This is a genomic window from Sphingomonas sp. AP4-R1 (assembly GCF_013113735.1).
GTDB lineage: Bacteria > Pseudomonadota > Alphaproteobacteria > Sphingomonadales > Sphingomonadaceae > Sphingomonas_I.
The window spans coordinates 621,058-677,681 of record NZ_CP053346.1; the positions used below are offsets into that span (position 1 = coordinate 621,058).

55 protein-coding genes, 1 tRNA gene and 1 riboswitch (2 of these 57 only partly in view) are annotated in these 56,624 nt (G+C 67.4%); of the genes, 32 read left to right on the forward strand and 24 right to left on the reverse strand.

What is annotated here, in order from left to right:
- On the forward strand, positions 1–350 hold the 3' portion of the coding sequence (locus HL653_RS03035; RefSeq protein ID WP_171743208.1) for a MarC family protein. The gene continues 283 nt to the left of window position 1, outside the view; the window shows 350 of its 633 coding nt (coding positions 284–633); its start codon lies off the left edge, out of view; the stop codon is at positions 348–350.
- A gap of 152 nt (positions 351–502) precedes the next feature.
- Here the strand turns inward: HL653_RS03035 and HL653_RS03040 are convergent, their stop codons facing one another.
- Positions 503–2,284 carry an AcrB/AcrD/AcrF family protein gene (locus tag HL653_RS03040; RefSeq protein WP_171743209.1) on the reverse strand — a complete coding sequence of 594 codons (1,782 nt, stop codon included), beginning with the start codon at positions 2,282–2,284 and terminating at the stop codon, positions 503–505.
- 44 nt (positions 2,285–2,328) lie between these two features.
- Here HL653_RS03040 and HL653_RS03045 point away from each other — a divergent pair, with 44 nt between their 5' ends.
- Complete coding sequence (locus tag HL653_RS03045) at positions 2,329–2,742, forward strand: GtrA family protein (RefSeq protein WP_171743210.1); 414 nt, start codon at positions 2,329–2,331, stop codon at positions 2,740–2,742.
- Between the two features lie 221 nt (positions 2,743–2,963).
- On the opposite strand, the gene HL653_RS03050 is transcribed toward HL653_RS03045, so the two are convergent.
- Both HL653_RS03050 and HL653_RS03055 read right to left on the reverse strand, forming a co-directional pair.
- The gene (locus HL653_RS03050; RefSeq protein WP_216599941.1) at positions 2,964–4,625 is read right to left on the reverse strand and encodes a hypothetical protein; all 1,662 of its coding nucleotides are present in this window, start codon (positions 4,623–4,625) and stop codon (positions 2,964–2,966) included.
- 113 nt (positions 4,626–4,738) lie between these two features.
- Positions 4,739–4,999, reverse strand: coding sequence for a hypothetical protein (locus tag HL653_RS03055; protein ID WP_171743211.1), 261 nt, complete (start codon positions 4,997–4,999; stop codon positions 4,739–4,741).
- Between the two features lie 157 nt (positions 5,000–5,156).
- Here HL653_RS03055 and HL653_RS03060 point away from each other — a divergent pair, with 157 nt between their 5' ends.
- Entirely contained in the window at positions 5,157–6,191 is a 1,035-nt protein-coding gene (locus HL653_RS03060) for a sulfite exporter TauE/SafE family protein (protein WP_171743212.1), read from the forward strand.
- A 3-nt stretch (positions 6,192–6,194) separates the two neighbouring features.
- Here the strand turns inward: HL653_RS03060 and HL653_RS03065 are convergent, their stop codons facing one another.
- Entirely contained in the window at positions 6,195–7,499 is a 1,305-nt protein-coding gene (locus HL653_RS03065) for an RsmB/NOP family class I SAM-dependent RNA methyltransferase (protein ID WP_171743213.1), read from the reverse strand.
- Positions 7,500–7,606: 107 nt separating this feature from the next.
- On the opposite strand from HL653_RS03065, the gene HL653_RS03070 reads away from it, so the two are divergent.
- Positions 7,607–7,771 carry a DUF1674 domain-containing protein gene (locus HL653_RS03070; protein ID WP_171746744.1) on the forward strand — a complete coding sequence of 55 codons (165 nt, stop codon included), beginning with the start codon at positions 7,607–7,609 and terminating at the stop codon, positions 7,769–7,771.
- A 258-nt stretch (positions 7,772–8,029) separates the two neighbouring features.
- Positions 8,030–9,880 carry an AsmA family protein gene (locus HL653_RS03075; RefSeq protein ID WP_171743214.1) on the forward strand — a complete coding sequence of 617 codons (1,851 nt, stop codon included), beginning with the start codon at positions 8,030–8,032 and terminating at the stop codon, positions 9,878–9,880.
- 212 nt (positions 9,881–10,092) lie between these two features.
- Here HL653_RS03075 and HL653_RS03080 read toward each other — a convergent pair whose 3' ends face one another.
- Positions 10,093–10,500 carry a SufE family protein gene (locus tag HL653_RS03080; RefSeq protein ID WP_171743215.1) on the reverse strand — a complete coding sequence of 136 codons (408 nt, stop codon included), beginning with the start codon at positions 10,498–10,500 and terminating at the stop codon, positions 10,093–10,095.
- A gap of 164 nt (positions 10,501–10,664) precedes the next feature.
- Here HL653_RS03080 and rutB point away from each other — a divergent pair, with 164 nt between their 5' ends.
- The 13 genes from rutB to HL653_RS03145 all read left to right on the forward strand — a co-directional run bounded on the left by rutB (position 10,665) and on the right by HL653_RS03145 (position 21,711).
- Positions 10,665–11,348 (forward strand): pyrimidine utilization protein B, encoded by a 684-nt coding sequence (rutB, locus tag HL653_RS03085; protein ID WP_171746745.1) that lies wholly within the window; start codon positions 10,665–10,667, stop codon positions 11,346–11,348.
- A 161-nt stretch (positions 11,349–11,509) separates the two neighbouring features.
- Positions 11,510–11,890, forward strand: coding sequence for a pyrimidine utilization protein C (rutC, locus tag HL653_RS03090; RefSeq protein WP_171743216.1), 381 nt, complete (start codon positions 11,510–11,512; stop codon positions 11,888–11,890).
- Positions 11,891–12,039: 149 nt separating this feature from the next.
- On the forward strand, positions 12,040–12,837 hold the full coding sequence (gene rutD / locus HL653_RS03095; protein WP_171743217.1) for a pyrimidine utilization protein D: 798 nt from the start codon (positions 12,040–12,042) through the stop codon (positions 12,835–12,837).
- Positions 12,838–12,841: 4 nt separating this feature from the next.
- A complete protein-coding gene (rutA, locus tag HL653_RS03100) occupies positions 12,842–13,909 on the forward strand; it encodes a pyrimidine utilization protein A (protein WP_171743218.1) in 1,068 nt (355 codons plus the stop codon).
- Positions 13,910–14,063: 154 nt separating this feature from the next.
- On the forward strand, positions 14,064–14,291 hold the full coding sequence (locus tag HL653_RS03105) for a hypothetical protein (protein WP_171743219.1): 228 nt from the start codon (positions 14,064–14,066) through the stop codon (positions 14,289–14,291).
- A 340-nt stretch (positions 14,292–14,631) separates the two neighbouring features.
- Positions 14,632–15,042, forward strand: a complete 411-nt coding sequence (locus tag HL653_RS03110) for a hypothetical protein (RefSeq protein ID WP_171743220.1) — start codon at positions 14,632–14,634, stop codon at positions 15,040–15,042.
- Between the two features lie 179 nt (positions 15,043–15,221).
- Positions 15,222–15,926: a tetratricopeptide repeat protein gene (locus tag HL653_RS03115; protein ID WP_171743221.1), complete on the forward strand. Its 705-nt coding sequence runs from the start codon at positions 15,222–15,224 to the stop codon at positions 15,924–15,926.
- Positions 15,927–15,928: 2 nt separating this feature from the next.
- Positions 15,929–17,254: a PQQ-like beta-propeller repeat protein gene (locus HL653_RS03120; protein WP_171743222.1), complete on the forward strand. Its 1,326-nt coding sequence runs from the start codon at positions 15,929–15,931 to the stop codon at positions 17,252–17,254.
- A gap of 182 nt (positions 17,255–17,436) precedes the next feature.
- A riboswitch (TPP riboswitch) is annotated at positions 17,437–17,548 on the forward strand.
- A 68-nt stretch (positions 17,549–17,616) separates the two neighbouring features.
- The gene (gene thiC, locus HL653_RS03125) at positions 17,617–19,494 is read left to right on the forward strand and encodes a phosphomethylpyrimidine synthase ThiC (RefSeq protein WP_171743223.1); all 1,878 of its coding nucleotides are present in this window, start codon (positions 17,617–17,619) and stop codon (positions 19,492–19,494) included.
- 360 nt (positions 19,495–19,854) lie between these two features.
- Positions 19,855–20,244, forward strand: a complete 390-nt coding sequence (locus HL653_RS03130; RefSeq protein WP_171743224.1) for a hypothetical protein — start codon at positions 19,855–19,857, stop codon at positions 20,242–20,244.
- 241 nt (positions 20,245–20,485) lie between these two features.
- Complete coding sequence (locus HL653_RS03135; RefSeq protein ID WP_171743225.1) at positions 20,486–20,878, forward strand: hypothetical protein; 393 nt, start codon at positions 20,486–20,488, stop codon at positions 20,876–20,878.
- A gap of 84 nt (positions 20,879–20,962) precedes the next feature.
- A complete protein-coding gene (locus HL653_RS03140) occupies positions 20,963–21,283 on the forward strand; it encodes a hypothetical protein (protein ID WP_171743226.1) in 321 nt (106 codons plus the stop codon).
- A 191-nt stretch (positions 21,284–21,474) separates the two neighbouring features.
- Positions 21,475–21,711, forward strand: a complete 237-nt coding sequence (locus HL653_RS03145) for a hypothetical protein (protein WP_171742657.1) — start codon at positions 21,475–21,477, stop codon at positions 21,709–21,711.
- Positions 21,712–21,819: 108 nt separating this feature from the next.
- On the opposite strand, the gene ung is transcribed toward HL653_RS03145, so the two are convergent.
- Positions 21,820–22,530 (reverse strand): uracil-DNA glycosylase, encoded by a 711-nt coding sequence (gene ung / locus HL653_RS03150; RefSeq protein ID WP_171743227.1) that lies wholly within the window; start codon positions 22,528–22,530, stop codon positions 21,820–21,822.
- Positions 22,531–22,617: 87 nt separating this feature from the next.
- Here ung and HL653_RS03155 point away from each other — a divergent pair, with 87 nt between their 5' ends.
- Positions 22,618–23,016: a VOC family protein gene (locus HL653_RS03155; RefSeq protein ID WP_171743228.1), complete on the forward strand. Its 399-nt coding sequence runs from the start codon at positions 22,618–22,620 to the stop codon at positions 23,014–23,016.
- A 131-nt stretch (positions 23,017–23,147) separates the two neighbouring features.
- Here HL653_RS03155 and HL653_RS03160 read toward each other — a convergent pair whose 3' ends face one another.
- From HL653_RS03160 to HL653_RS03190, 7 genes are all read right to left on the reverse strand, one after another.
- A complete protein-coding gene (locus tag HL653_RS03160) occupies positions 23,148–23,453 on the reverse strand; it encodes an alkylphosphonate utilization protein (RefSeq protein ID WP_171743229.1) in 306 nt (101 codons plus the stop codon).
- A gap of 62 nt (positions 23,454–23,515) precedes the next feature.
- Positions 23,516–24,034, reverse strand: coding sequence for a GNAT family N-acetyltransferase (locus HL653_RS03165; RefSeq protein ID WP_171743230.1), 519 nt, complete (start codon positions 24,032–24,034; stop codon positions 23,516–23,518).
- Entirely contained in the window at positions 24,031–24,567 is a 537-nt protein-coding gene (locus HL653_RS03170; protein WP_171743231.1) for a histidine phosphatase family protein, read from the reverse strand. The genes HL653_RS03165 and HL653_RS03170 overlap by 4 nt, the downstream gene beginning before the upstream one ends.
- On the reverse strand, positions 24,524–27,310 hold the full coding sequence (locus HL653_RS03175; protein ID WP_253717481.1) for an ATP-dependent DNA helicase: 2,787 nt from the start codon (positions 27,308–27,310) through the stop codon (positions 24,524–24,526). Before HL653_RS03175 ends, HL653_RS03170 begins: the two co-directional genes overlap by 44 nt.
- 8 nt (positions 27,311–27,318) lie before the next feature.
- Positions 27,319–27,882, reverse strand: coding sequence for a hypothetical protein (locus tag HL653_RS03180; RefSeq protein ID WP_253717483.1), 564 nt, complete (start codon positions 27,880–27,882; stop codon positions 27,319–27,321).
- Between the two features lie 135 nt (positions 27,883–28,017).
- Positions 28,018–28,269 carry a hypothetical protein gene (locus tag HL653_RS03185; protein ID WP_171743232.1) on the reverse strand — a complete coding sequence of 84 codons (252 nt, stop codon included), beginning with the start codon at positions 28,267–28,269 and terminating at the stop codon, positions 28,018–28,020.
- Complete coding sequence (locus HL653_RS03190; RefSeq protein WP_171743233.1) at positions 28,263–29,171, reverse strand: hypothetical protein; 909 nt, start codon at positions 29,169–29,171, stop codon at positions 28,263–28,265. Before HL653_RS03190 ends, HL653_RS03185 begins: the two co-directional genes overlap by 7 nt.
- A 446-nt stretch (positions 29,172–29,617) precedes the next feature.
- On the opposite strand from HL653_RS03190, the gene HL653_RS03195 reads away from it, so the two are divergent.
- Complete coding sequence (locus HL653_RS03195) at positions 29,618–31,195, forward strand: lysine--tRNA ligase (RefSeq protein ID WP_171743234.1); 1,578 nt, start codon at positions 29,618–29,620, stop codon at positions 31,193–31,195.
- Positions 31,196–31,414: 219 nt separating this feature from the next.
- Here the strand turns inward: HL653_RS03195 and HL653_RS03200 are convergent, their stop codons facing one another.
- Positions 31,415–32,146 (reverse strand): PEPxxWA-CTERM sorting domain-containing protein, encoded by a 732-nt coding sequence (locus HL653_RS03200; RefSeq protein WP_253717485.1) that lies wholly within the window; start codon positions 32,144–32,146, stop codon positions 31,415–31,417.
- 726 nt (positions 32,147–32,872) lie between these two features.
- Here HL653_RS03200 and HL653_RS03205 point away from each other — a divergent pair.
- From HL653_RS03205 to pgl, 6 genes are read left to right on the forward strand one after another with little or no spacing between them, the layout of a single operon-like run.
- Positions 32,873–33,424, forward strand: coding sequence for a DNA/RNA non-specific endonuclease (locus tag HL653_RS03205; protein ID WP_171743235.1), 552 nt, complete (start codon positions 32,873–32,875; stop codon positions 33,422–33,424).
- Positions 33,411–33,833, forward strand: a complete 423-nt coding sequence (locus tag HL653_RS03210; protein WP_171743236.1) for a hypothetical protein — start codon at positions 33,411–33,413, stop codon at positions 33,831–33,833. The genes HL653_RS03205 and HL653_RS03210 overlap by 14 nt, the downstream gene beginning before the upstream one ends.
- 59 nt (positions 33,834–33,892) lie before the next feature.
- The gene (locus HL653_RS03215; protein WP_171743237.1) at positions 33,893–34,558 is read left to right on the forward strand and encodes a DUF1345 domain-containing protein; all 666 of its coding nucleotides are present in this window, start codon (positions 33,893–33,895) and stop codon (positions 34,556–34,558) included.
- A 53-nt stretch (positions 34,559–34,611) separates the two neighbouring features.
- Positions 34,612–36,558: a M61 family metallopeptidase gene (locus tag HL653_RS03220; protein ID WP_171743238.1), complete on the forward strand. Its 1,947-nt coding sequence runs from the start codon at positions 34,612–34,614 to the stop codon at positions 36,556–36,558.
- A gap of 60 nt (positions 36,559–36,618) precedes the next feature.
- Positions 36,619–38,070 carry a glucose-6-phosphate dehydrogenase gene (gene zwf, locus HL653_RS03225; protein ID WP_171743239.1) on the forward strand — a complete coding sequence of 484 codons (1,452 nt, stop codon included), beginning with the start codon at positions 36,619–36,621 and terminating at the stop codon, positions 38,068–38,070.
- Positions 38,063–38,767 carry a 6-phosphogluconolactonase gene (pgl, locus tag HL653_RS03230; RefSeq protein ID WP_171743240.1) on the forward strand — a complete coding sequence of 235 codons (705 nt, stop codon included), beginning with the start codon at positions 38,063–38,065 and terminating at the stop codon, positions 38,765–38,767. The genes zwf and pgl overlap by 8 nt, the downstream gene beginning before the upstream one ends.
- 164 nt (positions 38,768–38,931) lie before the next feature.
- Here pgl and HL653_RS03235 read toward each other — a convergent pair whose 3' ends face one another.
- The 9 genes from HL653_RS03235 to HL653_RS03275 all read right to left on the reverse strand — a co-directional run bounded on the left by HL653_RS03235 (position 38,932) and on the right by HL653_RS03275 (position 50,175).
- Positions 38,932–39,111, reverse strand: coding sequence for a hypothetical protein (locus HL653_RS03235; RefSeq protein WP_171743241.1), 180 nt, complete (start codon positions 39,109–39,111; stop codon positions 38,932–38,934).
- A gap of 351 nt (positions 39,112–39,462) precedes the next feature.
- Complete coding sequence (locus HL653_RS03240) at positions 39,463–41,271, reverse strand: response regulator (RefSeq protein ID WP_171743242.1); 1,809 nt, start codon at positions 41,269–41,271, stop codon at positions 39,463–39,465.
- Positions 41,268–42,932 (reverse strand): response regulator, encoded by a 1,665-nt coding sequence (locus HL653_RS03245; RefSeq protein WP_171743243.1) that lies wholly within the window; start codon positions 42,930–42,932, stop codon positions 41,268–41,270. The genes HL653_RS03240 and HL653_RS03245 overlap by 4 nt, the downstream gene beginning before the upstream one ends.
- Positions 42,929–43,951 (reverse strand): chemotaxis protein CheB, encoded by a 1,023-nt coding sequence (locus tag HL653_RS03250; protein ID WP_171743244.1) that lies wholly within the window; start codon positions 43,949–43,951, stop codon positions 42,929–42,931. Before HL653_RS03250 ends, HL653_RS03245 begins: the two co-directional genes overlap by 4 nt.
- A 37-nt stretch (positions 43,952–43,988) precedes the next feature.
- Complete coding sequence (locus HL653_RS03255) at positions 43,989–46,031, reverse strand: response regulator (RefSeq protein ID WP_171743245.1); 2,043 nt, start codon at positions 46,029–46,031, stop codon at positions 43,989–43,991.
- Between the two features lie 4 nt (positions 46,032–46,035).
- Complete coding sequence (locus HL653_RS03260; protein WP_216599942.1) at positions 46,036–47,691, reverse strand: methyl-accepting chemotaxis protein; 1,656 nt, start codon at positions 47,689–47,691, stop codon at positions 46,036–46,038.
- 2 nt (positions 47,692–47,693) lie between these two features.
- Positions 47,694–48,242, reverse strand: coding sequence for a chemotaxis protein CheW (locus HL653_RS03265; protein ID WP_171743246.1), 549 nt, complete (start codon positions 48,240–48,242; stop codon positions 47,694–47,696).
- Complete coding sequence (locus HL653_RS03270; protein WP_171743247.1) at positions 48,239–49,657, reverse strand: protein-glutamate O-methyltransferase CheR; 1,419 nt, start codon at positions 49,655–49,657, stop codon at positions 48,239–48,241. Before HL653_RS03270 ends, HL653_RS03265 begins: the two co-directional genes overlap by 4 nt.
- Positions 49,654–50,175 carry a chemotaxis protein CheW gene (locus HL653_RS03275; RefSeq protein WP_171743248.1) on the reverse strand — a complete coding sequence of 174 codons (522 nt, stop codon included), beginning with the start codon at positions 50,173–50,175 and terminating at the stop codon, positions 49,654–49,656. The genes HL653_RS03270 and HL653_RS03275 overlap by 4 nt, the downstream gene beginning before the upstream one ends.
- A 252-nt stretch (positions 50,176–50,427) precedes the next feature.
- Here HL653_RS03275 and argE point away from each other — a divergent pair, with 252 nt between their 5' ends.
- From argE to HL653_RS03300, 5 genes are all read left to right on the forward strand, one after another.
- Positions 50,428–51,612, forward strand: a complete 1,185-nt coding sequence (argE, locus tag HL653_RS03280) for an acetylornithine deacetylase (protein ID WP_171743249.1) — start codon at positions 50,428–50,430, stop codon at positions 51,610–51,612.
- Positions 51,613–51,673: 61 nt separating this feature from the next.
- Positions 51,674–52,789: a DUF47 family protein gene (locus HL653_RS03285; protein WP_171746750.1), complete on the forward strand. Its 1,116-nt coding sequence runs from the start codon at positions 51,674–51,676 to the stop codon at positions 52,787–52,789.
- 9 nt (positions 52,790–52,798) lie between these two features.
- Positions 52,799–53,800, forward strand: a complete 1,002-nt coding sequence (locus tag HL653_RS03290) for an inorganic phosphate transporter (protein ID WP_171743250.1) — start codon at positions 52,799–52,801, stop codon at positions 53,798–53,800.
- 169 nt (positions 53,801–53,969) lie between these two features.
- On the forward strand, positions 53,970–55,718 hold the full coding sequence (gene recJ, locus HL653_RS03295; protein WP_171743251.1) for a single-stranded-DNA-specific exonuclease RecJ: 1,749 nt from the start codon (positions 53,970–53,972) through the stop codon (positions 55,716–55,718).
- Between the two features lie 76 nt (positions 55,719–55,794).
- A tRNA-Glu gene (locus tag HL653_RS03300) sits at positions 55,795–55,870 on the forward strand.
- 226 nt (positions 55,871–56,096) lie between these two features.
- On the opposite strand, the gene HL653_RS24555 is transcribed toward HL653_RS03300, so the two are convergent.
- Positions 56,097–56,375 carry an NUDIX domain-containing protein gene (locus HL653_RS24555; RefSeq protein WP_216599943.1) on the reverse strand — a complete coding sequence of 93 codons (279 nt, stop codon included), beginning with the start codon at positions 56,373–56,375 and terminating at the stop codon, positions 56,097–56,099.
- A 76-nt stretch (positions 56,376–56,451) separates the two neighbouring features.
- Between HL653_RS24555 and HL653_RS03310 the strand changes: the two genes are divergently transcribed.
- Positions 56,452–56,624 carry the 5' portion of a transposase gene (locus tag HL653_RS03310; protein ID WP_171743252.1) on the forward strand. It continues 61 nt past the right edge of the window, so the window shows 173 of its 234 coding nt (coding positions 1–173); it begins with the start codon at positions 56,452–56,454; the stop codon falls past the right edge of the window.

Below are 56,624 nucleotides of genomic sequence, written 5' to 3' on the forward strand. Positions count from 1 at the left end.
AGCGGCGCGAGGGCCGCGCCGAGGAAATCGCCAAGCGCGCCGAAGCCGAGCATCGCGAGATCGAGGACATTTCCGTCTTCCCGATGGCGATCCCGATGATCGCGGGGCCGGGATCGATCGCCACGGTCATGCTGTTCGCCTCGCACAATCACGGCATGGCGCTGGTGACGGTGCTGGCGGCGCTTCTCTCCGTGATGGTGCTGATGATGCTGGCGCTGCTGGCCGCCGGGCCGATCATGCGCGTGCTGGGCGCCCGGATCGAGGCGGTGATCACGCGCATGCTGGGCGTGATCCTGGCCGCGCTCGCCACCCAGTTCGTGGTCGACGGCCTCAAGGCCAGCTTCTCGTAACGGGCGCGCGGCGCGTCACACTCCTCCCGTCATCCTGAACCTGTTTCAGGATCCATCGCCTGCGCTTTGCTTCATCCGGCCCGGCTGTGGCGGGCTCCCGGGTCATGGATCCCGAAACAGGTTCAGGGTGACGGCTGGTTATAGGACCACCCTCACCTCACCAGCCGCCACAGCTTGAACGGCGAATTCTTCGGCAGGTCCACCCGCAGCAGCCAGTCCGGCACCGTCCCGCGGTTGAGCTGCACGTAGAAGCCCTTCTTGCTCTCCGCTGCATAGACGGTGGATTCGCTCATGCCGGGGCACAGCAGCAGCATCGTGGCGCCGTGCCGCTTCATCACTTCGTGCGCCACCTCCGGATTCTCGCTGCGGAAGCTGTGCTGCACGTCGAGAATGTCGTTCGCGGCGCGATGATAGGGCCCGGCGATCGCGCTGTGATGCGTCACCGCGATCAGACGCGGGCCGAGATCGGTGAAGGTCAGGAAGGTGGCGGGCGGCATCTGCGCGATCGGCTTCAGCGCCGGGAGCGTCGGGCAGCGGCGATTGGCCGTATCGACCGACTTGCGGAAGGCGGTCTTATGCTCGGGGATCCAGTTGGGCACCAGCCCCGCCGCCACGCCGGAAACGGCGATGAAGGCCGCCGCCGATCCCAGCACGCGCACCCCCATCTTGCCGTGATTGAGCGTCCAGCTGACGAGCGGCTGGCCCAGCGCCGTCGCCCCGATCACGCCGATCAGCTGCGAGGCGGGCCCCGCGCGCGTCTGCCACAACAGCATCAGCAGCGAGAAGAGCGAGAACAGCGCCACCACCGTCCACGGCATCGCGAGCGCGGTGCCGCGCGCGCGCCACCGCGCGAACAGGCTGCCGCCGAAGCCCACCACGGACAGGGCCACGATCGGCAGCGCCACGCGCCAGCTATGCTCGTAGAGCGGCTTGGCCTCCCGGATATGGCTGAACCACAATTTCTCCGCTTCGGGCGAGAGATGCTCGGGCCGGCCCAGGCATTGCGGCCAGCTATAGGCGAACAGGCCGGCGATCGCCCCGCCCGCCACGAGCGCGAGGCCGAGCCGCACCGGCAGCGACTTGGCCGGGATCGCCGACAGCAGCACCAGCGCCGCGCCCGCCTCCAGCAAGGTGGAGAGATAGACGGGCGTCAGCGCATCGCACAGCGGCTGCGCATTGTCGTAGGAGGCGAACCCCGCATAGCCTGCCGCCGCCCCCGCCGCGAGACTGACGCCGTACGCCCGCAACCGCTCGCTCTCGGCCCCGTCCAGCACCCACCAGAGCGCGATCAGCGCGCCCGCCGTCGCCAGATAGGGCATCAGCTCCAGCCCGATCGTGAGGCTGACGGCGGTGGCGAGGCCGGTCGTCACGCCGCCGCGCGCGCGCTTCGGATCGGCGATGCCCGCCACCGCGATGATCAAGGTCGCCAGCTGCCAGCCGTGATGATCGATGCGCAGCGGCATCCACATGATGAGCGTGCTCTGCGCGCAGGCGAGGATCGCGGCCGCCAGCACATAGGCCTGCGGCGCCACCAGCCGCCGCGCCGCCAGCATCGTGCCATAAAGGCCCGCGCCCATCGCCAGCAAAGGCGCGATCGCGCACGCCCAGCGCGACGCCAGCTCGCCCCCCAAGATGGGCTTGAGCAGCAGGATCAGCCCCGCGATCGGCAGATCGACGATGCGCGACCAGTGGACCGAAATGCCGTTCGGCGGATCGATCCGGTGCTGGCGCAGATCATACCAGCTCTGCCCCGCCAGCCACGCGCGCACCTGCGCGAAGCGCAGATTGTCGTCCGTGTCGGACAAAGCGAACCAGTGGATCGCGCCCCATTTGTAATGGATCAGCCAGATCGAGCCGACCAGCCAGAACAGCAGGAACCAGCGCTTCCAATCGGAGGCGTCATCGTCGCGGTTGGTGGTGATCCAGCTTTCCATCGTCCGGTGAGGCCTCTAGGCGGGCGCGACGAAAGAGCAAGCGGGTGCAGAATTTGATGACGGCGGACACGACGAAGAGAGGCCAGCTGCTGGGCCAGCTCATCCGCTATGGCGTGAACGGCGTGGTCGTCACCGGCATCTACACCGCCATCTATGTCGGGCTCGACAGCTTCACGCATGCGCCGATCCAGCTGTGCAATCTCGCCGCCTTCCTCGTCTCGGTGGTGGTCGGCTACAATCTGCACAGCCGCATCACCTTCGCGGGGCAGGGGGATCGCGGCCATCGCGCGTGGATCCGCTTCTTCCTCGCCGCTCTCCCCAGCTTCGCGCTGAATGCATTCTGGACGTGGCTGTTCGCCACCGCGCTGCACTGGCCCCACTGGACGGTGCAGCTACCCGTCTGGTTCGTCACCCCGGTGATGATCTTCGCGATCAACCGCTGGTGGGTGTTCAAGTAGGGAATCCCCCCTCCCTGCAAGAGCATCGGGTGAACAGCGCCCCGCGCTGTTCAGGTCATGCTGGGAGCATGACCGACCTGATGCTGGGCCGGGGGTGGGTGGAAGCTCGAGGGCCGGTGGAGAGATGAGAAGCGTGAAGATGCGGCACGCCTGAAGGAAGCGCGCCGCCTTCCTCGACCCACCCCCAACCCCTCCCTTTCAGGGAGGGGAGCCGGTTGTGCTTACACCTTCTCGGTCTTCGGCACGGGGATCTTGGCCGGGTCCGAACCCGGCGCGCGCTTCTTCTTTTTCTGCAGCGGCAGGCGCGGCATCGGCAGATATTTATGCTCCGGCATCACCTTGTAGAGGATGCCGCGCTTCTCGCCCGTCCACACCGGCATCAGGCCGGGGAAGCTCGCCCAGCTCTTCTTGGGCAGATTGATCAGCCACACATAATCGAAGGCGCCGCGCGGCAGCGCGTTGACCGCCTCGGGGAAGGTCTTGGCATCGCCCTGCCGGCAGCGGAACGGACGCAAGATCTGGCTCGGATCGCGATCATAATCGTCGGGCGGCACATATTTGATCTCGAGCAGCTGCGCGCCCGGATCGGCCCACTGGCCGTTCATGAAGGCGCCGCGCCGCACGATCGCCATCGATCCCAGATGATCCATCCGCGTGGTCTCCCACTGGCTGAGGCACTGGAGCGAAGCCTGGACGAACACGCGGCTATAGGGCTGGACATGCTCCAGCGCCTCCAGCTGGCGCTGGTTGGCCGCGTCGTGATGCAGGAAGCTCACCGTCAGCGTGGCGATGCGGAAGGCGTAAAAGGCGGTCGCCGCCGCCGCCACCCCCGCCGATTGCCAGCGCGACATGTTCTTCAGCGTCAGCGCCGCGACGCCCACCGCCAGCACGTAGGGCGCCAGCCGCATGTCCGCATAGGCCGAATTGAGCAGGATGCGCGGCAGCAGCGCATAGGCAATCATCAGCATCAGGCTGGCGATGCCGAGCGTCCGGTTCATCCGCACCCAGACGCCGCCCAGCCCGAAGGCGATCAGCCCCCACAGCAGATAGACGCTGGCGATGTCGAACACCATCCAGTGGCTGCGCAGCGACGAAAGCAGGTAAATGTATTTCGCGCGCCAGAAGAAGAAGTCGGCATTCTGGCTCGTGCCCTCGGCCGCCTGATCGCCCGCGCGCCAGGCGAGCAGCATCAGGATCGGCGGGGCGAGCGCGAGGCAGGCCCAGCCGCCATTCCAGAGCGACCGCCAGAAGCTCACGCCGCGATCGCGCTGGCGCACCACCTCGGCCGCATAAGCGAGCAGGCACAGCACCGCCCAGCCGAAGACGTGCGCCACCGTCAGCACGATGCCGATCGGCACGAACAGCGCGTTGCGGAGCCCGTATCGCTCCTGCCGCCCCAGCCGCAGCCACAAGGCGAAGGCATTGAGCGCCAGCGCCATCGAGAAGCTGAAATTCAGGAAGCCCCAGATGAAGGGGAAGCTGTAGACGAGCGGCAGCGCGAACAGGGCCGGCGGCGTCACGCGGCCATGCGCCTCGCGCGCGGTCCACAGCAGCCCGGTCGCCATCAGCACCGGGATCGCGATCACGATCAGCTTGACGCCCAGCTCCAGCCCAAACAGCTTGGCCATCGGGATGATCGCGAGATCCACGCCCAGATTGGCGAGGAAGCGCCACTGGAAGCCGTAATAAAGCTGGCGGAGCGGCGAAGCGGGATCGCTCAGCTCGACCCGGTAGCGGCCCATATGGCCGGGCACGTCGGTGAGCGGCGGGGTGATCGGCCAGATCAGCGGGATCGCCGCCGCCAGCACCAATAATGTGAGGAACCACCCGCTGTTCCACCAGCCCTTGGGCGGGGGGGACGAAGGGAGCGCGGGCCGGAACATCCGCCCGCCTTATGAGCGCTCGGGCGGCGGCGGCAAGGGGATAAGCACGGATCGGACGTTACGCCCTTCGCGGGCGGTGCGGAGGGACGCGCCGTCAGGCGCGTCCCCAGGACTCAGCGATAGCGCCAGCCATTGTGATAACGGTAGCGCTCGCGATACCAGCGATTGTTGTAATAATAGCCCCGGCCCGGATAATGGCGGCCGACGACCCAGCGCTCGCGCACGACGACGGGGCGACCGTTCCGGATGCAGCGGCCGGCGGGCCCGCGATGAAAGCCACCGCCACAGCCCTGCGCCGCCTGTGCCGGCGCGGTGGCGGCGATCGTGGTGACAGCGGCGCTCGCGGCAAGAGCGATCGCGATCAATCTTTTCATTTTTGGTCTCTCTCTCAACAAGGGTCGGTCGGATCCGACTGCTCCCGAACGCCGCATTCCCCGGGCCGTTCCGGCACCGATCCTCATTCGTCGCAGCAAGGATCGGACATGCCCTGGCAACGTGCGAGCGACATCGCATCGCGATAGTGGCGCCGTTATGGTGGTGGCGTTCGTCTTCCTCGCCGCGACGGCGGCCTTCGCCACCAGTGCGGTGGCGGGTGGCGGCGCCGGCCTGATCCTCGTGCCCCTGCTGCGGACGATCCTGCCCGTATCCGGCGTGCCGGCCGCTCTGTCGATCGGGACCGCAGCCAGTTCGCTCTCCCGCATCGTCGTCTTCCGCCGCGCCATCCGCTGGGATGTCGTGCGCCGCTTCGTTCCGCTCGCTTTGCCCTCGGCCGCGCTCGGGGCCTGGCTGCTGACGCGTTTCGAGCCGGCCTATGTCGAGCTGATCCTCGCCTTCTTCCTGCTGGCCAACCTTCCCCAGCTCTTCCGCAAGTCCCCTGCCGGCGATTCAGGCACGCCGCCGCTGGACCGGAAATGGCTGGTCTGGATCGGTGCGGCGGCAGGTCTCTTTTCGGGCTTCACCGGCGCGGTCGGCCTGCTCTTCAACGGCCTTTACCGGCGCATCGGCATGGATCGCCACGAAATCGTCGCGACGCGGGCCACCAACGAAGTGCTGCTCCATCTGCTCAAGATCGCGCTCTATTCCGCCTTCGGCCTGATGACCCCGTCCACGCTCGCGGCGGGCCTGCTCGTCGCCGTGGCGGCGATCCTCGCCTCGATCGCCGTACGCTGGATCCTCCCGCACCTCGACGAAGCCCTGTTCCGCCGGATCGGCCAGGTGGCGATGGTCGCCGCGGGCTTTGCGATGCTGTCGCTGTCGAGCAATCAGATCGCGCGCATCCATCGTGCCTGGCTCACCGTCGTCACGCCGGGCGTGGAGCGGGAGGTGCACCTCTATTGGGGCGGACGCCAATGGCTGGCGGCCGAAATCGAGGCAGAGGGCGATATCGCATTCGAGCGCAGCATCCCCTTCGCCACGCTTCCGCCCCACCTTCGCCGCGCCGCGCACGCCAAGGCAGACGGCCGCGCCATCGCGCTGGTGGAGGAGGTCCACAGCCTCGACGGGCTCAGCTACGAAATCCACTATCGCGGCGGCAATCCCGACAAGATCGAGCTGCGTCGCGAGTGAGGCTCAGTCCTGCCGCAACCGCGCGATGAAGAAGCCGTCGGCGCCGCCCTCGGCCTCCAGCGTGCCCGGCAGCACGCGCACCCAGCCTTCTGGGCCGGCGGCGATGCCCGCCGGAAGCTCGCCGTCCACGGGCGGCTCGATCCGAAACCCGCCGTGGCTCGCCAGGAATGCCTCGATCGTCCGCTCGCCCTCCTCCGGCTCCAGCGAACAGACCGCATAGACGAGGCGCCCGCCCGGCTTGAGCGCACCGGCCGCGCGCACGAGCATCGCCTGCTGCCGCTCGGCCATCTGCTGGATCGCGCGCGGGCGCACCCGGTGCAGCACGTCCGGATGGCGGCGGAAGATGCCCGTGGCCGAGCAGGGCGCATCCAACAGCACCGCATCCACCGGCTCCTCGGGCGCGAAGGTCAGCGCATCGCCGATCCGCACGTCCACCGTCATCTTCATCCGCTGGAGATTTTCGCGCAGCCGCTTCACGCGCGTCTCGGCCGCGTCCACCGCCGTCACGCGCCAGCGCGCCGCCGCCAGCTGCATCGTCTTGCCACCAGGCGCCGCGCACAGATCCAGCACGCTCAGCCCCTCGCCCGCGCCCAGCAGACGCGCCGGGATCGCGGCGGCGATATCCTGCGCCCAGAAGGCCCCGTCGGCAAACCCCTCCAGCTCCGCGATCCGTGTCCCCGCCGGCAGCCGCAGATGGCCGGGCGCGAGGCTGACGGCGCCCAGCCGCTCCGCCCACACGGCCGTCTCGCTCACCGCGCGCAGCGACAGATCGAGCGGCGCCAGCGCGGCGGAGGATCGCATCGCCGCCTCCACCACATCGTCGCCCCACGCCTCGCCCCAGCGCGCGGCGACATCCTCCGGCAGATGCGGCGGCTGGGGCAGGATCGCCCCGCCCCGCGTCAGCGATCCGAACACGCCATGGACCAGCTTGCGCGGCCCCCCATCCACCAGCGGCAGCGCCGTCGCGATCGCGGCATGGGGGGGCGTGCCCATCAGGATCGTCTGCGCCAGCGCGATCCGCAGCACGAAGCGCGCCTTCGCATCGTCGGGCAGGCGCTGGCGCGTCGCGCTGTCGATCGCCAGATCGAGATCCGTCAGATGGCGCAGCACTGCGCCCGCAATCGCATGGGCCAGCGCACGATCCTCGGGCAGATCGAGCCCCCTGGTGGCCTTGTCGAGCAGGCTTTCCAGCGGGAGTCCGCGCCGCAGCACGCCATCCAGCAGGCGGAGCGCGGCCGCCCGCGCGGCGACGCCCGGCGCGAGGGAGGACGCGGGGGCGGGCTTGTCGGGATCGGGAGAAGAGACCATCTCGCATCCTCTGGCGGGGAAGTCCGCGCACCGCAACGCCACAGGCCGGAAAGGACCCCGCCTTGCCCATCGAAACGCCGACGGACACGCCCAACGCACCGGAGCGCATGCCGGGCCAGCGCCCCGCGCATGTGAAGGCCCCCGCGCATTGGTCGAAGAGCGAGCCCGTCCCCGAACCGCGCGCCTCGGACGACGCCCCCGATCCCGACCGCGCCCTGGCCCCCACCCGCTACGGCGATTGGGAACGCGCCGGCATCGCCATCGATTTCTGAGGGAAACGGCCCGCTCTGTCGAAGCCTCGGCTTCGGCGCGATCGTCCCGAGAAATGAGTTGAACAGCGTGGCCCGCAAAAAACCCCGTTCGTCCTGCGCGCAGTCGAAGGACGTGCTTCGAGCGGTATCGCTTGCAGCACGTCCTTCGACTGCGCTCAGGACGAACGGGTAATGGTTGGCGGCCGGGCGCCGTCGCGGTCGCTCATCCGATGATCCGGCCGAACCGGAACCAAGCCTCTCACCACGCGTCCTCGCCGCGTGCCATCGTCGCCTCCCGTCCATCGCGCCCTCCACATCGCCCTGATCGGGCTCGGCGCGGCGCTCCTGCTCTTCCTCGCCACCGCGCTCGCCTTGCTCACCTGGGGCTGGACGTGGCTGCATGACCCGATCGAGCGCCAGCTGACCGCACGCCTGGGCCGCACCGTCCAGATCGGCGCGATCCGCCGCATCGATCACGATTTTTCCGACGCAACGCTCGCGATCGACGATATCAAGGTCGCCCAGCCCGACTGGGTCGGCGGCGGGACTTTCGCGACGGTCGCGCGCGCGCGCATCCAGCTCCCGATCTGGCCGATCCTGCGCGGCGCCTTCCGTCCCACCTCGATCGCGCTGGAAGGCTTCCGCCTCCACCTGATCCGCCGCGACGCGCAACACGCCAACTGGAAGGGCCTTCCCGGCGGCGGCGGCAAAAGCGGTGGCGGCACCAGCCTGCGCCACTTCGCTCTGCGCGACGGTGCCGTGCAATTCGACGATTACAAGCGCGCCCACTTCTTCCGCGCCACCGTCAACGCCGATGACAGCCGCTTCCGGCTGGCGGGCACGGGCACGCTGATCGGCCGCCCCACCACGCTCTCGCTTGCCGGCGCGGGGCTGCTCGGCCCGGGCGACTGGCCTTTCCGGCTGGAGTATCGCTCGCCCATCGCCAACGCCACGCTCGATGCCCGCGCGAAAGGCCCGCTCGACATCGGCCACTTCGCCGGCCACGTCACCGCCTGGGGAGACGATCTGAAGCATCTCGATCTGATCGTGGAGGCGGGGCTGCCCGGCACCGCGCCCGCGCGGATCGTGGCCGATGTGCGCCATGACGCGCCCGACTGGTTCCTGCCCCGCTTCGCTCTCACGCTCGGCCGCTCGCACGCGACGGGCTCCCTCGATGTCCGCAAGCAGGACGGGCGCACCCGGCTCGACGGCAAGCTCGTCGTCGCCGCGCTCGATTTCGACGATCTCGCCAATGCCGAGGGCCGCGCGAAGGCGGCCGCCCAGCGCGCCGCAGCCCCCGGCCGCCGCCTGCCCGCCACGCGCATCGCGCTCGATCATCTGCTGAAGACGGACGGCGCGCTGGATGTCGACATCCGCCGCCTCCTGTTCCGCCAGCCCACCATCTTCCGTGGCATGCGCGGCCATATGGCGCTGGATCATGGCGTGCTGACGGTTTCGCCGTTCGTCACCACGCTCGACGCGGGCTCGCTCGGCGGCACGCTCCGCATCGCGCAGACGGATGCCGCCACGCGCCTCCATGTCGATCTGCGCCTCACCGGTGGCCGGATCGAGGCGCTGGCGAGCGACCCCCACGCCTTCACCGGCGCGCTCGCCGGCCGTTTCCTGCTGGACGGCACGGGCGAGACGATCCGCGCCGCGCTCGGCACCGCCCATGGCCGCCTCGCCATCGTCGGGCGGAACGGCGCGCTCGGCCGCAAGACGGCGCTGCTGCTGGGACAGGATCTGGGACGCGGTCTGCGCGCCAAGGACGAGGAGCGCGCGGAGCTGCGCTGCGGGATCGGCAGCTTCGCGGTCCGCGCCGGGCAGGCCCGCCCCGAAACCCTGCTGCTCGACACCAGCCTCACCCGCGCCGAGGCGACCGGCCTGATCGACCTCACGCACGAGCGCGTCGATCTCGCGCTCACCGGCCTCCCCAAACAGAAAAGCGCGCTCCGCATTCTGGGCCCGATCCGCGTGACGGGGGAATTGTTCGCGCCGCAGGTGACGGCGCCCGAGGCCACCTCCACGAAGGGCCTGTTCAGGGCCATCGGCCGCGCCCTCTCCGGCAAGCCCCAACCGCTGGCGACGGACGCCGATTGCGCGGGATTGGCGGCCAAAGCCCTCCGCTAGCCCCCCTCACCCCGTTTGGTTCGAGCCTGTCGAGAACCCCGCAGCTTCGAGCGAAGTCGAGAAGCGTCCGGCAAGTGCCGGCTGTGCGGTAAGGAACTTACTATAACCCGTTCGTCCTGAGCGAAGTCGAAGGACGGGCCGCAAGCGACACCGCCTGAAGCCCGTGCTTCGACTTCGCTCAGCACGAACGGGAGGGTGGAGGCGGGGAGCCCCTAAACCTGCCGCGCCGCCGTCTCGCGGATCAGCGCGATCATGTTCGGGATCCCCTGCGTCCGGTTCGAGGACAATTGCGCCTTCAGGTCGAACGGCTCCAGCGCGCCCTCGATATCGATCGCGCCGATTTCCGCCGTCGATCGGTCCTGCACCGCCTGCAGCACCAGCGCGATGATGCCCTTGGTGATCGCCGCATTCGAATCGGCCAGGAAATGCAGCCGCCCGTCCGGCAGCCGCGTGGGATAGACCCACACCGAGGCAGAACAGCCGCGCACCAGGGTGGCGTCGGTCTTCAGCGCCTCCGGCATCGGCTCCAGCGCCTTGCCGAGATCGATCAGCAGCCGGTAGCGATCGTCGGCATCGAGGAATTCATATTCGTCGAGGATTTCGGAGAGCGGGTTCGCCATGCGAGGCCCGCTAGCAGGCGGCCGCCCCACACGAAAGGCCGCTCACCCCGCACATGCTTGCCCTGCCGCCCGGCCTGCGCCAGTCTGCCGCCATCGTCGTCCGCCGGGAGTCTCTCTTGCCCGAAAGCCAGATCGTCGAAGTCGCCGCCGCGCCCGGCAAGCGCATGGTCACCCTGCCCGCCCGGCCCGAGCCGATCCGCGTCGCCGCCTGTGAGACGGCGATCGTCGTGATCGACATGCAGAATGCCTATGCGTCCCCCGGCGGCTATGTCGATCTCGCCGGCTTCGATATCTCCGGCGCCGCCGCCACGATCGACCGGATCGCCACCGTGCTGGAGGTGGGCCGCGCGGCCGGCGTCCAGATCGTCTATCTCCAGAATGGCTGGGATGCCGATTATGTCGAGGCTGGCACGGCCGGCCGCTCGCCCAATTATCACAAGTCCAACGCGCTGAAGACGATGCGCGCACGGCCCGAGCTGAAGGGCCAGCTGCTCGCACGCGGCGGCTGGGATTATGCGCTGGTCGACAGGCTCAGGCCCCAGCCCGGCGACATCAGCCTGCACAAGACGCGCTATTCCGCTTTCTTCAATTCGCAGCTGGATAGCGTGCTGCGCGCACGGGGCATCCGCACGATCGTCTTCGTCGGCATCGCCACCAACGTCTGCGTCGAATCGACTTTGCGGGACGGCTTCCACCTCGAATATTTCGGGGTGATGCTGGAGGACGCGACCCACCATCTGGGTCCCCCCGCGATGCAGGAGGCCAGCGTGTTCAACATCGAACGCTTCTTCGGCTGGGTCTCCACCACCGCCGATTTCTGCGGCAGCTTCGGCCAGATGGAGGACTGAGGTAGCCCTGCCCCTAACGCCGCTCGTGCTGAGCGAAGTCGAAGCACGTGCCCCACACGATACCGCCTGAAGCCCGCCCTTCGAAGTAGTTTACCCTGAGCGCCTGCCCTGGCAGGCAGTCGAAGGGCTCAGGACGAACGGATCAAGAAGAGGACGAAACCATGCCCTTCGAAGCGATCAACCCCGCCGCCTTCCCCACCCCGATCGCGCCTTACTCCGCCGCCGCGAAGGCCGGGAATATCCTCTACGTCTCGGGCATGCTCGCGCTGGGAGAGGGCGGCGTGGTGCTGCATGTCGGCGATGCGGCGGCGCAGGCGCGCCATGTGCTGGAGGCGATCCGCATCACCGTGGAGGCGGCCGGCGGCACCATGGCGGACATCGCGATGAATCACATCTTCCTCAAGGACTTCGCCGATTATGCGGCGGTCAACACGGTCTATGCCGAGTATTTCCCCGGCGCCAAGCCCGCCCGCTACTGCATCCGCGCCGATCTGGTGAAACCCGATTGCCTGGTCGAGATCGCCAGCGTGGCGCACCTGTGAGGGGCCATCCCACTCCTCCCTACGCGCAGCGTGGGGAGGGGGACCATGCGAAGCATGGTGGAGGGGCAAATCCCGCCGTCGCGCCCTGCCCATCCACCGCTCTTCGAGCGGTCCCCCTCCCCATGGAAGACATGGGGAGGAACTAAAGAGTGCCCACCTCCCTCCACCACGAATGGCACGGGCCCGAGGGTGCGCCCGTCCTGATCCTCTCCTCCGGCCTCGGCGGCTCCACCTCCTACTGGGCGCCCAACCTTCCCGCCCTCACCCCGCACTATCGCATCCTCGCCTACGACCATCGCGGCACCGGCCGCAGCGAACGCGCCCTTCCCCGCGCCGATCTCCCCGATGCGGGCATGACCGACGATCTGCTCCAGCTGATGGACGAGACCGGCACCCCCTCCGCCACCATCATCGGCCATGCCGCCGGCGCGATGATCGCCATGGCCCTCGCCGCCCGCGCGCCGGAGCGCGTCACCGGCATCGTCGCGATCAACGGCTGGGCGAAGCCCGATCCGCATTTCCTGCGCTGCTTCGCGGCCCGCCTCGCCATCCTCCACGGCGCGGGGCCGGAGGCGTTCCTGCGCGCCCAGCCCATCTTCCTGTTCCCCGCCAACTGGATCTCCGCCCACACGCGCGAACTGGAAGCCGAGCTGCCCCACCAGATCGCCGCCTTCCCCGGCGCCGCCATCGTGGAGCGCCGCATCGCCGCGCTGGCCGCGTTCGACATCACGCCCGTCGCCGATCGCATCACCGCGCCGGTGCAGGTGCTGGTGTCGGAGGACGACATGCTCGTCCCCTCGGACGCCGGCCGCCGCCTCGCCGCCCTCCTGCCGAACGCCGAACTCGCCGCGCTCCCGTGGGGCGGCCATGCCGTGAACGTCACCGATCCCGAGGGCTTCGCCGCCGCGATCCTCCCCTTCCTCGCCCGCGTCTCACAGGAGCCTTGAAGCCATGCAGGTCGGCGTCTTCGTCCCCATCAACAACAATGGCTGGCTGATCTCGAGGACGGCCCCGCAATACAAACCCAGCTTCGATCTCAACAAGGAGATCGCGATCCGCGCCGAGAAGCATGGCCTCGATTTCCTGCTCTCGATGATCAAGCTGCGCGGCTTCGGCGGCGAGACGCAATTCTGGGAATATGGCCTCGAAAGTTTCACGCTGATGGCCGGCCTCGCCGCCGTCACCGACAAGATCAAGATCTACGCCACCTGCCCCACGCTCATCATCCCACCCGCTTTTGCCGCGCGCATGTGCAACACGATCGATTCGATCAGCCACGGCCGCTTCGGGCTGAACCTGATCACCGGCTGGCAGCCGCCCGAATATACGCAGATGGGCCTGTGGCCGGGCGACGAGCATTTCCGCAACCGCTATCAGGTGCTGGACGAATATGCCCATATCCTGAGGGAGTTGTGGGAAACCGGCTCGTCCGATTTCAAGGGCACATATTATCAGATGGACGATTGCCGCGTCTGGCCCCGGCCGAGCGCGGACATGAAGATCATCTGCGCGGGATCGTCCGACGACGGCCTCGCTTTCTCGGCCAAATGGGCGGACTACGCCTTCTGCCTCGGCAAGGGCGTCAACACGCCGACCGCCTTCGCCTTCAACAATGACCGGCTGGCCAAGGCCCTCGAGAAGACCGGCCGCGACGTGCAGATCTTCGTCCTCATCATGATCATCGCCGACGAAACGGACGAGGCGGCGATGGCCAAATGGAAACTCTACAATGAGGGCGTCGATCTCGCCGCGATCGGCTGGCTGGCCGAGCAGGGCGCGAAGGACACGGTCAACACGGACACCAACGTCCGCCAGCTCGCCGCCCCCGAGGGTGCCGTGAACATCAACATGGGCACGCTGGTGGGCAGCTACGAAAGCGTCGCGCGCATGCTCGATGAAATGGCCGAGGTGCCGAATACGGGCGGCGTGCTGCTGACCTTCGACGATTTCGTGGACGGCGTGGAGAATTTCGGCACGCGGATCCAGCCCCTGATGAAGAGCCGGGGCGCGCGCTCCTGACCATCCCCCTCCGTCACCCCGGACTTGATCCGGGATGACCGGATAATTAACGGCCACTTTCGCCCAATAGCGGACCTTCGTTGTCGCCCAGCTTGCTGGAGATCGGGTTCGAGCATAGCCACACCGGCAAGTTTCGACTTGAAGGGCATGTCCTATGAAGAAGGTCGTGGCCGGCGCTTTGATCGGAGCAGCGACAGCCTACACGCTGATCATCGCGTTCATGGTTGTCTTTACGGTCGGTTTTTTCGGCGCACGCAGCCTGAGAGGAGACGGGATCGGACTTGTCGTCTTCTTCCTGATCGCAGTTTCTCCAGTTGCTGTCTGGCTCTACTGTCTCAAACACGCCAAAGCGTGGCTTCGGGGTGGACAGCCACCCTTCTAAGGCTACGTCCTCCTATGACCGCTTTCCACCATTTCTCGTCATCGCGAGGCGCGTAGCGCCGTGGCGATCCAGTCTGCACTACCGAAGCTGGATTGCTTCGCTCCGCTCGCAATGACGAGCTTGGGAAGCATCGCTACGTTTCAGGCTGGCGACAGCCCATTCTCTCCTCCGCGTCTCCGCGCCTCTGCGTGAACCCCTTCCCTCTTCTCGCCGAAGCCAGCTCTCGACACCCCCCGCCCCGATGAACCTACGCTGCAGTCCCCGTTCCGCCCCGATTAACCACGACAGGGGCATACCCCATGACGGATCCGGAAACCGGATCGCGAAATGGAGAGTAGATATGCGTACCATGATCAAGGCGACGCTCGCCGCCGCCGCACTGGCCACCGCCTCGCTGGGCGCGATCCAGCCCGCGCAGGCGCGCGACGATACGGGTGTCGCCGTCGCCGCCGGGATCATCGGCCTGGGCGTCGGCGCCGCGATCGCCTCGTCCGATCACGGCTACAGCCGCGTCGGCTATTACGGTGGTGGTGGCGGCTATTATGGCGGCCCCGGTTATTATCGCGGCTACGCCCCCGCTTATTATCCGGCCTATGGCTATGGCCGCCCCGCTTATGGCTACGATCGTGGCTATCGCGGCGACTGGCGCGGCGGACGCGGTTGGGACCGGGGCTATCGCGGCCATGATCGTGGCTGGGATCGCGGTCGCGGCGATTGGGATCGCGGCCATGGCGGCCATGGCCGTCGCTAAGGCAGGGGGAGCGACGTGAACCGCTCCCGTTAACCCCGAATCTCCGGGACGGAGCGCTTTTGCCGCTCCGTCTCGGATTCATATCGGCGCCCGCTCTGTCCCGCACAGCTTCCGTTCAGCCGGACCCGGCGCTAAGAGGGCGCGCGCCCACGATCGGGCGCGATCCCGGGGACGACGACTTGGCGCTGACACCGCAGAACAATGAAGCCTTTTTCCGCGAGGTGGACGAAGAGGTCCGTCGCGATCGGATGGTGGCTTTCTTCCAGCGCTATGGAAAGGCTTTGGCAGCTCTGGTCGTGGTCGGCCTGCTCGCGCTCGCCGGCTGGCTGTGGTGGAAGAGCCACCTCGCCCAGCAGGCCGGGCTGGACAGCGAGAAGCTGGCCCCCGCGCTCGCCAGCCTGGAGGCGGGCAATTCGCCGGCCGCAGCCGATGCCGCCGCGCTCGCGCAGGTCGCGCAGAGCCCGCGTGACGGATATCGCGCGCTCGGTGCGCTCTCGCTCGCCGATACGGCCGCGATGAAGGGCGATGCCGCCGGTGCCGCCAGCCGCTATGCGGCGATCGCCGCCGATACGGGCGCGCCCCAGGCGATGCGCGATCTGGCGCTGCTGCGCTCGATCGCGGTGCGCTTCGATACGCTGCCGCCCGCACAGGTGATCGCGCAGCTGAAGCCGCTCGTGGAGCCGGGCAATGCCTTTTTCCCGAGTGCCGCCGAATATACGGCGCTGGCGCAGCTGAAGCTCGGCAAGCGGGACGATGCGGCCAAGCTGCTGGCGGCGATCGCGAACGACGCCAACGCCCCCGCCTCGCTGCGCGGCCGCGCCGCCGGTCTGGCGACCACGCTCGGCCAGACGATCGCGCCGGCGGACACGATTTCGAAGGGATGAGGATGAGGAACGTCTCGCGCGCGATCGGTGTGATCGCGCTGGCCGCCAGCCTTGCCGGCTGCGGCATGTTCAAGGGCAACAACAAGCCGAAGACGGCCGTGCTGGGTGAGCGCATTCCCGTGCTCGCCACGCAGAACGATGCCGAGGTCGATCCCAGCCTGTCCGAAACGCAGGTCACGATCCCCGCGCCCGAGGTGAACGAGGCCTGGGCCCAGCCCGGCGGCAACGCATCCAAGTCGATGGGCCATCTCGCGCTCGGCCTGGATCCCAAGCGCGCCTGGACCGCGCATGTCCCGAAGAGCAATCCCCGCCAGCGTTATGGCGCGGCGCCCGTCATCGCCGCCGGCCATCTCTATGTGATGGACGCGGAGGGCGTGGTGCACGCCTTCTCGACCGAGACCGGCGCGCAGGTCTGGAAGCAGGGTTTCGCCGCCAGCAAGAAGGATCGCTCGGCTTTGTTCGGCGGCGGCGTCACCTATGACGACGGCAAGCTCTATGCCGTGAACGGTCTGGGCGATGCGGTGGCGATGGATGCCGCGACCGGCAAGGAATTGTGGAAGGTCCGCCCCGGTGGCCCGCTGCGCGGCGCGCCCACCGTGGGCCTCGGCAACGTCTATGTCGTCACGCAGGACAATCAGATCTTCGCGCTGAAGGTGGAGGACGGCAAGACCGCCTGGACGGACAGCGCCACGCTGGAGGCCGCCGGCGTGTTCGGCGTCGCCGCGCCCGCGCTCGGCCGCGGCACCGTCGTCGCCGGCTTCTCGAGCGGAGAGCTTTCGGCGCTGCGTTACGAGAATGGCCGCGTCGTGTGGCAGGATCAGCTCGCGCGCACCTCGATCACCACCTCGGTCGCCTCGATCTCCGACATCGACGCTTCGCCCGTGATCGACAGCGACCGCGTCTATGCGATCGGCGAGGGTGGCCGCATGGTGGCGATGGATCTCGCCGCCGGCCAGCGCCTGTGGGAGCTGAACATCGGCGGCACCGAGACGCCGTGGATCGCCGGCAACTGGATCTTCGTGATGACGGACGAATCCAAATTGCTCTGCGTCGATCGCAACACCGGCAAGGTGCGCTGGATGACGCAGCTGGAGCGTTTCCGGAACAAGAAGAAGGGCGAGAATCCGATCGAATGGTCCGGCCCGGTGTTGGCCGGCGGCCGCCTGTGGGTGGTCAGCGATCGCGGCGAGATCGTCGGCGTCCAGGCGATCGACGGCGTGGTCCGCGATCGCCTGAAGGGCAGCGGTCCGCTCCAGCTCGCTCCGATCGTGGCGAACAACATGCTCGTCACGATGGACCGCAAGGGCACGATCACCGCCTATCGCTGATCCCGTCGGCCCGCGGGGCCAACCCCTCTCTCTTCTCTTTCCTCTCTGCGCCTCGTCTCCGCGTGAATCTTTTCTTCTTTCACAGAGACGGGGAGGCGCAGAGCAGGAAAAAGCAGAAGCCTTCCGCTATCGCGGAAGACCAAAGATTAGGTGTTCCCGCCTCCTTCATAGCCCGCTACGATGCGCCATCCCCGGGGGGCCGCATGATGGGCGGCTGAGAGGCGCGGCATTTCCGCGCGACCCGTTGAACCTGATCCGGTTGACACCGGCGGAGGGAGGGCGCGACGGTACGAAGAGCCTGTCCGGGAGACAGGCGCGGGTGCCGAAGCGGATCTCCTTCTGACAAGAAGGAGACGTCGACGATGGCCGATATTCCCGCGCGCACCGAGCTTGCCGTAACTACCGGCCCCATTCGCGGCTCGAAGAAGATCCATGTCGAAGGGCCCGGCGGCATCAGGGTGGCCATGCGCGAGATCGCGCTGGAGCCCAGCGCCAACGAGCCGCCGATCCGCGTCTATGACCCGTCCGGCCCCTATACCGATCCGAATGCCCGCATCGACATCATGGCCGGCCTGCCCGAACTGCGCCGCGACTGGATCCGCGCGCGCGGCGATGTCGAGGAGGTCGCCCAGCGCGAGGTGAAGCCCGAGGATAACGGCCTCAAGGGCCCCGATCGCTCCGGCGGCGTCCAGCCCTTCCCGCACGTCCGCAAGACCGTGCTCCGCGCCAAGGCCGGGGCGAACGTCAGCCAGATGCATTACGCCCGCAAGGGCATCATCACGGCCGAGATGGACTATGTCGCCATCCGCGAGAATGTCGGCCGCGCCGCGCTCAAGGAAAAGCTGGTCCGCGACGGGCAGGATTGGGGCGCCTCCATCCCCGATTACGTCACGCCCGAATTCGTGCGCGACGAGGTCGCCCGCGGCCGCGCGATCATCCCGAACAATATCAACCACCCGGAATCGGAGCCGATGGCGATCGGCCGCAATTTCCTGGTGAAGATCAACGCCAATATCGGCAACTCGGCCGTCGCCTCCGACGTCGCGGCAGAGGTCGACAAGATGGTCTGGTCGATCCGCTGGGGCGCGGACACGGTGATGGACCTCTCCACCGGCCGCAACATCCACGACACGCGCGAATGGATCCTCCGCAACTCGCCCGTGCCGATCGGCACCGTGCCCATCTATCAGGCGCTGGAGAAGGTGGGTGGCATCGCCGAGGATCTGACGTGGGAGATCTTTCGCGACACCCTCATCGAGCAGGCCGAGCAGGGCGTCGACTATTTCACGATCCATGCGGGCGTGCGCCTGCCCTATATCCCGATGACGGCGAAGCGCGTGACCGGCATCGTCTCGCGCGGCGGCTCGATCATGGCCAAATGGTGCCTCGCGCACCACAAGGAGAGCTTCCTCTACGAGCGCTTCGACGAAATCACCGAGATCATGAAGGCCTATGACGTGGCCTACAGCCTCGGTGATGGCCTGCGCCCCGGCTCGATCGCGGACGCCAATGACGAAGCCCAGTTCAGCGAACTCGCCACGCTGGGCGAACTCACGAAGCGCGCCTGGGAGCAGGACGTGCAGGTGATGATCGAAGGCCCCGGCCATGTGCCGATGCACAAGATCAAGGCCAATATGGACAAGCAGCTGGAGGCGTGCGGCGAGGCCCCCTTCTACACGCTCGGGCCGCTCACCACCGATATCGCTCCGGGCTACGACCATATCACGAGCGGAATCGGCGCCGCGATGATCGGCTGGTTCGGCACGGCGATGCTCTGCTACGTCACGCCCAAGGAGCATCTCGGCCTGCCGGATCGCGACGACGTGAAGGTCGGCGTCGTCACCTACAAGCTCGCCGCCCACGCCGCCGATCTGGCGAAGGGCCACCCCGCCGCCAAGCTGCGCGACGATGCCCTGTCACGCGCGAGGTTCGAGTTCCGCTGGCGCGATCAGTTCCATTTGTCGCTCGATCCCGACACGGCGGAGCAATATCACGACCAGACGCTGCCGGCGGAGGGCGCCAAGTCCGCCCATTTCTGCAGCATGTGCGGCCCCAAATTCTGCAGCATGAAGATCACGCAGGAAGTGCGCGACTTCGCGGCCAAGCAGAATAGCGAGGCGAGCGACTTCCTCGCGGCCAGCCCGAAGCTGGAGGAAGCCGAGGCCGAAGCCGGCATGGCGGAGATGAGCAAGGTGTTCCGCGAGACGGGCAGCGAGCTTTACCTTCCAGACACGGAGTGAACCTCGCTTTCTTTGATTATAATATTGGCTTACATTGCTCCAAGCTTCATGGATTCGGGGGATTCGTATGGGGAGCTTGACGCGCGCAGCTCGCGAGATCAAGAATGAGCTTGAACAATTTCTCAACACTGATCTTACATCTCAAATAAATCTCGGCGACATCGGATATTATAGGGGGCGTAGGGTCGATTTTGATTGGGAAACAAGCCTTTCCCAACTTGGAATCGGCAGCATAAGCCCCAATACTCAATTTGAGATAGATCGTTTTTATCGAAGCTCCGGTAGCGTTAGCCTCACCGCGACTGCAAAGGCGGAAGCACGGTTGTTCGACTAGATTTTTCTCGAAAACATGCATTAGCCATGGAGTCTTTTAGACTTAGGTCTATTTCTTTTGACCTCCCTTCACTGGGAAAATCATTACGCACTTATGTGACTGACAATCCAGACTCATGGGACAGGCATTGGGTATTAGTCACAAAAAAATTCACCACTGATGGATTCACGTTTGTTCTTTCAGGCAGCGCCATGGCCGCCCTTGAACTTGATGTCCCTGTTTCTGGAATACCTGTAAATATAGCCGATACCACCTTGGGCATAAATCTCAGCTCAGAACACCTTCTTGATATGAGAGTCGTAGCACAGGGTGGCATTGAGCCATATTTTGTAGTGCACAAATTCTTACCAAAAACTGCGAACAAATGGGCGCTTCAAAAATACGCACAAAAGGACATTTATGATTTTTTTGGATAGCGTATAAATCCTGACTTTAGTTTGTCATGAATCGATTAATCCGATTTCTCTATTCGGAAGACTCCAGGAGCGCAGCGATTAGTCTCTCGTGCGATCACGCCGCGGGTGAGGCATGGGGCACTGCCGATTTCGACGATCCGATCGAGAAGGTCCAATTCGAGATAGTCCCGCCGAGCGAAGTTCGGCAGCGTGGGGCCGAGCGAAATGATCAGACGATCCGCATATGGCAGGGGAATGGTTCATGCGCACCGCCATCATGCTCGTGTGTGCGATCGGTGTGGCGGCTGCCCCGTCCGGAGCCGATGCGGTGAAACCTGATTTCTCCGCCGTCCGGTCGCGAGCCGATGCCGAAGCCCTGGTGGCCAAGGGCGAGCTGGTGCCGATCCTGCTCTTCCCCGCCGAATTTGGCGGCGAGGACCGGCCCGAAAACCGCACTTATGTTCCCCCCTTCGTGGTGGAAATCCGCGCGCGCCTGATCGGCACGATCGGTCGGATGCTGGACGAAGGCTCGGTCAACCAGATGACGGTGCACATGAGCTATCACGGCAAAAGCTTCATTCCCGCCTCCATCCAATTCCGTGCGTTTCACTCGGAAAAGGGGGGAAGTTTCGAGCCCGTCATCACCGTGTGGTGACGGGCCTGGCGCGCCACCCTACGGCCTTCGCCTGCCCCTCCCGGCATGCTAGTCTTGCGCCTCTTCTACAAAGGGACTCGGGCCATGGGATTGCTTGATGGGTTGCTCGGCCAGGTGGCCGAAAATGTGGATATCCAGAATCTCGCGGCGAAGATCGGGCTGGAGCCCGATCAGGTGGAGCAGGCCGTCCACGCGCTCGGCCTCGCCCATGTCGAGCCCGGCGACACGGCTGCGCTGGCGGCGGAGCAGACCGGGCTTCCGGTCGCCAAGCTGCAGGAGATTATCGGCCATATCGGCGGCGAGGGGTCGCTCGCCCAGTTCGCCAGTCTGCTGCAGGAACATGGCGGCGGCGAAGGCCTGCTCGGCAAGTTCGGCAGCGCCGCGGCGAGCTTCCTGAAGGGGTAAGCGCGGGGGCGCACGCCTCACCCCGCTCATCCTGAGGAGGGATCGAGCCTGTCGAGGGCCCGTCTCGAAGGACATGCCTCAACTGTGAGGCTTATCCTTCGAGACACCGCTTCGGCTTCGCTCAGCGGCTCCCCAGGATGAGCGGAAGAAGGGTTCAGTGTCTCTCAAATCCTGCTCATCACCCCCGGACCATGCCCACCGATCCTCCCAACGCCCTCTCCACCCCGCAGACCGCGCGCGCCACGCTGCGCGTCGGCGATCGGTTCGTGATGGAGGCGGAGGCGCGGGCCACCCCGCTCGGCCTGTTCGCGGTGGGCGGGCTGGTGGCGGCGATCCTGCTCGCCATCCCCCCGATCGTCCGCGCCAAGCGCGCCGGCAAGGCGCTGCCGCCCGCGCAGACGCCACGTCTCCCGCCACCGAGGCATTGAGAGGGCGCGGGCGTTATGCTCCGTACTCCTGCCAAGCAGGAGCCCCGGGGCCTAGCCGCCGCATTCGAAGCCCCGCGCTCCCGCTTCCGCAGGAGCATCGGGACGCCCCTACCCGATCGCCGGCAACGCCCAGTCGATCGGCTTCATCCCGCGCGCCTCCAGAAAAGCATTGGCCTTGGAGAAATGCCGGCACCCCAGAAAGCCGTTATGCGCGGAGAGGGGCGAGGGATGCGCCGCCTTCAGCACCAGATGCCGGCCGCCTTTCTCCACGCTCGGGATGAACGCCGCCTTCTTCTGCGCGTAGGAACCCCACAGCAGGAACACGACCGGCTCCTCCTTCGCCGCCACGAGCCGGATCACCGCGTCGGTAAAGCGCTCCCAGCCCTTGTCCTTGTGGCTGGCGGCCAGCCCCATCTGCACCGTCAGCACGCTGTTCAGCAGCAGCACGCCCTGTTCGGCCCAATGTTCGAGGAAGCCATGCCCCGGTCGCGCGATGCCGAGGTCCGAGTGCAGTTCCTTGTAGATGTTGACGAGGCTGGGCGGCGGGCGGACGCCGGGGCGGACCGAGAAGCACAGGCCATGCGCCTGCCCCTCGCCATGATAGGGGTCTTGCCCCAGGATCACGACGCGCACCGTGTCGAGCGGCGTCAGGTCCAGCGCGCGAAACCATTCGCCGCCCTTGGGGTAGATGTGCTTGCCCGCCGCTTTCTCCGCCACCAGAAACTGGCGCAGCGCCGCCATATAGGGGCTGGCGAATTCGTCGGCCAAAGGCGCGCGCCAGCTTTCGTGCAGCTTCACGCCCGGCGCCGTCTCGGTCATGCTCGTCTCCGCTGTCGTGGCCCGGCTTTCGTCCGCTGGTGCGAGAGCCGACCGCCCCCGTCAAGCGCCGCCCGCCCCGGAGATGCCATGCCCCGCCTCGCCCACGTCGCCCTCCTCGTCCGCGAGTATGACGAGGCGCTGGCTTTCTATGTCGGCCGGCTCGGCTTCTCCCTGGTGGAGGATGTGCCCCAGCCCGAACAGGCCAAACGCTGGATGACGATCCGCCCGCCCGGCGCCGGAGCGGACGCCACCACGATCCTGCTCGCCCGCGCCGCCACGCCGGAGCAGGCCGCCTTCATCGGCAACCAGTCAGGCGGCCGCGTCTTCCTGTTCCTCGCCACCGACGATTTCGCGCGCGATCATGCGGCCTTCACGGATGCGGGCGTGCGCTGGGTCCGTCCGCCGGCCGTCCAGCCTTATGGTACGGTCGCGGTCTTCGCCGATCTCTACGGCAATCTGTGGGATCTGGTGCAATTCTCGGGATGATGCCCAACTTGATGACATCGTCACCCTGAACTCGTTTCAGGGTCCATCACCCGACCGTTGCTCCAAGCCGAAGGGTTGGGTGATGGATGCTGAAACGAGTTCAGCATGACATTTGTCGGAAGGCGCGGCCCTCACCGTTTCCGCACGAACTCCGCGCGCAGGACGAGGCCCTTGATGCCCTCATATTTGCAGTCGATCTCCTGCGCGTCGCCGGTCAGGCGGATCGACTTGATCAGCGTGCCGCGCTTCAGCGTCTGCCCCGCGCCCTTCACCACCAGATCCTTGATCAGGGTCACCTGATCGCCGTCGGCCAGCACGTTGCCGACCGCATCGCGCACCTCGATCGCGTCACCGGGAGCCTTGGCGGCCGCCTCGGCCGCGCTGATCCACTCGCCGCTCGCCTCGTCATAGACGAACGCGTCCTCATCATCCTGCATAATTATTCCTTGTTGGCGTGAGCGGGCTGATGCCGCCCAGATTCAGCTTCGCTGAACCTCAATCACAGCGCCTTGACCCAGATCATATCCTCGAACGGCACGTCGCCGACGAAGAAGCTCTGCATCGATCCCGTATCGGCAAAACCCTCCCGCGCATAGAAACGCTGCGCCCGATCGTTGGCGGTATAGACGCACAGCAGCAGCCGCGCCGCCCCGCGCGCCTTCGCCTCGGCCTCCACCGCGCGCAGCAGCTGCGCGCCCCAGCCGTCCTTCTGCCAGCCGGCCAGCACATAGATACGCTTCAGCTCCCAATCGCTCGCGTCGGTCGGGTGATTGAGGTCGGGCGGCGTCATCACCGCATAAGCCAGCGGCGCGCCCAGCTCCGTCTCGACGATCCAGACCGCGCAGGCCGGGTCCGCCAGCGTCGCGCGATACCAGTCGACCGAATGATAGCGCGCCACATGCGCGACCAGGGCATCGCCCGGATGATCGTGCGCGAAGGCGGTGAGGAAGGTCGCCGCGCCCAGCAATGCCAGCCGCTCCGCATCGGCGTCACCCGCACGCCGCAACGTCGCGCTCATGCGAAATCGGGGCCGAATTCAGGATCCAGATCGCGCGGCCGCACGAAGCGCAGCAGCTCCCCCGTCTCGGGCGCGAGCGCCGCCCAGTCGTCGATCGCCAGCTTTATCTCGGCCAGCGTACCGGTGGGATATTTCACCATCACCTCGCCGCGCTTGCCGTCGTCCGCGCGCAGCAGCTGCAGCACCAGATCCTCCAGCCCCGGATTATGCCCCACCAGCAGCAGCCGATCGACCGGCTCCGGCTGCTCGCGGATCACCTCCATCAATTCCTCGGCCGAGGCGAGATAGATACGCCGGTCCCACGCCGGATCCAGCGCGCGGCCATAGCCCGCCGTCGCCTCCTCCAGCGTCTCCGCCACGCGTGTCGCGGGAGAGGCGATCACCGCATCGAAGCGCGTGTCCGTCTCGCGCAGATGGCGGCCGACGGCACGCGCCGCGCGGCGTCCCTTGGGGTTCAGCCGGCGATCGATATCGCGTGTGGCCAGCAGATCATCCCCCGCCTTGGCGTGGCGCAGCAGAGTGAGCGTCTTCATCAGATCCCGCGACAGCCTCCTTGGCGCGGCCCTGATGCCCCAAAGACGCGGCCCGCGAAAGACGCGAAGCGACATGCGCGACCGCCTCGTCCAGCGGCAGTCGCCTTATCGGCACGCCTGGCGGAAAAGCGGAGAGAAGCCGCGAGGGCATCGCCGCCGACAGCAGCACGAAACAGCCGCGATCGTCCGCGCGGCGGATCAGCCGGCCGAAGCCCTGCGCCAGCTTCGCGCGCACGATCCGGTCGTCATGCGCGCTGCCGCCATTGGCCGCGCGCCGCGCGCCGTGCAGCACGGTAGGGCGCGGCCACGGCACGCCTTCCAGCACCACCAGCCGCAGCGAATCTCCCGGCACGTCCACCCCGTCGCGCAGCGCATCCGTGCCCAGCAGCGAGGCGCGGGGCTCATCGCGGAAGATATCGACCAGCGTGCCCGTATCGATCGGATCGACATGCTGCGCGTAGAGCGGCAGGCCTTCGCGGGCGAGCCGGTCGGCGATGCGCGCATGCACCGCCTTCAGCCGCCCGATCGCGGTGAACAGCCCCAGCGCGCCGCCGCCCGACGCCTCGATCAGCCGCGCATAGGCGCCCGCCAGCGCGGGCATGTCGCCCTTCTTCACGTCGGTGACGATCAGCACCTCGGCCTGGTTCGCATAATCGAAGGGGCTGGCCACCGCGAAATCAGTCTGCGGCGCATCCAGATGCACCGCGCCGCTGCGCGCCTCCGCCACCGACCAGTCGCCCCCGCCCGTGAGCGTGGCGGAGGTGACGACCAGGCCGTGCGCAGGCTTCAGCACCGCCTCCGCCAGCGGCCGCGTCGGGTCCAGCCAGTGGCGGTGGAGGCCGACATCGAACTCGCGTCCCTCCACCCGATCCACCGCCAGCCAGTCGACGAAATCGGGATCGGCCGAGCCGCCCAACCGCGTCAGCATCGCGATCCACGCGGCGATCGTCTGCCCGCGCCGCAGCAGCCCGCCCTGCGCGCCCTCGATCCGCGCGCGCGCCGCCGCGTCCAGCCAGTCGGGCGCATCCTCGATCACGGCGATCAGCCGTTGCCGCAGCCGCGCGAGCGGACGCGCCAGCGCCTCCAGCGCCTCGATCGCGGGCTCGGCCGCCTCGATCAACGGCGCGTCCAGCTCGGCCGCATGCGTCTCCAGTCCGAAGCCCGCATCGGCCGCGCTGGCCCGCGCCAGCACGGTCGCGCGGACGCGGGCCAGCAGCACCTCCAGCGGCCCCAGCGGCAATTCCTCCGCCAGCCGGCCCAGCCAGCCGTCGGCGGGCAATTCGCGCGCCGCCGCCACCGCCTGCTCGATCGCGCGGCCGCCCTCCTCGTCATAGGAGGCCAGATCCAGCAGCCGCGCCGAAAGACCCCGCCGGCGCCCGCGCGCCTTGCTCTCCGGCCCCACGATCCAGCGGCGCAGCTCGATCGCCTCCTGTCCCGTCAGCGCCGAGGCGAAGGTGGAATCGGCCGCATCGAACAGATGATGGCCCTCGTCGAACACGATCCGCGCCAGCGGCGTCCCGCCCTCGGCCTGCCGCGCCGCCAGCAGCATGACGAGCGCGTGATTGGCCACCACCAGATCCGCGCCTTCGCTGGCCTTGGCCGCGCGCTCGATGAAGCATTTCCGGTAATGCGGGCAGCCGGCATAGACGCATTCGCCGCGCCGGTCGGTCAGTGCGGTCGCGCCCGCGCGGCGGAACAGGCTCGGCAGCCAGCCGGGCAGGTCGCCGCCGACCATGTCGCCATCCGCGCTATAGGCCGCCCAGCGCGCCACCAGCTGCGCGAGGATCGCCGCGCGCCCCTGAAAGCCGCCCTGCAGCGCATCCTCCAGATTGAGCAGGCAGAGATAATTCTCCCGCCCCTTGCGGACGACGATCTTCTCGCGCCGCTCGGCCGGGTTCGGGAAGATCCGCACGCCCTCCGCCGCCAGCTGGCGCTGCAGCGCCTTGGTGTAGGTGGACACCCATACCGCCCCGCCCGCCTGCTCCGCCCAGAGCGAGGCGGGCGCGAGATAGCCCAATGTCTTGCCGATGCCGGTGCCCGCCTCCGCCAGCACGAGGCGCGGCCGCCCCGCCTCCAGCCTGGGATCGAACGCGCGCGCCGCCGCCGCCGCATAGGCACGCTGGCCTTCTCGCGGCTCGGCCCCGTCGCCCAGCAGCTCGGCCAGCCGTTCCTGCGTCTCCGCCTCGTCCAGCCGGATCGGCATCGGATCGGGCCGCGCGCCCGTCTCCTCCCACTGCGGCAGGCGCGAGAACAGCCAGCGCTCGCCCCCCTCGGGCTTGGCGATGCGCGGCGCGACCAGGGCCGCCCACGGCCAGCGCCCGCGCCACAAGGCCTGCGCCGCCGTCCACGCCCCTTCGCGCTCGGGCCATTGCGGGTCGCCCATCCGCTCCAGCAAAGCCGCCGCCGCGCGCTGATAGAAAGCGGCCGCCCCCGCTTCGTCCACCGGCGGCTCGATCCCCAGAGCGCGCGCCAGCCCCGGCGGCGTCGGCACCGCGAAGCGCGCCGGGTGGACGAACGCGAACAGCTCCAGCAGGTCGAGCCCCGAAAGCTCGGGGAGCCCCAGCCGCGCGGCGACCAGCGGCGCGTTGAGCAGGATGGTCGGCGTGCCCGCGCAGAAGCTCAGCGCCTCGCCCCGGCCCACCGCGCGCACATGGCCCTCCCCGTCGGCCAGCCAGATGCCGCCGTGCGTCGCGTGGATGGCGGGAAGCCCCGCCGCCGCCAGCGCGTCCGTCCCTGCCGTCACGATCCCACTCACCAGCTGCCGACCGCGCTCACGAAACGCACCACTTCGGGCAGGCGGTCGAAATGGATATGGCCATCGATGTCGGCAGCCGGATCGCCCGCCACCAGTTGCACGGCCGCATTGCCGCGCCCCTTGGCGTCCACCGCGCCCAGCACGCCACGCATCATCCGCCGCCGCGATATCTCCATCAGCGGCCGATTATCCCACGGCACGGTCCAGAGCATCCGCCGGTCCGTCACGGTTATGCTGGTGAAGGGCGCGCGGATCACGGCGGTGATGAAGCCGCGATTGCGCCGGATCAGCAGGGTCGCCACCGCCACCACCGCGCCCGCCAGCACGAACGAACAGAGAATGGCGCGGACATAAGCATGCATCGAGGCCGGATAGGGCCACCAGATCGCCCACACCAGAAAGCCGAGCGACAAAATCTGCGGCATCATGAAGATCAGGATCGTGCCGGAGCCCGACGGCAGAGCCCCGAACCCCGCCCGCGCGACATAGAGGATATGCTCCGGCCGTTGCTCCGCGCGGCGCAGCGCGGGCAGCAAGATCGGCGCATCCTGTTCGCTCATGGGCATATGTCCGCAAGACGCGGCGGGCACCGGCGGCCCGTCACAGGCGAACATAGCGTGGACATCGGCGGGGGCAAGCGCCTCCTCCGGAGAGGCCGAGCCGACGGCAATGTCCAACACTCACCGATCAGCGACCTAGCTCTCTTCTATCCCGAAGGCGTGGGGCATATCCTCCACGAACGCGCGCACTTCACCTTCGTACCGAGACGAAATCGCTAGGAAACTGGCAGCAAGCTCCCGCCGTGAATTCTCATCCAATGCCTGCAGATCGCCGCTGAGCTGCTCCATGACCTGTATCGCCGTATCGGGATCCAGAGTGTCGTCCGAACAAAACTCAAAAAATATCGCCATATTCGCGATAGCTATGGCCACATCATTGCTTACCATGGCTTGACGATCCTAACCTTGATATTGTGGATGTTGAGGCCTCTCAGCAGCCTTACTGCTCGCCTCTGCTGCACCGCAGTCGGAACCTCCCATATGCCGATCAGTCCGTGCTGCTTTAGCACGTCGGCTTGTCGCAATGCCTGATCCTTGGCTTTCGATGTCATATAGATCGACCATTTTCGGTCGGTCATGGCATTGCCTTCAATGCCATCGAACTTCACCAGCCGGGTGGTGCCGTCCGGCATCGTTCGTTCGAGAGCGGGCGCTTGCCCGCGTCGGGTCACCACGTTGGAGCGCGCTCCCGTCGCAGAGTCATTATAGTCCTTGGGCAGATCCTTGAGACCGTTGCTCTCATCTACCCATATGACTTTTGGTCCGGTTTGCTCGGCAGTCGCCACGCGCTCGACCGCCGTGCCCCGACGGCCCGCTGCAGCAAGTCTGGCCGCCAAGGCCTCCGGAGCGAGCGCCAAGCCGGCCGCGCTTCCCGCCGCGCCGATCGCATAGCCGATGTCATAAGCGGACGCGTTGGCGATCGCGTCCGCAACCCGGCTGATTTGAACTGATGCCGGCGTGTCCTCGGCCGAGATCGCGTTGTCGATCTTTTCGGCAATGCCGCGCTCGACGTTCCCGACGGTGGTGGCTGGGTTGGTGGTCGCCGCCGAATAGAGACCGGCAACCGCCTCCATCCCTGTATCATAAACGGCGGTACCAGCACCGCGACCCAGGTCAGCTACGCCGGTCGCGACGCGATTCAGCGTATTGCCGGGCTGGAACGCGAAGGCCTGCTGGTAGCGCCGATATTGTGCTTCGATCGCTTCGGCATATCCCGGCTTATGGCCGTTTTTCGCGAGTTCTCTCGCCTTCCAAACATCCACCTCAGCCATGCTCGCGAGAGGGGCCATGGTGAAATCTTCGTCATACTGTATTTTGGGCGCACGGCCCCCGGAGGGTTCCGCCGTCCCACCACCGCTCGCACCAGACCGAACCCCCGCACCGACGAACGTAAACCTGCCGTCGTCCGGATCGTGCCAGGGATTGAACTTGCGCCCGATCTCGTCGGGAGATCGCACCCGCCGTCCTGTTCGTATCCAGACGGAAAACGCCCGCTGCCGATGTTCCCCGAGCCCTGCATTCGACACCTCCGAATCGCGAAGGCGAGAACATTTGAGGAACATTTTCCTACAAGTCAAAGCGTCTTCGCGCTGCTCCGTCCGAAGCGGATCGGATTGATGACCAGCAGCTCCCGGCAACTAGAGCGCGGCAACGCCCGATCTGCCGGCTCCGCCTCCAGAGCCAACACCCGCAACCAACCTTCCCCCTGCGCCCCCCCGCCGCTACAGGCGCTCCCATGTCCACCACCGATCCCGCACTGCGCGAGGCTGCTCTCGCCTCGAAGGCCTGGCCCTATGAGGAGGCGCGCAAGCTCCTCGCCCGTTATCCGCAGAGGCCCGCCAAGGGCGAAGTGCTGTTCGAGACGGGCTATGGCCCCTCGGGCCTCCCGCATATCGGCACGTTCAACGAGGTGCTGCGGACCACGATGGTGCGCCGCGCCTTCCAGCAATTGTCCGACGTGCCCACGCGCCTGATCGCCTTCTCGGACGACATGGACGGCCTGCGCAAGGTGCCGGACAATGTGCCGAGCAAGGAGATGCTGGCCGCCAATCTCGGCAAGCCGCTCACGCAGATCCCGGATCCGTTCGGCACGCACGAAAGCTTCGCGCATCACAACAATGCGATGCTGCGCGACTTCCTCGATCGCTTCGGTTTCGAATATGAATTCCTGTCCTCCACGGACATGTATCGCGGCGGCCGGTTCGACGAAGCGCTGAAGAGCATCCTGCGCCATTATGACGCGATCATGGGCGTGATGCTGCCCACCCTCCGCAAGGAGCGTCAGGCGACCTATTCGCCCGTTTTGCCGATCAGCCCCAAGAGCGGCATCGTGCTGCAGGTGCCCGTCACGGTCGTCGATGCCGAGGCCGGCCTCGTCCGCTTCGAGGATGAGGGCGACATGATCGAGCAGTCGATCCTGTCCGGCGGCGCCAAGCTGCAGTGGAAGGTGGACTGGGCGATGCGCTGGGTCGCGCTGGGCGTCGATTATGAGATGGCGGGCAAGGATCTGATCGATTCGGTCCAGCAATCGTCGAAGATCGCGCGCGTCCTCGGCGCGAAGCCCCCGGAAGGCTTCAATTACGAGATGTTCCTCGACGAGCATGGCGAGAAGATCTCGAAGTCCAAGGGCAACGGCCTCAGCCTGGAGCAATGGCTGACCTATGGCCCGCAGGAGAGCCTCGCTTACTTCGCCTATCGCGAGCCCAAGCGCGCCAAGCAACTCCACATGGGCGTGATCCCGCGCGCGATCGACGATTACTGGAAGTCGGCCACCGATTTCGCCGGCCAGACGATCGACCAGCAATTGAGCAATCCGGTGCGCCACATCCATGATGGCCCGCCGCCGCTCGCCGCGCCCGCCGTCAGCTTCGGCCTGCTGCTCAATCTGGTGGGCGTGCTGGGCGCGGAGGCGACGCCGGATCAGGTCTGGTCCTATCTCAGCCGCTATGCGCCCGAAGCGACGCCGGAAAGCTCGCCCTCGCTGGCGGCGCTCATTCCGTTCGCGATCGCCTATCATCGCGACGTCGTCGCCGCCGGCCTCGCCCGCCGCGCGCCGACCGAGCAGGAGGCCGCCGCCCTGCGCGATCTCGACGCGCGCCTGGCCGCCCTGCCCGATGGCGACGCCGAAGCCTTCCAGAACGAGGTCTATGAGGTCGGCAAGGCCCACTTCGGCAAGGAAGCGCTGCGCGACTGGTTCAAGGCGCTCTACGAAACCCTGCTGGGCTCCAGCCAGGGGCCCCGCATGGGCAGCTTCATCGCGCTCTACGGCCTCGAAAACAGCCGCAAACTGATCGCCGACGCACTGGCCATGTGAGCCATCTCTCGTCCCCTCCCAGGAGAGGTACGAAATTGGCCAAAGTCACAATCCCGTTTGTGCTGGGCTTGTCGAAGCACCGTCCTTCTCTCTGAAGACACAGAGAAAAGAAGAACGGCACCCTTCGACTGCCCGCCAAGGCAGGCGCTCAGGACAGGCTTCGACAGGCTCGGTGCAGACGGAGATAAAACCGAACCACGGCTCTGCCCGCAGGAGGGCTCAGGCGCGGCTGAACCCTGTCCGGCGATGACGCCGCATCGCCATCCCGATCATCCCGAAGCCGCCGATGAACAGGGCCCACGAAGCCGGCTCGGGCACCGGCGCGGCGACCAGACGCTCCACCGCGGTCAGCGTCGCGAAATCGCCGGCCGATTCTCCGGCGATCAGATTCTGGTCGCGGTCCCTCACCGACCAGGATGCGAGCAGCTGATCGGTCCTCCGGCCCACCTCGCGGTTCAGATAAGCGACCAGCAGATCCGGCGTCACCGGCATGAGCGGATCCGGAACCGCCGAATCGCAGCACATGTCGATCACCATCAGGTAATTGTAGGTCAGCCCGGTATTGGGATCGTCGATGTGGATCGACTGATAGATCATGAAATCCGAGCTGATGAAGCCGTGACCGAAGACCGAGTGACTGATCCCCGCGGATGCGTAGACCGGCCCGTTCGCGAAGCCGGCGGCCCAGGGGCTCGAGGCGTCCGGCAGAAACGGACTGTCGATCGTCATGTTCTCGGCAGGATAGCCGGTGGCGATGCCGCCCCCGTAGACATTGTAGGTATCGATGGGCAGCACGACCGTAATCGTGAAGGGCTGCAGCGCCGGCGGGACAGAGCCGGTATAGGATGGCTGATAGGTGCCGGTGAACGTCATCTTCACGCTGTCCGCATGAGCCGCCGCCGCACCGCCCAGCAAAATGATCGCTGCAAATATCATCCGAATGATTCGCATGCCGCCTCTCCCACTTTTACCGTGGGCGAATAGTTTCATGGGCGGAGAATATGGTAAAGAAATCTTTGCGGCTTCAAGTTAAGCCCGGATCATGGTATCGATTCGATCTTAATTCTTGATCGAAACTTAAGATTCCGCCGCGCCCCCCGCCGCCTGCTTCCGACCGACGCATGACAGGCCGGACCGCACGCCCACCAACCACCCTATGCCCCGTCATTCCCGCGAAAGCGGGAATCCATGGACAGCGAGTGATCGCGGCCGCCCACCCACAAGTCCACCGCCTCCATGGATTCCCGCCTTCACGGGAATGACGTCCACTGCTGAAAAGCGGACACTCGCCTTCAGGGGGGATCGTGGTCGAAGCTCGCCGGTCGGCAGCGAAGGTCCTTTCGCGCATATGTCGAGGAAACGGAACATGTAGAGAACATTTTTCTGGACTTGTTGGATAATTCTGGCCAGATGTCCTCGCCGTCCTGATTCGAGGTGCGGCGATGTCTCTTTCCACGGATGATGAGCGGCGAGCTTTTTCGCTCTGGTTGCGTACGGGCCGGAGGCTGGTTGTGCAGCCCGGCGGCCCCGTCCACAGGTAAAGTATAACCACTGGCACGATCCACGAGACGGCAGGTTCACCCATAGCGGAACCGGGCAGCACGACGGATCGTGGGGCGGTGGCGGTTTCACAGGCGGTGGCGGCGGCAGTTTCGGCGGCGGGGGCGCTAGCGGAACATGGGGCGAGCCTCCGCCGAAGCGGCGCAAACCGCAGAGGATTTCTCATGCCGCTTCGCCCAGAAAGCCGATCAATTCATCGGCCAGCGTGTCGGTGGTGCACAGCGATCGGCCGGCGCTGCGGCGTACAGCCGCAACGGATATCATTTTGACGTTGATGCATACGGGCGAACCAAGGACATACAGGGGACGATAAGCCGAAGCGCACCGAACGCGCGGTCCCGCACCATGCAGAGACGGGCGGGACTGCCGGATCGCCGACCGAACGAAGACGGAGGCCATTTCATCGCGCCACGCTTCAATGGCCCGGCCGAAGCTTTCAATCACTTCGCGCAGGATGCCAATTTCAATCGCGGCGCATATCGTGCGCTGGAAGACCAATGGGATAAAGCCGCAGGGGCTGGGAAGAAAGTCGATGTTCGGATCATGGTCTTCTACGAAGGGCAGTCCAAGCGCCCCGCCCAGATTGTCGTATCATATGCGATTAACGGCGAAGTAAGGCGACGCACCTTTCCGAATGAGAGACAGGAGAAGCTGAATGCCAAACGATAGGATCAGCCAACTTCTAAGCCTCATCGGCGAAATTCTAAACGATGACACCAAATATCCAATTGAAAACACTCTGCTGTATGTCGAAGTTGAGCCTGGGATGGTAAGCTCGGACATATTCAAAGATGGCGGAACAAATGTCATATATCGGTGGGTCTTGAGCTCAAGACTGACGGAAGCCTTGTTGGATCTCTGGGAGGCCGCGGATCCGGATAAGCGTTGGGCTGAGATGGAACATGTGATCCGTGACGGCACATTTCATGCGCATTTCAGCTACCCCGGCGAGATCGACAAGGAGGAAGACGAATTTGAACGGCGCACACGGATCGTAAAACGCTATTTCGGCGACCGGCCTATCGTATATCCGCCGCTGCCTGAGCCAGGGCAGGATTTGCGGGAATTCGAACTCTAGCAACGCCGCAATGGCGAGCGCGCTTTGGAACGCCACCGCAACATTTTTGTTAAGACACCATGCCGACGCCCGACACCCGCCCCTTCCGCCTCGGCAATCGGATCGCGCCGCCGCGCTTCCTCGCGTTCATCACCTTGTTCGTGATCGGCTGGGGCGTCGCCGGCGCGCTGTGCGGCCTGCGCGTCGGCGGGATGATCGCGTTCGATGTCGCGGCGCTGGTTTTCCTCGCCAGCCTGATCCCGCTCCTTTCGGCCGACGCGAAAAGCATGCGCGCCATCGCCCGGCAGAATGATGCCAATCGCCTCGGGCTGCTCGTCGTCACCGGCATCGTCACGGTGGCGGTGCTGGTCGCGGTCGCGGCCGAGCTCAACCAGGGCAGCAATCCCAAGCCCCTCGCCGTCGCCGGCATCATCGGCACGCTTGCGCTCGCCTGGCTGTTCTCGAACAGCGTCTACACGCTGCATTATGCCCATCTCTTCTACACGGAGAGCGCGCGCGAGCGCGGCAGGGACAGCGGCGGCGTCAGCTTCCCGGACACCCCCGAGCCCGATTACTGGGATTTCGTCTATTTCGCTTTCTGCCTCGGCATGACGTTCCAGACGTCCGACGTGGAGATCAACAATGGCCGCTTCCGCAAGGCCGTCACCGCGCATTGCCTCGCCGCCTTCGTGTTCAACCTCGGCGTGATCGCTTTCACGATCAATGTCCTCGGTGGATCGAGCTAAGCGCGCGCCTATCGGGCTGGACAGGCGCGCGGCAGGGGCGCAACAGCGCCTCCATGATCCGCTCCTCCGCTGCCTTCGGGCTCGCCGCCGCTCTCCTCGCCACCACCGCTTTCGCCCAGGTCGATCCCGCCCCGACCGGTACGTCTAAGCCGCAGCCGACCCCGATCGTCGACACGATCGCGCCGGCCAAGGACGTGGCCTATCCCGGCACGATCACGCTGAAGGTGGATGCGACGGACGTGATCCACGGCATCTTCCGCACGACCGAGACGATCCCGGTCACGCCCGGCGCGCTCACTTTGCTCTTCCCCAAGTGGCTGCCCGGCAATCACAGCCCGTCGGGCGTGATCGACAAGATGGCGGGCCTCACGATCACGACGGCCGACGGCAAGACGATCCCCTGGAAGCGCGACATGGTCGACGTCTTCGCCTTCCATCTCGATGTGCCCGCCGGCACCACCGCGATCACCGCCACCTTCCAGTATCTGTCGCCCACGGCCGAAAATCAGGGCCGCGTGGTGATGACGCCCGAAATGCTGAACCTGCAGTGGGATTCGGTCGCGCTCTATCCGGCCGGCTATTTCACGCGCGGTATCCTGATCAAGCCGAGCGCGGTCTATCCGGAGGGCTGGACCTCGGCCACCGCGCTGCGCCCGTCGGGCCCGTCCACCGCCAAGGGCGGCCTCGTCGATTACGCCCCGGTCGCGTTCGATACGCTCGTCGATTCGCCGGTGTTCGCGGGCAAATTTGCGCGCACTGAGACGCTCTCGCCGCAGGTTACGCTCAACGTGTTCGCGGACAAGGCCGCCGATCTGGCGATCACGCCGGAGGAGCTGAAGATCCACAAGGATCTCGTCGCGCAGGCGACCAAGCTCTACGGCGCCCAGCATTACGATCATTATGATTTCCTGCTGGCGCTGACCGATCGGCTGGGCGGCATCGGCCTCGAGCATCACCGCTCGTCCGAAAATTCGCACGACACCGATTATTTCACCAAGTGGAAGGACAACGCCTCCGGCCGCGACCTGCTGGCGCACGAATATACGCACAGCTGGGACGGCAAATTCCGCCGCGGCGCGGATCTGTGGACGCCCGATTATCGCACGCCGATGCGCAACACCTATCTGTGGGTGTATGAGGGACAGACCCAGTTCTGGGGCAAGGTGCTCGCCGCCCGCTCCGGCCTGATGAGCCATGACGAGGCGCTGGACGTGCTCGCCGCCACCGCCGCCTCCTACGAATATCTGCCCGGCCGCGCATGGCGCCCGCTGATCGACACCGTCAATGACGAGATCATCAATCCGCGCCGCCCGATGGCCTATCGCAGCTATTCGCGCTTCGAGGATTATTACGAGGAAGGCGCGCTGATCTGGCTGGAAGCGGACGGCATCATCCGCGAGCAATCGAAGGGCAGGAAGTCGCTCGACGATTTCGCGAAGGCCTTCTTCGGCGTGAAGGATGGCGACTGGGGCGAGCTGACCTATGATTTCGACGAGATCGTCGCCACGCTCAACAAGGTCCAGCCCTATGACTGGGCCACCTTCCTGCACCAGCGCGTCGACGAGGTCCGCCCGCATGCCCCGCTGGAGGGCATCACGAAGGGCGGCTACAAGCTCGTCTTCACGGACGAGCCCGGCACGGTCTGGACCTCGGGCGAGAAGAAGCGCCACGCGATCAATCTCACCTATTCGCTCGGTCTGACCGTGGGCAAGGACGGCATGGTCGGCAGCGTGATGTGGGACAGCCCCGCCTTCAAGGCCGGGATCACGCCGGGCACCAAGCTGGTCGCGATTGCGGGCCAGGCCTATGCGGATGACGATCTGAAGGACGCCGTCACCGCCGCCAAGGGCACGTCCACGCCGATCCAGCTTCTGATCAAGCAGGGTGACGCTTTCCGGACAGTGGACGTGGTCTGGAACGGCGGCCTGCGCTATCCGCACCTGGAGAAGGTGACGAAGGGGCCGAGCAGCCTCGACGCGCTCTACGCTCCGCGCAAATAGGACCATCCACGGGAATTACCGCGCTTTCTGATGGCGCGCTCTGCACAGGGAAGGACGATCATGGGAACGCCGGCCAACACCCTTTTGCTGTTCGGTGTCACCGGCGATCTCTCGCGCCGGATGCTGCTGCCGTCCTTGTTCAATCTGGACGCGGACGGGCTGCTGCCGCCGGAGCTGAAGATCGTCGGCACGGCCCGCCAGCCTTTTGGGGATGACGGGTTGAAGCAGACAGCGCGCACCGCGCTGGAGCCGATCGTGGCTGATCGCGGGCTGGACGCGGCGATCCTCGATCGCTTCTGCGCGCGCCTGTCCTATGTGGCCGCCGACGCCTCCGATCCGGACAGCTTCGGCGCGCTGGGCGATGCGATCCGGGACCGCGTGGGCGACGGGCTCGCCATCTTCCTGTCGACCGCGCCCAGCCTGTTCGAATCGACGATCGCGGGCCTCGAGAAAGCCGGGCTCACGGGCCCCACCGTGCGCCTCGCGCTGGAAAAGCCGCTGGGCCAGGATCTGGAATCCAGCCGCGAGATCAACGATGCCGTCGCCCGCGTCTTCCCCGAGGACCGCACCTTCCGCATCGATCATTATCTGGGCAAGGAAACCGTCCAGAATCTGATCGCCCTGCGCTTCGGCAACGTGTTGTTCGAGCCGCTGTGGAACGCGCAGGGCATCGATCACGTCCAGATCACCGTGTCCGAGACGGTCGGCCTCGAAGGCCGCACCTCCTATTTCGACGGCATGGGCAGCCTGCGCGACATGGTGCAGAATCACATGCTCCAGCTGCTCGCGCTCGTCGCGATGGAGGCGCCGACCGAGTTCGCCGCCAATGCGGTGCGCGACGAGAAAGTGAAGGTGCTGCGCTCGCTCCGTCCGGTGGATGCCGCGCGCGAGACGGTGATCGGCCAGTATGTGGCGGGCGCCGTCGCCGGAAAGCCGGTGCCCGGCTATCTCGACGAGCTGGGTCAGCCGTCCGAAACGGAAACCTTCGTCGCGATCAAGGCGCATGTCGATAATTGGCGCTGGCACGGCGTGCCTTTCTATCTGCGCACCGGCAAGCGCCTGCCGACGCGCCGGTCGGAGATCGTGATCCAGTTCCGCGGGGTGCCGCATTCGATCTTCACCGGGCGCAGCGCCGCGCTGCAGCCCAACCGGCTGGTGATCTCGATCCAGCCGGACGAGAATATCAGCATGACGATGATGGCGAAGCAGCCGGGCCTGGATCGCGGCGGCATTCGTTTGCGCGAAGTGCCGCTGGATATCCGCATGCCCAACGCCTTCGCCGACGTGCGCAAGCGCATCGCCTATGAGCGGCTGTGGATCGATCTGATCGAGGGATTGCCGACACTGTTCGTCCGTCGCGACGAGGTGGAGGCGCAATGGCAATGGATCGACGCGATCCGCGAGGGCTGGGCCGCCAACAGCATGAGCCCCAAGCCCTATGCGGCGGGCACCTGGGGCCCGGCCGCCGCGATCGCGCTGACCGAACGGGATGGAGTGAGCTGGAATGATTGAAGCGGAATGGTGGGACTATGAGGAGCGCGACGAATTCGTCGACGCGGTCGCCGGCGATATCGGCTTCATCATCGAAAGCGCGCTGGAGGCCCGCAAGGATTGCCTGCTCGCGCTCTCGGGCGGCAAGACGCCGATCGCCGCTTATGAGAAGCTCGCCCAGCAGAAGCTCGACTGGAAAAAGGTCACGATCATCCCGGTCGACGATCGGCTGGTGAAGGTGGACGATCCCGCGTCGAACGTGGGCATGCTGGCCAAGATCTTCCTGCCCAAGGGCGCGCGCGTCGTGCCGCTGGGCGCGGATAACAAGGATTACAAGCAGGCTGGAGCCGCCGCCGACGCGCGCCTGCAGGATCTGCCCTGGCCGCCCGATCTGGTGCTGCTGGGCATGGGCGAGGACGGGCACACCGCCTCGATCTTCCCCGGCCCGGATTATGATGCGGCGCTGGATGCGCCCAAGGCGCGCCGCGCGATCGGCGTGATGCCGGAGCCCCTGCCGAAGGACGCGCCCTATGCGCGCGTGACGATGACGAAGGCGGCGATTCTCTCCGCCCGCGCGATCATGATCGCGCTGACCGGCCAGAAGAAGCGCGACGTGCTGGAACAGGCGATCGAGCAAGGCGCCGGCTCGCGCCTCCCGATCGGCCGCGTGCTGGCCGAAGCCGAGCAGGCGATCGATATCCACTGGTCGGCGGAATAAACGGAGCGGCAGCCGGCGCTGGCTGGCTGCCGCCCTTTATCCATCCGTTTGGTTCGAGCTTATCGAGAACCGGCTAGGCTTCGAGCGAAGTCGAGAAACCGGGATGCGGATCGCGACCTGAATGGTTCTCGACAAGCTCGAACCAAACGGGGGTTGTCAGCAGCTCAGGCCAAGGGCCCCGAATAGAACCAGCGCCGCGTCGCCTGCGTGCGGACGAGCAGGCAGCCGCAATCGCGACAGGTGGTCTGGATCGTCCCGCTCATATTGTTGCGGACGGGTACGCGCTTCGGCCGGTGCTGGCCGTTCGCACAGATATGCGGTTCCATCTTGAATGCCGTCGCCATCGTCGCTGCCTCCATGGCCGTGGAGGTGCGCCGGCAACGTCTCGCCCGGATGTCGCAAATATTTCCGGGATGAACGAAACTGCCGATACGATTGAGACACGATTCGGCAACCCAATCGGGTTCGCTGGCGCAATGCGAGGAAGATCGCATTTCGGGCGCCGAAAGGCGCAAACAAAACGCAAAAAGGCCCGGCTCGAGGGGGAAGCGAGCCGGGCCCATTGTCGTCGGCGGAAGGGGGAGCCGCCGAGCCGGCTGGCAGGCCCTAGGGAGGGAAGCCTGCTGCCGTGAAGAGGAGATAGGTTCGCCCCCCCGGCGCTTCCAGATGCTTTAGCTTGGGGCCCGAAAAGATTCTTAACGGGCCTCGCCGGTGATCGTCTTGCAGGCACACAGCGCCGCATCCAGCTCGCTCTGCGTGAAGGGTTTCCGCAACGATCCGACATGCGGCGGCAGTGCGATCGTATCGGCAAAGCCCGTCACGATCAGCACCGGCGTTCCCGGTCGCGCCCGCTCGATCGCCTCCGCGATTTCCGCGCCGGATAGTCCGGGCATCGCGAAATCGGTCATCACCAGATCGAACGGTTCGGCCGCGAACAGCGCCAGCGCCGCCGCGCCCCCGGACACGGAGACCACCTCATGCCCCAGCGCGCGCAGATACTCCTCCGATACGGCGCGCACCGCCGCGTCATCCTCCGCCAGCAGCACGCGCAAGGCGCGGCACGCATCCGGATTTTCCGACGCACCGGCGGCGGGGGCCAGCTCGCCGGCCGAACGCGGCAGCCAGATCGTGACGGTCGTACCCTGCCCGATCTCGGTCTCCAGCGTCACGCGTCCGCCCGCATTCACCGCCATCGCATGCACCATCGGCAGGCCCAGGCCGGTGCCGCGCCCGCGCTCCTTGGTGGTGAAGAAAGGCTCGAACACGCGCGCCGCCACCTCGGCCGTCATGCCCTCGCCGCTGTCGATCAGCGCGATCGTCGCATAATCGCCCGCGCGCAGATCGGCATCGCCCGCGGCCACCACGGCATTGCGCGTCGCGATCCGCACCTGCCCGCCGCCCGGCATCGCATCGCGCGCGTTGATCGCCAGATTGAGGATGGCGAGCTCCAGCTGCTCGGGATCGGCATGGACCGGCCAGATATCGGGCGCGAGATCGAAGACGACCTCCTTCAGCTCGGTCGTCCGCAGGATCAGATCGCGCATCCCCAGCACGATCGCATTGGGATCGGCCGTCTCCACCGTCATCTCGCCCTGCCGGCTGAAGCTCAGCAGGCGCTTGGTCAGCCCCGCGCCGCGCCGTGCCGCCTCGGACGCGCTGTCGATATAGCGGACGAGGCGCGGATCCTCGGCGCGCGCGGCGGCCAGCTCCAGATTGCCGTTCACCGCCGTCAGCAAATTGTTGAAATCATGCGCGATGCCGCCGGCGAGGGTCCCCAGCGCCTGCAATTTCTCGGATTGCTGGAGGCGCAGCTGCAGCCGCCTCTGCTCGCTCTCGTCGGAGATCACCTTGAGCAGATAGGCGCCGCCGTCGATCTCCAGCGGGAAGCGGCGCACGCGACGGTAGAGCGGCTGGCCGTCCGCGCCGATCTCGCGCAATTCCTCGTCGCCCACTTCGCCGCTGGCCATCACCGCGCGGTCCTGCGCCTGCCCCTCGGGCGTCATGACCTCCGCATTGCCGCGCACCACCCGGCCTTCGCCGTCGATCACGCCCACCAGATCGGGCGACCGCTCCACCAGAGCCGCGAACAACGCCTGCTCGAACGACAGCTCGCGCCGTAGCCGGGTGCGCTCGGCCGCGCGCGCGATCATCGCGCGCAGCGCCTCCGGCTCCCAGGGCTTGTGGGCATAGCCGCCGATGCGGCCGTCATTCACCGCCGCGATCACCGCCTCGATATCGGCATAGCCGGTCAGCAGCAAAGTCTCGGCCGCGCTGATCTCCCGCGCGCGCGACAGGAACACATGGCCCGGCATCTCCGGCATGCGCTGGTCGGAGACGATCACGGACACGTCGGGCTCGGCCGCCAATATCTCCAGCGCGCGCGCCGGCGAAGTCGTCGTCAGGACGCGATAGTCCTCGTCCAGCAGATCCTCGAACGCCACGAGGATCTCGGCTTCGTCATCCACCAGCAGCACGGTGGGCCGTTCGGGGGGCGTGGCACTCATGCGGCGGCGGCCGCCATCGGCACGGACACGACGAACTCCGCCCCGCCCAGCGGGCTGGCGCCGATCCGCACCTCGCCCCCGTGCGAGCGCACCACGCCATAAGCGATGGCGAGGCCCAGCCCCGTGCCCACGCCGATATCCTTGGTGGTGTAGAAAGGCTCGAAGATGCGCGTGCGCGCCTCCTCCGGCACGCCGGGGCCGCTATCCCCGATCACGATCTCGTAGCGGTCGCCCGCCACGCGCGTGGCGATGGCGATCCGCCCGCCTTCGGGCAGCACGTCGGCAGCGTTGGAAAGGATGTTCATCACCACCTGGTTGATCAGCGCGGCCGAACAGACGAGCGTCGCCGGCGCATCATAGCGCCGCTCGACCACAATCGCATCGGGCAGTTTCGGCGCGAGCAGGGTGACGACGGCATCGATCGATTCCGGAATGTCGGTCGCCACCCGGTCGCCTTCGTCCAGTCGCGAGAAGCGGCGCAGCTTCACCACCAGTTGCTGGATGCGCGAAAGGCCCTGCTGCATCGATCCCAGCCGATCGATCGCGCGATCCAGCTTCGCCTCCGCGCCGCCCGTGGTCTGCGTCCGTATCTCCCCGATCAGCCGCTGCACCGTCGCCTGATGCGCGAGGATGAAGGCCAGCGGATTGTTGATCTCGTGCGCGATGCCCGCGACCAGCTCGCCCAGCGACGCCATCTTCGCGGCCTGCACCAGCTGCGCCTGCGTTTCGGAAAGCCGCGCATTGGCATCCGCCAGTTCGCGATTGGCCACCGACAGCGCCTCCGCGCCCGCCGCCTCGGCCTGGGCGGTGGCGATGGCGGTTTCGCGCTGCCGCTCATGCTCGGCGTGGCGCACCTCCTCGTCCCGCGCGAACTTGCGGCGGACGACGGCGCGCACGCGCGCGGCCAGCGTCTCCTGCTCCTCGGTCTTGGCCAGCACGTCGTCCGCGCCCGCCGCAAAGCCCTGCAGCGCGAGATCGCCGCCCGCCTTGGGGTGGCCGAGCGCGACGATCTCGAATCCCGCCGCGCGCTTGTCGGCCAGATCGCGGCACAAGGCGAAACCGTCAAAGGCGTCGCCGTCGACATCCACGATCGCGCAATCGATCGGCTCCTCCGCGATGGCGGCCATGCAGGCGGCGGGATCGGGCATGCTGCGGAGCTCATAGCCCTCGCCGGTGAGCATCTCGCGAAACGGATCGAGATCGCCCGCGCCCGAAACCAGCAGCAGCTTCGCCCGGCGGAAGCCCGCGACGCCGCCGCTCTCCGGCCGCCGCTGGCGCAGCAGCGCGCGCAGCCGGCCGAGCAGCAGCGCCCGGTCGGCGGATTTGGGCACATAGGCGCTGGCGCCGCTGTCCAGCCCATGCCGCTCCAGATCGCGCGAGGCGCCGCCCGTCAGCATCAGCACCGGCAGCGCCCGGCTCTGGCTGTTGAGCCGGACCATGCGGACCAGTTCGTCGCCATTCATGCCGGGCAGATGATAATCCACCACCAGCAGATCGGGCTGGGCCGTCGCCATCCGGTCCAGCGCCGCCTCGGCCGAGGCGACGCGCTCGGTGGCATAGCCTTCCTTCTCCAGCAGCAGTTGCAGCTGGAGCGCCTGCGTGTCCGAATCCTCGACGATCAGCACGCGCGGCGGCGTATCCGGATGCCCTCCCGCGCTCATGCGACCGCTCCGGTCCGGCCCACGGCCTGCAGGATCGTGTCCGCCATCTCGTCCAGCGGCACGGCCACCGCGCCCTCGCGCACGGCGGCGGCGGGCATGCCATAGACGATCGCGCTGGAGCGATGCTCGGCAAACACCCGCGCCCCCGCCGCCAGCATCGCGCGCACGCCCGGCGCGCCATCCTCGCCCATGCCGGTCAACACCACGCCGATCGCCGCCGCGCCCGCATGCGCCGCCACCGACTCCAGCAGCGTGGTCGCGGCCGGGCGCTGGCCGCGTACCGGCGGCTCGCGATCGATCGAGACGCGGCCCGTCCGGTCGATCCGCAGATGCTGGTCGCCGGGCGCCACCAGGATCGTGCCCGGCGCGGGCGTCATCCCCGCCTCGGCGATCGCCACGCGCCACGGCAGCACGCTGTCCAGCCAGCGCGCGAAGCCCGGCATGAAGGGCACGCCCATATGCTGGACGAGCAGCACCGGCACGTCGATCGAGGGCGGCAGCGCGGCGAACAGGCTCGCCAGCGCCTGCGGCCCCCCGGTGGAGGCCGCGCAGGCGATCAGCTTGGGCGCCACCGTCGGCCGGCCGGCGCGGCCCGCACGGTGCGGTGCGCCGCGCAGGCGGCGCCGCACCACCGGCACCTCGGCCATGATGCGGAGCTGCGTGCGGATTTCCTCGGCGATGCCCGCATAATCGGCATGGCTGATGCCCACCGGCTTCTCCACCACCGAGAGCGCGCCGCTGCTGAGCGCCTCCATCGTCGGCCCGAGCGATTCCTTCTCGATGCTGGCGGAGATCACCACGATCGGCGTCGGCTGCTCGGCCATGATCCGCCGCGTCGCCTCCAGCCCGTCCATGCCGGGCAGGCGGATGTCCATCGAGATGATGTCCGGCCGCACGGACGGGAGCGCCGCCAGCGCCTCTTCCGCGCTGCCCACCGCCGCCGCCACCGTCAGATGGCTCGATTCGCCGATGATATGCGTCAGCAACGCGCGGACCACGGGCGAGTCCTCGACGATCATCACCCGTATCGGCGTTTCGCTGTGCGACACGGGCACCTCAGGTCAGGCGCCGGACGGTCGCAAGCAATTCGCCCTGCTCGAAACTCTGCTTGGTCACATAGGCATCGGCGCCGAGATCGAGGCCCCGCTGGATATCGTCGGGAGCATCACGCGAAGTCATCATGACGACAGGAATGCCGGCCAGGGCCCGATCGTTCCGGATCGCCGCGAGTAACGTGAAGCCGTCCATGCGCGGCATCTCGACATCCGCCACCACCAGATCGATCTCCGCCCCCGGCGCGCGCAGCCGCCCGAGCGCATCGATCCCGTCCACCGACAGCAAGACGCGATAGCCGTGGCTTTCGAGAATGCCGCGCTCCAGCGTGCGCGTCGTGATCGAATCGTCGACCACCAGGATCGTCCGCTGCCGCTCCGGCACCGCGAACAGGGACGTCGCCGCCGCCTCCCCGGCACGGCCCAGCATCCGCCCGAGCAGCGCGTCGATCGACAGCACCAGCACCACCTCGCCCGCGGCATCGGTGGCCGTGCCCAGCACCAGCGGCATGTCGACCGCGACGTCGGTGGGATCGCCGAAGGCGAGCGGCCGCACGTCGCTGAGCGCATCGACGACGAGGAAGACCGCCGCTCCGTCCCGCTCGATCAGCAGCGCGGTCGCCTGCGCCGGCCCGGGCGCCGTCTCCAGCCCGAGCAGGCTCGCCAGCGCCACGATCGGCACGGCGCGGCGCACGCCCGCCACCTCCGTCTCGTAGGCCGGCCGGCCCTCCAGCGAGAGCGCCGCCGCCGGATCCAGCCGCATCAGGCGCGAGACGGCGTTGGTGGGGAGCGCGAAACGCTGCCCGCCCGCCTCGATCAGCAGCACCGCGCGCCGCGTGATCGTCAGCGGCACGGCCATCTCGATCCGGGTGCCGCCCTGCGCGCCGCGCGTCAGGCGCACCGATCCATTCAGCCGCCGCACCGCATCCGCCACCACCGCCAGCCCCACGCCCCGGCCGGAGAGATGGTCCGCCTCCTCGGAGGTCGACACGCCATGTTCGAACAGCAGGGCGAAGAGCGCCGCCTCGCCCGCGCTGGGCTCGGGCGGCAGCAGTCCGCGCCGCGCCGCCGCCTTGCGGATCGCGGCCGGATCGGGCCCGGCGCCGTCATCCTCGACCGCCACCACCAGCCCGCCCCGGCTCGCGCGGATCGAAAGCCGGATCGCGCCTTCCTCGGCCTTGCCCTTGGCGAGGCGCGCGGCGGGCCTCTCGATCCCATGACCGATCGCGTTGCGGACGATCTGCATCAGCGGATCGCGCAGCCGCTGGATCAGCCGCCGATCCGCCTCGGCGCCATCCTCCTCCACGGTCAGCCGCGCCTGCTTGCCCGCTTCCTGCGCCAGTTCCCGTGCCAGCCGCTCCAGCCCTGTCGCGAGCGCGGCGGCCGGCGTCAGCAGCAGGCGCTGGGCATCGGCTTCCACGATCGAGGCCGCGCGATTGACCCGATCGTCCGCCTCGATCCGGTGCGAGGCGAGCTGCAGCATCGCGAAATGCAGCCGGGCGAGGCGCGCGCTGATCTCCGCCATGGTCGTGCCCGGCACGGTGCTGGCGCGGCGTATCCCGTCCAGTTCGTCGCGCGTGGCGCGCAGATTGCTCGCGATCGTCGCGCGGAAATCCAGTTCCTCGCGCAGCGAGCGCAGCGATCCCGTCAATTCCTCCAGATGGCGGGACGAGATGCGGATCATCTCGTCGCCCGCCTCCTCGGCCACCGCCGTCGGCCCCGCTTCGGGCGCCACCGCGTCACCCGGATCGCCCGCATCCTCGATCGCGTCGATCAGCCCGCGCGAATCCGCGAGCATGGCCGGGCCGAACTGCCCCTGCGCCTCGGCCTGTTCCAGCAGCCCTTCCAGCGTGTGCGCCAGATCCTCAATTTCGGGCTGGTCGGCCGCGCGCGCCGCGCCCTTCAGGCTGTGCGCGCGGCGAAACAGATCGCGCAGGTCCGGCGCCCCGCCCGCCTCCGCCAGCGCGAGGCCCGCACGCAGCACCGCGACATGCTCGGCAAGCTCGGCCGCGAACACGCGCGCCAGCTGCTGGCGAAGCTCCTCCACGCGATCAGACCCGATAGCGCTCGGTGAGGCCCACCAGGGTCTGCGCCAGATTGGCGAGGTCGCCCGCCGCCTGATCCAGCTGGCGCGTGGAGGAGGCCGTCTGCTGGCTGGCCTGCCGGATATTCTGCAGCGCCAGCGTCACCTGTTCGATGCCGATCTGCTGCTGGTTGGTGGAGGCCACGATCTGCTGGAAGGTCTGCACGCTTTCCTGGATCCGCGCCGACATCTCCTCGATCGTCGATTGCGCGGTGTCCGTCTTCTCCTTGCCGGCGGCCACGCGCTTCACGCCTTCCTCGGTCAGCATCACCGATCCGTTGATGCCGCGCTGGATCTCGCCCAGCAGACTGCGCACCTGCCGCGTCGAATCCTTCGCCTGATCGGCCAGCGTCTTCAGCTCGGACGCGACGATCGCGAAGCTGCGGCCCTGCTCGCCCGCCGCCGCCGCCTCGATCGCGGCGTTCAGCGCCAGCAGGTGCGCGCGCTCGGAAATGTCGTTCACGGTCGAGATGATGTCGCCGATCGCAGCCGTCTTCTCGGAGAGCGAGACGATGTTCTGCGCCACCGTCTCGGTCTGCTCGCGGATCAGGTCCATCGCCTGCACCGTACCCTCGATCGCGACGATGCCCGCCTCGGTCGTCTGCGCCGTTTCCAGCGCGGCCGCGATCACGGTCTGCGCGCGGCGCGTGATCTGCGTGCCCGAATGGGTGATCTCGTCGACGGTCGCCGCCGTCTCCTGGATCGCGGCCAGCTGCTCCTCCACGCTCGCCGCCTGCTGCTGGGTCGAGGCGCGGATCTCGTTGGCGGCGGCGTTCAGGTCCACGGTCGCGCCCCGGCTCTGCCGCGCAAGGCCGCGCAGCCCTTCCACCATCTGGTTGAGCTGATGGCCCAGCCGGCCGATCTCATCGCTGCCGGTGGTCGCGGTGTGCGTGAGATCACCCTCGCCCACCTGCTCGCTGAACGCCATGAAGCCGGACAGCGGCCCGATCACGGAGCGGCGGATGGCCCAGGTTACCCCGATGCTCACCACCACGGCGGCCAGCACCCACAGCAGCACGGAAACGCGGCTCGCCTCATAGACGCGCGTGCCTTCCGCCAGCCCGGCGGCATCGATCTGCTTCAGCGTGTCCCGCATGGCCGTAACGATCGCCACCACGCGGGCGCGATCGGCCAGCACAGCCGGCTCCTGCGCCAGCATCGCCTCGCGATTGCCGCTCGTGATCGCCACGAACTGGCTCTCCACATCGCTCCGCAGCACGGTCAGCGCGTTCGCCGCCGCATCCAGCTGCCCCGCCATCTGCGTCCACAGCCGCGTGCGATCGGCGGAGATGGGAATGGCGATATAGCCGTCCACATCGCGACGCAGTGTTGCGACCCCGTCCTGGGCATCCTGCACCGATTTGCGCCAGTTGTCGCTCGGGTCCACCTCGCCCGGCGCCTGCCCGATCGCGAGCCTGCGCACCGCCGCCGTCCGCAGCTCGACCATCCGCGTCAGCGCGGACTGGACGGCGTCCAGCCGGTCCAGCGTGCCCATGTCGCGCTTCACCACCGCATCCAGCGTCGCGCGCACCTGGCCCACCTGATCGACGGCATAGAAGCCGAGCGCGATCAGCAGCGCGGTGACCACCGCGAACCCCAGCATGATCCGATTGGAAACCGACACGTTCAAAACCCTCTCTGCTGGCCCGCGAGGCCCAGCGCCTCCACGAGCAGTCTTCTGTTCACCAGCAACAGCCGTTCGCCATCGGCCAGCATCGCCTGCCGGGTGAGATCCTCGCCCGGCTCGCTTTCATCCTGCGCCAGCATCATCACGCCCTCGGCCCGATCGACGCGGAGCGCGAGCTTCGGACTGGTGCCGCGCAGCAGGAGCAGATGCCCCTCCCCGTCCCGTCGCGGCCGCGCCAGCCCCAGTGCCGCCGCGGGATCGACCACGTTGATCAGCCGCCCGCGCCGGGAGGCGAGGCCAATCAGCGTTTCGGGGGCACCGGGCACCGGCGTCGTCCGGCCCGCCGCCATCACCGATGCGATGTCGAGCAGCGGCAAGGCGAACCGCTCCGGCCCGACCATCCACACCATCACGGCAAGGCCGGACTCGACCGGGGCGCGGTCGGCGCGCAATTGCGCGGCCCGCCGCGCGAGCAGCCGGGCCGCGCGCGTGGGATCCAGCCCGTCCGTATCCAGCACGATGTCGGCGGCCGTCACGATCCCGCTCATGCGCCGGTGCCCCCGGCACCGGAGAGCCAGTGGCGGATCGCCTGTCGCAAATCGGCCGCGGTCAATCCTTCCCCCTCGGGCACGGGCGCGTAAGGGTCCGTCGTCGCCACCGCCTCGGCCGCATTGCCCAGCGCCCGGCGCCCCTCCTGCTCCCGACCTTCGCGCAGCAGATGCCGCCCCAGCAGATAATGCGCCATCACGAAGCCCTGATCGAGATACAGCGCCCCTCGCAACGCTTTCTCGGCACCGGCATGATCCTGCTCGGCCAGCGCCCCCAGCCCGTCGAGATAGAACAGCACCGGATCGCTCCCCCGCTCTCCCTTCAGCGCCCCGATCGCCAGGCGCGCTTTCTGCGTTTCGCCCTGCCCCAGCAGCAGGCGCACCTCGTCCAGCGAGGAAGGGGCGGGCTCGGGCGGGCGGGACGGCGGGGGAGTGGCGGGCAGTCGCCGGGGAACGGTGCGCGGCGCACGACGCGGCGGCAAAGGCGGGCGCGGCCGGGGCGGAGGCGCAGGCTCGGGCGCGCCCGGCCCCTCCGCCTCGCCCGCCGGCCGGGCATCGTCGCGCACATAGGCCACGATCCCGTCCAGCTCGACCGGCGCCAGATCGCTCTCCGCCGCCAGCCCCGTCTCCGCATGGCCCAGCAGCAGCTTGCCGTGCGTCGCCAGCCGCGCGCCCAGCGCCGAGACGAGCCGCACGCCCACGTCGGGCCGGAAATAGATCAGCAGATTGCGGCAGAGGATCAGATCATAATTGTTGCGCCCGATCGCGGGCGCCGGATCCAGCAGGTCGAGCAGATTCTGCCGCTCGAACCGCACCATGCCGCGATAGGCCGCCTTCAGCCGCCAGCGATCCTTCTCGGGCTGGAACAGCCGCGCGCGCTCCGCGGGCTCCACCGCGCGCAGCGCCCAGCCGCCATAAAGCGCGGCGCGCGCATCGGCGAGCGCACCCTCGTCCAGGTCGGTGCCCAGGATCGAGACGCTCCAGTCGCCCACCTTCTCGCCCAGCAGATCGTGGATCAGCACCGCCAGCGAATAGGGTTCGGCGCCCGTCGAGCAGCCCGCGCTCCAGATGCGCAGGTGGCGATCCTCGGCGTGGCGCGCGATCATCGCGGGCAGGATATGCGCCCTCAGCGCCGCGAACTGCTCGGCGAAGCGGAAGAAGAACGTCTCCTTGATCGTCAGCTCGCTTTCCAGCTGACGCCATTCGCGCGGCCCCATCGCCGGATCGCGCAACCGCTCCAGATAGAGCCCCGGATCGGCGATGCCGATCGCGGCCATGCGCCTGCCGATCTTCTCGGCGAGCTGGCCGTCCTTGTCCTCGTAATAATGATGCCCGGTCTCGGTGACGATCAACGCCTTGATCGCGGCGAAGGCCGGATCGTCGACGGGGGCGAGGGTGCGGCGCGCGTGGCTCATGCCGGCACCCGCCATTCGCCCAGCCGCCGCGCCGCCTCGGCCCCCAGCGCCGCCAGCGCCTCCCGCTCGGCCGCCGCCAGCAGCCGCGCGGCCGACAGCACATGCACGCGCCCTTCGTCCGTCTCGGCCAGCGCGATCGCGCAGCTGTTGAGCGTATCGGCCGGATCGAGCGGCAGAATCGCCTCCTCCGGAACCACGATCGCCTCCTCCGCACGGTCCACCAGCAGGCCCGCCCCGGCCTCGCCCAGCTGCGGCAGGATCAGGATATGCGCGTAGAGGCCCGCATGCTCGGGGGTCGGCACGCCCAGCAGCACGCCGCCGTTCAGCACCGGCAACACCGCGCCATCCAGCGGCAGGAAACCGAAGACCGGGCGCGGCGCGGTCGGCGGGCGCCAGAGCGGCGGGATCGGCAGGATCGAGCGGACCTCGGCGGCCGGAAAGGCGATCCGTCGATCGCCGATTCGGGCGATGACCGTCCAGCCTCCCGTCCAGGGGCGCGCATCCTCCGCTCCGTTCATGTCCCTGGCATAGCCCTCCTGCGATCAGGAGCAACGCGTTTCGGGGAAACAGGCCCTGAACCTGTCGAGATTCCAGTACTTCCAGCAAACCCGTTCGTGCTGAGCTTGTCGAAGCACCGTCCTGCTTCTTTCTGCCGGCACCAGAAAGAAAAGAACGGCCCTTCGACAAGCTCAGTGCAGACGGAAATGGGGGCTGGAGATCGGAACGGGGGACTTTTTGCGTCCCCGCCCCGCCCGTCCTATCCTCGCCCGATGACCGATCCCGCATCGCCCGACGCGCTCTTTGCCGAGGCGCTTCGCCAGCTCGCCCGGCTGGTGGCGTTCGACACCACCTCGCGCCTCTCCAACCTCGCGCTCATCGACTATGTCGAGGCCGAGCTGGCGACGATCGGCGTCACCGCCACCCGCGTCGCCAATGAGGATGGCGCCAAGGCCAATCTCTACGCCACGATCGGACCTGCGGTGCCCGGCGGCGTCGTCCTCTCCGGCCACACCGATGTCGTCCCCGTCGACGGCCAGCCCTGGACCAGCGATCCCTTCTCGATCACCGAGCGGGACGGCCGCCTTTACGGGCGCGGCACCTGCGACATGAAGGGCTTCGTGGCGCTCGCGCTCGCCGCCGCCAAGGCCGCCGGCGCCGGGCCCGCTCTGCCGCGCCCGATCCATTTGGCCTTTTCCTATGACGAGGAGGTCGGCTGCCTCGGCGCACCCTCGATGATCGCCCGCATCGCGAAGGAGCTTCCCGCCCCCGCCGCCGTGATCGTGGGCGAGCCGACCAACATGGAGGTGGTGAGCGGCCACAAGAGCATCTCCACCTGGACGGTCACCGTCACCGGCCATGAGGCGCATTCCAGCCTCACGCATCTGGGCCTTTCCGCGAACATGGCCGCGATCGGCCTGATGAGCCGCCTCGCCACGATCGCGGAGCGGCTGGTAGGCGAGGCCGATCCCGCCTCGCCCTTCCGCCCGCCGCATGCCACGCTCACGATCGGCGAGATCGCCGGCGGCACGGCCGTGAACATCCTCGCGCGCCAGTGTCGCTTCGTGTTCGATCTGCGCTGCCCGCCGGGGCAGGATCCCGACACGATCGTGGCGCCCTTCCTCGAAGCCGCCCGGCAACTCGACGCCGAGATGAAGGCCCGCTTTCCGGAGACGGGCGTCGTGGTGGTCCGTCGCTCCACCACCCCCTCCTTCGCGCCCGTGCCGGACAGCGCGGCGGAGCGGATCGCACGGCGACTGGCGGGCGACAACGGCCCCGCGCGCGTCGTCTCCTACGCGGCCGAGGCGGGGCAGTTCCAGGGCGCGGGCTTCGCCACCGTCATCTGCGGCCCCGGTTCGATCGAGCAGGCACACCAGCCGAACGAATATGTCGAGATCGCCCAGATGGAGCGCGGCGCGGCCTTCATGACGCGCCTGCTGGAGATGCTGCGGGAATAGGTCCGGAACCATTCACAAAAGGGTCGTTAAACGGTAAGCCCCCCGCCACGAGGAGAAAGCCATCCGCCAGGTCGCCGCATTACCCTACCGGGTCGAGGAATCCGGGGAACTGAGCGTGCTGTTGATCACCTCGCGCGAAACCAGGCGCTGGGTCGTGCCCAAGGGCAATCCGATCCGCGGGCTTTCCGCGCACGAGGCCGCCGCGCAGGAGGCCTATGAGGAGGCCGGCATCGTCGGCATCACCTGCCCCGCCCCGCTCGGCCATTTCCGATATGACAAGCGCCGGCGCGACGGCTCGCTCCGGCCCGCCCGCGTCGCGCTCTATCCGCTCGCCGTGGTCGAACAATTGGCGGATTGGCCCGAAAAAGCCGAACGCGAGGCGCGCTGGTTCGATCTCGCGAGCGCCAGGGACGCTGTAACAGAACCGGAACTTAAACGTCTTATCGGCGGGTTTCGCGCGCCCGAAAGGCGGGCTGGACGGATAGCGCGCATATTGTCATGGGCGCGAACTAAATGCGGGGAAAGGTTCGCAATGTTGCGCTGGTTCCAGGCTTTGATGCCTCAGGGTGGACGATTCTTCGAGCAATTCGAGGATCATTCCAAGATTCTCGTCGCCGGCGCCGATTCTCTCGCCAAGCTGGTGAACGGCAACGGTGATATCGCGGCGCTCGTTCGCGACATCCAGTCGCGCGAGCATGAGGCGGACGAGATCACGCGCGATGTGCTGCACGATGTGCGCCGCACGCTGATCACCCCGTTCGATCGCACCGCCATTTCCGGCCTGATCAGCGTGATGGACGACGCGATCGACCAGATGAACAAGGCCGGCAAGTCGATCACCCTGTTCGAGCTGACGAAGTTCGAGCCCGCCATGCGCGACATGGCCGGGATCATCGTCGAGGCGGCGCGGATGACGGCCGAGGCGGTTCCCTTGCTGCGCTCGATCGCGCAGAATTCGGATCGGATCCTCCACCTCACCGCCCGGATCGTGGAGATCGAGGGCACGGCGGACGACATCCATGATGCCGGCCTCAAGGAGCTCTATCAGCGCGTCACGGGTCCGGATCTGCGCGAATTCATCGTCCAGCGCGAAATCTATTCGCATCTGGAAAAGATCGTCGACCGCTTCGAGGATGTCGCTAACGAGATCCAGGGTCTCGTGATCGATCACGCTTAAGGGCCGGTCATGGAAACCCTCGCCCTGCCGCTCCTGATCGGCCTGATCGGGCTCGCGCTGCTGTTCGATTTCCTGAACGGCTTGCACGATGCCGCCAATTCCATCGCCACCGTCGTCTCGACGCGCGTGCTCAGCCCCCAGATCGCGGTCTTCTGGGCGGCCTTCTTCAATTTCGTCGCCTTCCTCGTCTTCAGCCACGCCGTCGCCTACACGATCGGCAAGGGCACGATCTCGCCCGAGATCGTCGATGCGAAGGTGATCTTCGGCGCGCTGGTCGGCGCGATCAGCTGGAATCTCATCACCTGGGGCCTCGGCATCCCCTCCTCGTCCAGCCACGCGCTGGTCGGCGGCCTGATCGGCGCGGGCGTCTCCAAGGCGGGCGTGTCCGCGATCGTCTGGTCGGGCGTGCTGAAAACGGTCGCCGCCATCTTCCTGTCGCCGATGATCGGCCTGCTGCTCGCCTTGCTGATCGTGCTGATCACCAGCTGGATCTTCCGCAAGTTCACGCCGGCCAAGTCGGACAAGATCTTCCGCCGGCTCCAGCTTCTCTCCGCCGCCGCATATTCGCTCGGCCACGGCGGCAACGATGCGCAGAAGACGATGGGCATCATCACCGTCCTGCTCTTCTCGCAGCACATCTATGAAGGCGAGTTCTTCATTCCCTTGTGGGTGGTCCTCTCCTGCCAGGCGGCGATGGGCCTCGGCACGCTCTTCGGCGGCTGGAAGATCGTCCACACGATGGGCTCGAAGATCACGCGCCTCACCCCGCGTCAGGGTTTCTGCGCGGAAACGGGCGGCGCGATCACGCTGGCACTCGCCAATATCGGCGGCATTCCGGTCTCCACCACGCACACCATCACCGGCGCGATCGTCGGCGTGGGCGCCGCCAAGCGCATGTCGGCGGTGCGCTGGGGCGTGGCCTCGAACATCGTCGTGGCGTGGTTCCTGACGCTCCCCGCCGCCGCCCTGATCGCGGCCGGAGCCTATTTCCTCGCAGGCCTGTTCGCCTGACCCGCTCACCCTCCCCCGCCAGGGGGGGGTGTCAGGCAAAGCTTGACGGAGGGGGAGGAAGCGCACCGGTCGCCGACCTCCCCCTCCGTCGCCTGCGGCGCCACCTCCCCCTGACGGGGGAGGATCAGCGAGGGATTCCCGCGCGGCACCGGCTGGGCTAGAAGGGTCCATGCCCGCACTCTCCGTTACCCATTCGATCCTCGGCCAGCCCTGGCGCTGGCGCGGGCTTACGGGCGAGGCGGATTGCTCGGCCGCCGACCTCACCGATCAATTGCTGATGTCGCGCGGCGTCGCGCGTGACGGGCTCGCCGCGCATCGCGAGCCGACGATCCGGGGTTTCATGCCGGACCCATCCATCTTCCGCGACATGGACGTCGCCGCCGAACGGCTCGCCGCCGCCGTGATCGGGCGCCAGCCCGTCACCATCTACGGCGATTATGATGTGGACGGCGCGACTTCCTCGGCGCTGCTGATCCGCCTGCTGCGCGGCCTCGGCCTCGATCCCGGCTCCTACATCCCCGATCGCCTGCTGGAGGGCTATGGCCCGAGCGGAGACGCGCTCGCCGCGATCGCGGCCGGCGGCGCGCAATTGATCGTCACGGTCGATTGCGGCGCGCAGGCGTTCGAGGCGCTCGCGCAGGCGGCGGCCGTCGGCGTCGACGTCATCGTCGTCGATCATCACAAATGCACGGCCGAGCTGCCCCAGGCGCTCGCCTTGGTGAACCCGAACCGCCTCGACGAGACGGACGGCGCCGCGCACGGCCACCTCGCCGCCGTCGGCGTCGCCTTCCTGCTCGGCGCGGCCCTGCTCCGCACGCTGCGCGCACGCGGCTGGTTCGCGGAGCGCCCGGAGCCCTCGCTGATCGCCCTGCTCGATCTCGTCGCGCTCGGCACCGTAGCCGATGTCGCCGCGCTGAAGGGGCTCAACCGCGCCTTCGTGTCGCAGGGGCTGAAGGTGATGCGGCAGGGGCGCAATACCGGCCTCGTCGCGCTCGCGCAGGCGGCGGGGCTCACCAAGCCTCCCACCGCCACCGATCTCGGCTTCGCGCTCGGCCCGCGCATCAATGCCGGCGGCCGCGTCGGCAAGTCCGATCTCGGCGTGCGCCTGCTGGTGACCGACGATGCGGACGAAGCCGCCGCCATCGCCGCCGAACTGGACCGCCTCAACGGCGAGCGCCGCGCGATCGAGCAGATGGTGACCGAGGCAGCCGAGCAGATCGCCGCCAGCCAGGCCAATCGTGCCGTCGCGGTCGTCGCGGGCGAGGGCTGGCATCCCGGCGTGATCGGCATCGTCGCCGGGCGCCTGAAGGAGAAGCTCGGCCGCCCCGCCATCGTCATCGCGCTGGACGGCACCACCGGCAAGGGATCGGGCCGCTCCATCTCCGGCGTCGATCTCGGCGCGGCGGTGCTGGCGGCCAAGGATATGGGGTTGCTGGCGGCCGGCGGCGGCCACGCGATGGCGGCGGGCCTCACGATCGATTCGGCGGCGATCGACGCACTGGCCGACTTTCTCGACGATCGCCTCGCCACCGATGTCGCCCGCGCGCGCGACGATCGCGCCCTGCTGTTCGATGCGGTGGTCAGCGCGCGCGGCGTGGCGGGCACGCTCGTCGATGCGCTGGAGGCGGCCGGCCCCTATGGCGCCGGCTGGCCCGCGCCGCGCGTCGCCACGGGCCCGGTGCGGATCATCAAGGCCGATGTGGTCGGCAACGGCCATGTCCGCGCGATCGTGGCGGGCGACGATGGCGGCTCGATCAAGACGATCGCCTTCCGCCAGGCCGATTCGGCGCTCGGGCAGGCTTTGCTCGGCGCGGGGCCGCACCGCCGCCTGTGGCTGGCCGGCCGCGCCCGGCGCGACGACTGGTCGGGCGGCAACAAGGCGGAGCTCCATCTCGACGACGCCGCCTGGGCCGATTGAGCGAGCCGACCACACAAACCGATCGACGAGCGGTTGACCTATGGCCTCCGCTTGCCTAAGCGCCCCCAACCCGGACGGCCCCTTCGTCTAGCGGTCTAGGACGCGGCCCTTTCACGGCTGAAACACGGGTTCGATTCCCGTAGGGGTCACCAGTCAATCGGCTTATAGTGCTGATTTCACGTGCAAAATCACTTTCTCGATCAAATCCGAACCACAATCGTTCCCACATTTTTTGTGGAGCCTGATGGTATGATTCGGAACAGAACGAGACGGGTTTGGCTTCTCCGCCAACACCGATAGAGGGGTGAAATCAGAGTGTGCGGGACAGCGGCAAGATATGGTCGCGTATCAAAGGTGCCAAAGGCAGTACCGCTGCGGTCACGTGATCGACCCACACGGCTTCCTCAATTTCCGACCGCGTAATGGGGTCATGTCGCGTTCGCACATGGAAAACTTCGGCTTCGACAATATGGCCGGTTCGTTGGCAGCGGGCGCTGAATAGCAACCAAGGTAGCGCGGGTCTTCCTTGCATAGCATCAGCTCGATTTCCTCGCTGAGTTCGCGACAAAGGGCGTTCAAAGGGCTCTCGCCGCTCTCTATCTTACCGCCTGCTTGCATAAACCAATCGGTCCCTGCCTTGCGGACCAATGTATCCATCCGGCGAGACGCGCCTTGTCGTGGGGGTGGGGCCTGCTCTTAAGAACGCTCTCGAGAGCACGCTTAGGAGCAGTGGATGCGGCAGATCACGGTGATGACCGGGCCGGAACGGCGGCGGCGTTGTAGCGACGAGGAACGGCTCCAGATTTTGGCAGAAGCCTTTGCGCCTGGGGCCAGCGTTTTGGCTGTGGCGCGGCGGCACGACATTTCCACGGCGCGCATTTACACGTGGCGCAACAAGCTGCGGCA

Coding starts and splice junctions, on each gene's coding strand:
- HL653_RS03050 (WP_216599941.1), bottom strand. CDS start 4,625: ATGTTCCGGCCCGCGCTCCCTTCGTCCCCCCCGCCCAAGGGCTGGTGG.
- pgl (WP_171743240.1), top strand. CDS start 38,063: ATGATTGAAGCGGAATGGTGGGACTATGAGGAGCGCGACGAATTCGTC.
- HL653_RS03250 (WP_171743244.1), bottom strand. CDS start 43,951: ATGATCGTCGAGGACTCGCCCGTGGTCCGCGCGTTGCTGACGCATATC.
- HL653_RS03165 (WP_171743230.1), bottom strand. CDS start 24,034: ATGAGCGCGACGTTGCGGCGTGCGGGTGACGCCGATGCGGAGCGGCTG.
- HL653_RS03195 (WP_171743234.1), top strand. CDS start 29,618: ATGTCCACCACCGATCCCGCACTGCGCGAGGCTGCTCTCGCCTCGAAG.
- HL653_RS03275 (WP_171743248.1), bottom strand. CDS start 50,175: ATGAACGGAGCGGAGGATGCGCGCCCCTGGACGGGAGGCTGGACGGTC.
- HL653_RS03120 (WP_171743222.1), top strand. CDS start 15,929: ATGAGGAACGTCTCGCGCGCGATCGGTGTGATCGCGCTGGCCGCCAGC.
- argE (WP_171743249.1), top strand. CDS start 50,428: ATGACCGATCCCGCATCGCCCGACGCGCTCTTTGCCGAGGCGCTTCGC.
- HL653_RS03070 (WP_171746744.1), top strand. CDS start 7,607: ATGCCGGGCCAGCGCCCCGCGCATGTGAAGGCCCCCGCGCATTGGTCG.
- HL653_RS03265 (WP_171743246.1), bottom strand. CDS start 48,242: ATGAGCGGGATCGTGACGGCCGCCGACATCGTGCTGGATACGGACGGG.
- HL653_RS03130 (WP_171743224.1), top strand. CDS start 19,855: ATGGAGTCTTTTAGACTTAGGTCTATTTCTTTTGACCTCCCTTCACTG.
- HL653_RS03245 (WP_171743243.1), bottom strand. CDS start 42,932: ATGAGCGCGGGAGGGCATCCGGATACGCCGCCGCGCGTGCTGATCGTC.
- HL653_RS03180 (WP_253717483.1), bottom strand. CDS start 27,882: ATGAGCGAACAGGATGCGCCGATCTTGCTGCCCGCGCTGCGCCGCGCG.
- HL653_RS03065 (WP_171743213.1), bottom strand. CDS start 7,499: ATGGTCTCTTCTCCCGATCCCGACAAGCCCGCCCCCGCGTCCTCCCTC.
- HL653_RS03135 (WP_171743225.1), top strand. CDS start 20,486: ATGCGCACCGCCATCATGCTCGTGTGTGCGATCGGTGTGGCGGCTGCC.
- HL653_RS03055 (WP_171743211.1), bottom strand. CDS start 4,999: ATGAAAAGATTGATCGCGATCGCTCTTGCCGCGAGCGCCGCTGTCACC.
- HL653_RS03205 (WP_171743235.1), top strand. CDS start 32,873: ATGGGGCGAGCCTCCGCCGAAGCGGCGCAAACCGCAGAGGATTTCTCA.
- HL653_RS03270 (WP_171743247.1), bottom strand. CDS start 49,657: ATGAGCCACGCGCGCCGCACCCTCGCCCCCGTCGACGATCCGGCCTTC.
- HL653_RS03185 (WP_171743232.1), bottom strand. CDS start 28,269: ATGGTAAGCAATGATGTGGCCATAGCTATCGCGAATATGGCGATATTT.
- rutA (WP_171743218.1), top strand. CDS start 12,842: ATGCAGGTCGGCGTCTTCGTCCCCATCAACAACAATGGCTGGCTGATC.
- HL653_RS03220 (WP_171743238.1), top strand. CDS start 34,612: ATGATCCGCTCCTCCGCTGCCTTCGGGCTCGCCGCCGCTCTCCTCGCC.
- thiC (WP_171743223.1), top strand. CDS start 17,617: ATGGCCGATATTCCCGCGCGCACCGAGCTTGCCGTAACTACCGGCCCC.
- HL653_RS24555 (WP_216599943.1), bottom strand. CDS start 56,375: ATGGATACATTGGTCCGCAAGGCAGGGACCGATTGGTTTATGCAAGCA.
- HL653_RS03105 (WP_171743219.1), top strand. CDS start 14,064: ATGAAGAAGGTCGTGGCCGGCGCTTTGATCGGAGCAGCGACAGCCTAC.
- ung (WP_171743227.1), bottom strand. CDS start 22,530: ATGACCGAGACGGCGCCGGGCGTGAAGCTGCACGAAAGCTGGCGCGCG.
- HL653_RS03235 (WP_171743241.1), bottom strand. CDS start 39,111: ATGGCGACGGCATTCAAGATGGAACCGCATATCTGTGCGAACGGCCAG.
- rutC (WP_171743216.1), top strand. CDS start 11,510: ATGCCCTTCGAAGCGATCAACCCCGCCGCCTTCCCCACCCCGATCGCG.
- HL653_RS03200 (WP_253717485.1), bottom strand. CDS start 32,146: ATGCGAATCATTCGGATGATATTTGCAGCGATCATTTTGCTGGGCGGT.
- HL653_RS03170 (WP_171743231.1), bottom strand. CDS start 24,567: ATGAAGACGCTCACTCTGCTGCGCCACGCCAAGGCGGGGGATGATCTG.
- HL653_RS03060 (WP_171743212.1), top strand. CDS start 5,157: ATGGTGGTGGCGTTCGTCTTCCTCGCCGCGACGGCGGCCTTCGCCACC.
- rutB (WP_171746745.1), top strand. CDS start 10,665: ATGGTCACCCTGCCCGCCCGGCCCGAGCCGATCCGCGTCGCCGCCTGT.
- HL653_RS03240 (WP_171743242.1), bottom strand. CDS start 41,271: ATGAGTGCCACGCCCCCCGAACGGCCCACCGTGCTGCTGGTGGATGAC.
- HL653_RS03110 (WP_171743220.1), top strand. CDS start 14,632: ATGCGTACCATGATCAAGGCGACGCTCGCCGCCGCCGCACTGGCCACC.
- HL653_RS03155 (WP_171743228.1), top strand. CDS start 22,618: ATGCCCCGCCTCGCCCACGTCGCCCTCCTCGTCCGCGAGTATGACGAG.
- HL653_RS03190 (WP_171743233.1), bottom strand. CDS start 29,171: ATGGCCCCTCTCGCGAGCATGGCTGAGGTGGATGTTTGGAAGGCGAGA.
- zwf (WP_171743239.1), top strand. CDS start 36,619: ATGGGAACGCCGGCCAACACCCTTTTGCTGTTCGGTGTCACCGGCGAT.
- recJ (WP_171743251.1), top strand. CDS start 53,970: ATGCCCGCACTCTCCGTTACCCATTCGATCCTCGGCCAGCCCTGGCGC.
- HL653_RS03080 (WP_171743215.1), bottom strand. CDS start 10,500: ATGGCGAACCCGCTCTCCGAAATCCTCGACGAATATGAATTCCTCGAT.
- HL653_RS03215 (WP_171743237.1), top strand. CDS start 33,893: ATGCCGACGCCCGACACCCGCCCCTTCCGCCTCGGCAATCGGATCGCG.
- HL653_RS03140 (WP_171743226.1), top strand. CDS start 20,963: ATGGGATTGCTTGATGGGTTGCTCGGCCAGGTGGCCGAAAATGTGGAT.
- HL653_RS03160 (WP_171743229.1), bottom strand. CDS start 23,453: ATGCAGGATGATGAGGACGCGTTCGTCTATGACGAGGCGAGCGGCGAG.
- HL653_RS03040 (WP_171743209.1), bottom strand. CDS start 2,284: ATGGAAAGCTGGATCACCACCAACCGCGACGATGACGCCTCCGATTGG.
- HL653_RS03290 (WP_171743250.1), top strand. CDS start 52,799: ATGGAAACCCTCGCCCTGCCGCTCCTGATCGGCCTGATCGGGCTCGCG.
- HL653_RS03145 (WP_171742657.1), top strand. CDS start 21,475: ATGCCCACCGATCCTCCCAACGCCCTCTCCACCCCGCAGACCGCGCGC.
- HL653_RS03210 (WP_171743236.1), top strand. CDS start 33,411: ATGCCAAACGATAGGATCAGCCAACTTCTAAGCCTCATCGGCGAAATT.